At 45.3% G+C, this 57,671-nt stretch carries 51 protein-coding genes and 1 tRNA gene (2 of these 52 running past the window's edge); 26 read left to right on the plus strand and 26 right to left on the minus strand.

Going from position 1 to position 57,671, the window contains the following annotated elements; all coding sequences use genetic code 11:
• Positions 1–186 carry the 5' portion of a gamma carbonic anhydrase family protein gene (locus tag Q3W13_RS07710; protein ID WP_302862639.1) on the minus strand. 327 nt of this gene lie to the left of the window's left edge, so only the first 186 of its 513 coding nucleotides appear in the window; its start codon is at positions 184–186; its stop codon lies beyond the left edge, outside the window.
• Between the two features lie 77 nt (positions 187–263).
• Here Q3W13_RS07710 and Q3W13_RS07715 point away from each other — a divergent pair.
• Positions 264–336, plus strand: a tRNA-Gly gene (locus tag Q3W13_RS07715).
• Positions 337–340: 4 nt separating this feature from the next.
• On the opposite strand, the gene Q3W13_RS07720 is transcribed toward Q3W13_RS07715, so the two are convergent.
• Together Q3W13_RS07720 and nadB are read right to left on the minus strand one after the other, a co-directional pair.
• Entirely contained in the window at positions 341–844 is a 504-nt protein-coding gene (locus tag Q3W13_RS07720; RefSeq protein WP_302862640.1) for a hypothetical protein, read from the minus strand.
• 96 nt (positions 845–940) lie between these two features.
• Entirely contained in the window at positions 941–2,533 is a 1,593-nt protein-coding gene (nadB, locus tag Q3W13_RS07725; RefSeq protein ID WP_302862641.1) for an L-aspartate oxidase, read from the minus strand.
• A gap of 409 nt (positions 2,534–2,942) precedes the next feature.
• Here nadB and nadA point away from each other — a divergent pair, with 409 nt between their 5' ends.
• The 4 genes from nadA (at position 2,943) to Q3W13_RS07745 (ending at position 7,139) form a co-directional block, all read left to right on the plus strand.
• Positions 2,943–3,935 carry a quinolinate synthase NadA gene (nadA, locus tag Q3W13_RS07730; RefSeq protein WP_302862644.1) on the plus strand — a complete coding sequence of 331 codons (993 nt, stop codon included), beginning with the start codon at positions 2,943–2,945 and terminating at the stop codon, positions 3,933–3,935.
• A gap of 94 nt (positions 3,936–4,029) precedes the next feature.
• Positions 4,030–5,151, plus strand: a complete 1,122-nt coding sequence (gene nagA, locus Q3W13_RS07735) for an N-acetylglucosamine-6-phosphate deacetylase (RefSeq protein WP_302862645.1) — start codon at positions 4,030–4,032, stop codon at positions 5,149–5,151.
• Positions 5,152–5,298: 147 nt separating this feature from the next.
• Positions 5,299–6,396, plus strand: a complete 1,098-nt coding sequence (locus tag Q3W13_RS07740; protein WP_302862647.1) for a Nif3-like dinuclear metal center hexameric protein — start codon at positions 5,299–5,301, stop codon at positions 6,394–6,396.
• Positions 6,396–7,139: a zinc ribbon domain-containing protein gene (locus tag Q3W13_RS07745; protein WP_302862649.1), complete on the plus strand. Its 744-nt coding sequence runs from the start codon at positions 6,396–6,398 to the stop codon at positions 7,137–7,139. Before Q3W13_RS07740 ends, Q3W13_RS07745 begins: the two co-directional genes overlap by 1 nt.
• Before the next feature lie 326 nt (positions 7,140–7,465).
• On the opposite strand, the gene Q3W13_RS07750 is transcribed toward Q3W13_RS07745, so the two are convergent.
• From Q3W13_RS07750 to dnaG, 7 genes are all read right to left on the minus strand, one after another.
• On the minus strand, positions 7,466–7,891 hold the full coding sequence (locus tag Q3W13_RS07750; RefSeq protein ID WP_302862651.1) for a PepSY-like domain-containing protein: 426 nt from the start codon (positions 7,889–7,891) through the stop codon (positions 7,466–7,468).
• A gap of 187 nt (positions 7,892–8,078) precedes the next feature.
• Positions 8,079–8,729 carry a gluconate 2-dehydrogenase subunit 3 family protein gene (locus Q3W13_RS07755; RefSeq protein WP_302862652.1) on the minus strand — a complete coding sequence of 217 codons (651 nt, stop codon included), beginning with the start codon at positions 8,727–8,729 and terminating at the stop codon, positions 8,079–8,081.
• Between the two features lie 14 nt (positions 8,730–8,743).
• Positions 8,744–10,486 carry a GMC oxidoreductase gene (locus tag Q3W13_RS07760; RefSeq protein WP_302862653.1) on the minus strand — a complete coding sequence of 581 codons (1,743 nt, stop codon included), beginning with the start codon at positions 10,484–10,486 and terminating at the stop codon, positions 8,744–8,746.
• A gap of 89 nt (positions 10,487–10,575) precedes the next feature.
• A complete protein-coding gene (locus tag Q3W13_RS07765) occupies positions 10,576–11,232 on the minus strand; it encodes a DUF1080 domain-containing protein (protein ID WP_302862655.1) in 657 nt (218 codons plus the stop codon).
• A gap of 370 nt (positions 11,233–11,602) precedes the next feature.
• Positions 11,603–12,688: a glutaminyl-peptide cyclotransferase gene (locus tag Q3W13_RS07770; protein ID WP_302862656.1), complete on the minus strand. Its 1,086-nt coding sequence runs from the start codon at positions 12,686–12,688 to the stop codon at positions 11,603–11,605.
• A gap of 10 nt (positions 12,689–12,698) precedes the next feature.
• Positions 12,699–13,067, minus strand: a complete 369-nt coding sequence (locus Q3W13_RS07775; protein WP_302862657.1) for a YraN family protein — start codon at positions 13,065–13,067, stop codon at positions 12,699–12,701.
• Positions 13,067–14,986 (minus strand): DNA primase, encoded by a 1,920-nt coding sequence (gene dnaG, locus Q3W13_RS07780; RefSeq protein ID WP_302862660.1) that lies wholly within the window; start codon positions 14,984–14,986, stop codon positions 13,067–13,069. Before dnaG ends, Q3W13_RS07775 begins: the two co-directional genes overlap by 1 nt.
• A gap of 162 nt (positions 14,987–15,148) precedes the next feature.
• Here dnaG and Q3W13_RS07785 point away from each other — a divergent pair, with 162 nt between their 5' ends.
• From Q3W13_RS07785 to Q3W13_RS07805, 5 genes are all read left to right on the plus strand, one after another.
• Positions 15,149–15,631 (plus strand): hypothetical protein, encoded by a 483-nt coding sequence (locus Q3W13_RS07785; protein ID WP_302862662.1) that lies wholly within the window; start codon positions 15,149–15,151, stop codon positions 15,629–15,631.
• Positions 15,632–15,854: 223 nt separating this feature from the next.
• Positions 15,855–16,349, plus strand: coding sequence for a GNAT family N-acetyltransferase (locus Q3W13_RS07790; RefSeq protein WP_302862663.1), 495 nt, complete (start codon positions 15,855–15,857; stop codon positions 16,347–16,349).
• Between the two features lie 135 nt (positions 16,350–16,484).
• On the plus strand, positions 16,485–18,509 hold the full coding sequence (ispG, locus tag Q3W13_RS07795) for a (E)-4-hydroxy-3-methylbut-2-enyl-diphosphate synthase (protein WP_302862666.1): 2,025 nt from the start codon (positions 16,485–16,487) through the stop codon (positions 18,507–18,509).
• 69 nt (positions 18,510–18,578) lie between these two features.
• Positions 18,579–20,003, plus strand: a complete 1,425-nt coding sequence (locus tag Q3W13_RS07800) for a C1 family peptidase (RefSeq protein WP_302862668.1) — start codon at positions 18,579–18,581, stop codon at positions 20,001–20,003.
• 1 nt (position 20,004) lies between these two features.
• Positions 20,005–22,272, plus strand: a complete 2,268-nt coding sequence (locus Q3W13_RS07805; protein ID WP_302862670.1) for a caspase family protein — start codon at positions 20,005–20,007, stop codon at positions 22,270–22,272.
• A 91-nt stretch (positions 22,273–22,363) separates the two neighbouring features.
• Here the strand turns inward: Q3W13_RS07805 and Q3W13_RS07810 are convergent, their stop codons facing one another.
• From Q3W13_RS07810 to Q3W13_RS07820, 3 genes are all read right to left on the minus strand, one after another.
• Positions 22,364–23,140, minus strand: coding sequence for a hypothetical protein (locus Q3W13_RS07810; protein WP_302862672.1), 777 nt, complete (start codon positions 23,138–23,140; stop codon positions 22,364–22,366).
• 79 nt (positions 23,141–23,219) lie between these two features.
• The gene (locus tag Q3W13_RS07815; RefSeq protein WP_302862673.1) at positions 23,220–23,861 is read right to left on the minus strand and encodes a hypothetical protein; all 642 of its coding nucleotides are present in this window, start codon (positions 23,859–23,861) and stop codon (positions 23,220–23,222) included.
• A 61-nt stretch (positions 23,862–23,922) separates the two neighbouring features.
• Entirely contained in the window at positions 23,923–26,199 is a 2,277-nt protein-coding gene (locus Q3W13_RS07820) for a family 20 glycosylhydrolase (protein ID WP_302862674.1), read from the minus strand.
• 246 nt (positions 26,200–26,445) lie between these two features.
• Between Q3W13_RS07820 and lpdA the strand changes: the two genes are divergently transcribed.
• Complete coding sequence (gene lpdA, locus Q3W13_RS07825; protein WP_302862675.1) at positions 26,446–27,849, plus strand: dihydrolipoyl dehydrogenase; 1,404 nt, start codon at positions 26,446–26,448, stop codon at positions 27,847–27,849.
• A 110-nt stretch (positions 27,850–27,959) separates the two neighbouring features.
• Here lpdA and Q3W13_RS07830 read toward each other — a convergent pair whose 3' ends face one another.
• Both Q3W13_RS07830 and Q3W13_RS07835 read right to left on the minus strand, forming a co-directional pair.
• Complete coding sequence (locus Q3W13_RS07830) at positions 27,960–28,127, minus strand: hypothetical protein (RefSeq protein ID WP_302862676.1); 168 nt, start codon at positions 28,125–28,127, stop codon at positions 27,960–27,962.
• Positions 28,128–28,328: 201 nt separating this feature from the next.
• Positions 28,329–28,895 carry an RNA polymerase sigma factor gene (locus Q3W13_RS07835; RefSeq protein WP_302862678.1) on the minus strand — a complete coding sequence of 189 codons (567 nt, stop codon included), beginning with the start codon at positions 28,893–28,895 and terminating at the stop codon, positions 28,329–28,331.
• A gap of 256 nt (positions 28,896–29,151) precedes the next feature.
• On the opposite strand from Q3W13_RS07835, the gene Q3W13_RS07840 reads away from it, so the two are divergent.
• Positions 29,152–29,517: a hypothetical protein gene (locus Q3W13_RS07840; protein WP_302862680.1), complete on the plus strand. Its 366-nt coding sequence runs from the start codon at positions 29,152–29,154 to the stop codon at positions 29,515–29,517.
• A gap of 22 nt (positions 29,518–29,539) precedes the next feature.
• Here Q3W13_RS07840 and Q3W13_RS07845 read toward each other — a convergent pair whose 3' ends face one another.
• The gene (locus Q3W13_RS07845) at positions 29,540–30,349 is read right to left on the minus strand and encodes a nitrilase-related carbon-nitrogen hydrolase (RefSeq protein WP_302862681.1); all 810 of its coding nucleotides are present in this window, start codon (positions 30,347–30,349) and stop codon (positions 29,540–29,542) included.
• Positions 30,350–30,482: 133 nt separating this feature from the next.
• Here Q3W13_RS07845 and Q3W13_RS07850 point away from each other — a divergent pair, with 133 nt between their 5' ends.
• Positions 30,483–30,881, plus strand: coding sequence for a TIGR03067 domain-containing protein (locus Q3W13_RS07850; RefSeq protein ID WP_302862683.1), 399 nt, complete (start codon positions 30,483–30,485; stop codon positions 30,879–30,881).
• Positions 30,882–30,918: 37 nt separating this feature from the next.
• Here the strand turns inward: Q3W13_RS07850 and feoB are convergent, their stop codons facing one another.
• Both feoB and Q3W13_RS07860 read right to left on the minus strand, forming a co-directional pair.
• Complete coding sequence (gene feoB, locus Q3W13_RS07855; protein WP_302862685.1) at positions 30,919–33,033, minus strand: ferrous iron transport protein B; 2,115 nt, start codon at positions 33,031–33,033, stop codon at positions 30,919–30,921.
• A gap of 12 nt (positions 33,034–33,045) precedes the next feature.
• Entirely contained in the window at positions 33,046–33,261 is a 216-nt protein-coding gene (locus Q3W13_RS07860; protein ID WP_302862687.1) for a ferrous iron transport protein A, read from the minus strand.
• 176 nt (positions 33,262–33,437) lie between these two features.
• Between Q3W13_RS07860 and Q3W13_RS07865 the strand changes: the two genes are divergently transcribed.
• Positions 33,438–33,776: a cupin domain-containing protein gene (locus tag Q3W13_RS07865; protein WP_302862688.1), complete on the plus strand. Its 339-nt coding sequence runs from the start codon at positions 33,438–33,440 to the stop codon at positions 33,774–33,776.
• 243 nt (positions 33,777–34,019) lie between these two features.
• On the opposite strand, the gene Q3W13_RS07870 is transcribed toward Q3W13_RS07865, so the two are convergent.
• The 3 genes from Q3W13_RS07870 to Q3W13_RS07880 all read right to left on the minus strand — a co-directional run bounded on the left by Q3W13_RS07870 (position 34,020) and on the right by Q3W13_RS07880 (position 36,317).
• A complete protein-coding gene (locus Q3W13_RS07870; protein WP_302862690.1) occupies positions 34,020–34,835 on the minus strand; it encodes an outer membrane beta-barrel protein in 816 nt (271 codons plus the stop codon).
• A 155-nt stretch (positions 34,836–34,990) separates the two neighbouring features.
• On the minus strand, positions 34,991–35,788 hold the full coding sequence (locus Q3W13_RS07875; protein WP_302862691.1) for a hypothetical protein: 798 nt from the start codon (positions 35,786–35,788) through the stop codon (positions 34,991–34,993).
• Entirely contained in the window at positions 35,748–36,317 is a 570-nt protein-coding gene (locus Q3W13_RS07880; RefSeq protein ID WP_302862934.1) for an RNA polymerase sigma factor, read from the minus strand. The genes Q3W13_RS07875 and Q3W13_RS07880 overlap by 41 nt, the downstream gene beginning before the upstream one ends.
• Before the next feature lie 103 nt (positions 36,318–36,420).
• On the opposite strand from Q3W13_RS07880, the gene Q3W13_RS07885 reads away from it, so the two are divergent.
• On the plus strand, positions 36,421–37,704 hold the full coding sequence (locus Q3W13_RS07885; protein ID WP_302862693.1) for an amidohydrolase family protein: 1,284 nt from the start codon (positions 36,421–36,423) through the stop codon (positions 37,702–37,704).
• Positions 37,705–37,720: 16 nt separating this feature from the next.
• Positions 37,721–39,913 (plus strand): alpha-galactosidase, encoded by a 2,193-nt coding sequence (locus Q3W13_RS07890; RefSeq protein ID WP_302862696.1) that lies wholly within the window; start codon positions 37,721–37,723, stop codon positions 39,911–39,913.
• Positions 39,914–39,926: 13 nt separating this feature from the next.
• Here Q3W13_RS07890 and Q3W13_RS07895 read toward each other — a convergent pair whose 3' ends face one another.
• Positions 39,927–41,507 carry a glycoside hydrolase family 10 protein gene (locus Q3W13_RS07895; RefSeq protein WP_302862697.1) on the minus strand — a complete coding sequence of 527 codons (1,581 nt, stop codon included), beginning with the start codon at positions 41,505–41,507 and terminating at the stop codon, positions 39,927–39,929.
• Positions 41,508–41,826: 319 nt separating this feature from the next.
• On the opposite strand from Q3W13_RS07895, the gene Q3W13_RS07900 reads away from it, so the two are divergent.
• Positions 41,827–42,738 carry a hypothetical protein gene (locus Q3W13_RS07900; protein WP_302862698.1) on the plus strand — a complete coding sequence of 304 codons (912 nt, stop codon included), beginning with the start codon at positions 41,827–41,829 and terminating at the stop codon, positions 42,736–42,738.
• 119 nt (positions 42,739–42,857) lie between these two features.
• Here the strand turns inward: Q3W13_RS07900 and Q3W13_RS07905 are convergent, their stop codons facing one another.
• The 4 genes from Q3W13_RS07905 to Q3W13_RS07920 all read right to left on the minus strand — a co-directional run bounded on the left by Q3W13_RS07905 (position 42,858) and on the right by Q3W13_RS07920 (position 46,943).
• Entirely contained in the window at positions 42,858–44,333 is a 1,476-nt protein-coding gene (locus tag Q3W13_RS07905) for a M28 family metallopeptidase (RefSeq protein ID WP_302862699.1), read from the minus strand.
• A 34-nt stretch (positions 44,334–44,367) separates the two neighbouring features.
• Complete coding sequence (locus Q3W13_RS07910) at positions 44,368–45,012, minus strand: DUF4145 domain-containing protein (RefSeq protein WP_302862701.1); 645 nt, start codon at positions 45,010–45,012, stop codon at positions 44,368–44,370.
• A gap of 99 nt (positions 45,013–45,111) precedes the next feature.
• Entirely contained in the window at positions 45,112–45,954 is an 843-nt protein-coding gene (locus Q3W13_RS07915) for an isoaspartyl peptidase/L-asparaginase (RefSeq protein WP_302862702.1), read from the minus strand.
• A gap of 80 nt (positions 45,955–46,034) precedes the next feature.
• Entirely contained in the window at positions 46,035–46,943 is a 909-nt protein-coding gene (locus Q3W13_RS07920) for a cyanophycinase (protein ID WP_302862704.1), read from the minus strand.
• Positions 46,944–47,203: 260 nt separating this feature from the next.
• On the opposite strand from Q3W13_RS07920, the gene cphA reads away from it, so the two are divergent.
• The 9 genes from cphA to Q3W13_RS07965 form a co-directional block, all read left to right on the plus strand.
• Positions 47,204–49,831 (plus strand): cyanophycin synthetase, encoded by a 2,628-nt coding sequence (cphA, locus tag Q3W13_RS07925; protein WP_302862706.1) that lies wholly within the window; start codon positions 47,204–47,206, stop codon positions 49,829–49,831.
• 97 nt (positions 49,832–49,928) lie between these two features.
• Positions 49,929–51,524: a hydroxymethylbilane synthase gene (hemC, locus tag Q3W13_RS07930; RefSeq protein WP_302862708.1), complete on the plus strand. Its 1,596-nt coding sequence runs from the start codon at positions 49,929–49,931 to the stop codon at positions 51,522–51,524.
• A 200-nt stretch (positions 51,525–51,724) separates the two neighbouring features.
• A complete protein-coding gene (gene hemB / locus Q3W13_RS07935) occupies positions 51,725–52,696 on the plus strand; it encodes a porphobilinogen synthase (RefSeq protein WP_302862709.1) in 972 nt (323 codons plus the stop codon).
• Positions 52,697–52,811: 115 nt separating this feature from the next.
• Positions 52,812–54,182, plus strand: coding sequence for a glutamate-1-semialdehyde 2,1-aminomutase (hemL, locus tag Q3W13_RS07940; RefSeq protein ID WP_302862711.1), 1,371 nt, complete (start codon positions 52,812–52,814; stop codon positions 54,180–54,182).
• A 76-nt stretch (positions 54,183–54,258) separates the two neighbouring features.
• Complete coding sequence (locus tag Q3W13_RS07945; protein ID WP_302862713.1) at positions 54,259–55,128, plus strand: cell wall metabolism sensor histidine kinase WalK; 870 nt, start codon at positions 54,259–54,261, stop codon at positions 55,126–55,128.
• A gap of 123 nt (positions 55,129–55,251) precedes the next feature.
• Positions 55,252–55,959, plus strand: a complete 708-nt coding sequence (locus Q3W13_RS07950) for a response regulator transcription factor (protein ID WP_302862715.1) — start codon at positions 55,252–55,254, stop codon at positions 55,957–55,959.
• Positions 55,959–56,480, plus strand: a complete 522-nt coding sequence (locus Q3W13_RS07955) for a tol-pal system YbgF family protein (protein WP_302862716.1) — start codon at positions 55,959–55,961, stop codon at positions 56,478–56,480. The genes Q3W13_RS07950 and Q3W13_RS07955 overlap by 1 nt, the downstream gene beginning before the upstream one ends.
• 50 nt (positions 56,481–56,530) lie before the next feature.
• A complete protein-coding gene (gene hemE, locus Q3W13_RS07960; protein ID WP_302862717.1) occupies positions 56,531–57,556 on the plus strand; it encodes a uroporphyrinogen decarboxylase in 1,026 nt (341 codons plus the stop codon).
• A 77-nt stretch (positions 57,557–57,633) separates the two neighbouring features.
• Positions 57,634–57,671: the 5' end (the start) of a CopD family protein gene (locus Q3W13_RS07965; protein WP_302862718.1), read on the plus strand. The gene runs 499 nt beyond the window's last position; the window shows 38 of its 537 coding nt (coding positions 1–38); the start codon lies at positions 57,634–57,636; its stop codon lies off the right edge, out of view.

Consider the following 57,671-nt stretch of genomic DNA (forward strand, 5'->3'; position numbering starts at 1 on the left):
CCCGTCCTGTATGTTAGTGTTGTTGCCAATCCTGATATAGTGCACATCTCCCCTAATTACGGCATTGAACCACACGGAACAGTTATCCCCCATTTCTACATCGCCAACAATGGTGGCATTGGGTGCTATAAAACAGTTATCACCAAATGATGGACTGATATTTTTAACGGGAAGAATAACTGGCATATATTTCAATTAGTGAATTATTGATTTTTACAAAAAGGGTAACAAATTTTAATTATGTTTGATTCCTCATTACATCAGCGGAAATAGCTCAGTCGGTAGAGCATCAGTTTCCCAAACTGAAGGCCGCGGGTTCGAATCCCGTTTTCCGCTCTTTTTAAAGCTTTGCTATTTCAAACTTTAATTTTTTAACTGAATACTTTTCATAGCTGTATATCGACACTTTTACATTATCGGCTATCCATTCAATATAGTTTGAGGTATCTGTAATTTCCTTATTAACAGGTACTTTTAAATATTCGTCCAGGTGTTTCTTTATTAATTTAAGATGTTCTTCAGCCGCATCATTTCCTTCTATATTAAATTCAATACTCCTCAATAATTTTCCGTCACTATCCGGATTATTATACCAGAATACAGTAGTTAGCGGCAGTTTTAAGCCCTTTAGAATAGAACGCTCACCCCAATTATAAACGGCACGGTCGGCGAATAACCTTTCTGACACCCTGACCCTTTTCTTTATTTCGCCGACTGGTTCCTTCCATTTAATAAATTCCTGCTCATCTTCAAATAAAATACCCTTATTTATTAATTTAACGATATCAACGTTAAAATCGATATCCTCTTTTTTCTTCTTTTTTAATATATCTAAAAAACCCATTAGTTATTAACAGACTTGATTGCAGTACCTATCATCCTGACGTTTTCACCATCTAAACGTTACAGCCTCTGTAAAAGATATCCGGTAATGCCTGGTTTAAAAAACCGTATCGTGCAGAGGCTGAGCATGCTTAGCATAATCAGTCGTGTAATGCAAACCCCTGCTTTCCTTCCGCATCATGGCAGACTTTACAACAATATAAGAAACCTGTATCAAATTTCTCAGTTCACAAAGTTTAACAGACAGTTTAGTCTTTTTATAAAAATCCTCAGTTTCTTCGTACAATAAACCCAAACGTCGCATAGCGCGTTCCAGCCTGAAATCAGATCGCACAATCCCCACATAGTCATTCATCAGTTTCTGCATTTCGCGGATATTATGAGTAACCAGGATGTCCTCATTGGATAGCTGCACGCCTTTTTCATCCCAGTCCGGTATATTTTCGGGGATAGTATTGTTTTTAAAACCTTTAACAGCATCTTCATAAATGCGATGCGCAAACACCAAAGCTTCTAATAACGAATTGGAAGCCAAACGATTAGCGCCATGTAATCCTGTTGATGAACATTCGCCGCAGGCATACAATCTTAATAATGACGACCTGCCCACATGATCAACCATTATGCCGCCGCACATGTAATGGCAGGCAGGCGCAACAGGGATCATATCTTTCGTCATATCGATACCAATTTCCAGGCACTTAGCATAAATGTTAGGAAAATGGGCCAACAGATCCTTTTTACTTCTATGGCGAATATCCAGGTAAACAAAATCCTCACCCGATTTCTTTATTTCGGCATCTATAGCCCTTGCTACGATATCCCTGGGTGCTAACGATTTACGCTCATCATATTCCTGCATAAACTCTTCGCCATTTGTTCTTTTTAATATACCGCCAAAACCGCGAACCGCTTCAGAAATTAAAAAAGACGGATAATCTCCGGGGTTATATAAAGCTGTGGGATGGAATTGGATAAACTCCATATTACGCACTTTTCCTTTAGCCCGGTAAACCATCGCAATACCGTCGCCGGTAGCAATGGTAGGGTTAGTAGTTATCGAATAAATATGACCTGCCCCGCCTGAAGCCATTACCGTAACTTTTGAAAGGATCTTTTCAACGTTCTTTGTTTCGTTGTTAAAAGCGTAAATTCCATAACACGTAATATCTGTAGTCGACTTATCCACAAATACGCCTAAATGGTGTTGAGTGATCAGATCGACAGCAAAATAATGGGTTAAAATTTCGATGTTAGGATTGTTGTGTATCTGCTCAAGCAACGATCTTTCTATTTCATAGCCCGTTATATCCTTATAATGCAATACACGAAACTCAGAATGGCCGCCCTCTTTAGCAAGGTCGTAAATGCCTTCCTTGGTTTTATCAAAATTGGTTCCGTACTCTATAATCTCGTTAATCCGCTCCGGTCCTTCGGTTACTACTGCCTCCACAACCTGTTCATCGCAGAGCCCATCACCCGCAATTAAAGTGTCCTCAATGTGTTTTTCGAAAGAGTCCTCCTTTTTATCCACAACCACCGCCACACCACCCTGCGCATACTTAGTGTTCGACTCATCTTCGTTGCTCTTTGTAACTATCAGTACTTTACCATGTTTGGCAGCCTTAAGGGCAAAACTCAATCCGGCAATGCCTGATCCTACTACCAGGAAATCAACAGTCTTGGTCATTTTATATATCTGCTATGTGTAAAATTTGTTTTGCTGTTAATAAGCCGGGTAAAAGGTGTTAATTTTGTGTATGCAAAAAACTAATAAATAGTTGAGCCGTTGATAACCCCTGTTTTTAGCTCATTTTACAACAAATTTTACCCGAGTTTTAAGACAGCTTGAGGCCAAAGCTAACATTTTACCAGCCAATAAAGTATTAACAAATAACTTTTGAAACTAAAATTACCATATTACATAAATCTAAAAATCAATAATATAGAATTTAAAAACGGCGTATTTTATGTTAATAAATTATTAAAAAAAATATTTTAAGCTGTTTTAAAAACGAGTTTTACACATAACTAACACCCTAATAACAATCCTTTTTTATATTAATTTTAAAATAGTTGTTATTAATTGAATTGTTGAAATGAATACCTTCGAAGAAATAAATGTGAAAGGTTTTGTTGACGAATACATCGACCCAACATTGGACCTTTTTAGCGAAATTGAAAAATTAAAAAAGGAAAAAAATGCTGTTATCCTTGCCCATTACTACCAGGACGCAGATATTCAGGATATTGCTGACTATATTGGCGACAGTTTGGGCTTATCGCAGCAAGCCGCAAAAACGGATGCAGATATTATCGTTTTTGCCGGGGTTCATTTTATGGCCGAAACAGCAAAAATTCTTTCGCCAAACAAAAAGGTCCTTTTACCCGACTTGAAGGCCGGCTGCTCATTAGCCGATAGCTGCCCGCCGCATTTGTTTAAAAAATTTAAGGAACAATACCCCGATCACCTGGTGATAACTTACGTTAACTGCACTGCCGAGCTGAAAGCCATGAGCGATATTGTTTGCACCAGCAGCAATGCCGTGGGAATTGTGGAAAGCCTGCCTAAAGACCAGAAGATAATCTTCGGTCCGGATAAAAATCTGGGTGCTTACGTGGCGAAAAAAACCGGCAGGGATTTAGTTTTGTGGAACGGCGCCTGTATGGTGCATGAGATATTTTCGAGAGAAAAGATCACTAAGCTAAAAGAGCGTTATCCAAATGCTAAATTGCTGGCACACCCTGAATGCGAGGAGGTTATTTTACAGCTTGCGGATTACGTAGGCTCTACAACAGGTATATTAAATTATGCTACCAAATCGCCGGTTAAGGAATTTATCGTTGCTACTGAATCAGGTATTTTGCACCAGATGCAAAGGGAAAATCCGGATAAAACGTTTATACCGGCGCCGCCAAATAACAATTGCGCCTGCAACGATTGCCCGCATATGAAACGCAATACGCTGGAAAAGCTTTATTTGTGTTTAAAAAATGGATATCCTGAAATTACAGTTCCGCAGGATATTATTGAAAAAGCAGTGAAACCTATTGAAAGGATGCTGGAAATATCGAAGCAGTTGGGTTTGTAGGCGGTTGAATAGTAGTTTCTGATATACGGAACTTCAAAAGATCTCCAGAATTTAACCTTGTTATTGACGAGTTTTTTATTAAAAAAAGTAATTTATGATAACTGCCCTCCGCAACCTTCAGCTCATCACTGATGGCAAAATAACTTCCGGCAAAGTAGTGTTAATCAATGGCGATAAAATAACTGCAATAGCGGATGAATCTTCTATACCGGATGATGTAGAAAAGATAGATCTTAACGGAGCCTGCGTTGCACCAGGACTTATCGATCTGCAGATATATGGAAGTGGCGGAAAGCTGTTTGCAGGTAAGCCGGAACCCGAAGCATTGGAGCGGATGGAGAATGATTTGCTGGCCCAGGGAACCACTGGTTTCTTTGCGACTATAGGCACCAACACACCCGCTATATTTGAACAGGGAATTGCTGCCGCCAAAGAATACCGAAAGCATGCAAAGGGCAATTATCTGGGTATGCATTTTGAAGGCCCCTACCTTAACCCGGCCAAACGCGGCGCACACCCTGCTGCACTGATTAAAAAGGGCACGTTGGAAGAAGTTAAAAGATGGATTGAAGCAGCCGAAGGCGAAATAAAAATGATGACTATCGCCCCGGAATTGCAGGATCAGGAGGTTATAGATTACCTGCATCAAAATGGAATTATCCTCTCATCGGGCCATAGCAATGCAAGTTATTCAGAGGGTAAATCATTTCTGAATAAGCCTGTACCGGCTGTAACGCACCTGTTTAACGCGATGCCGCAGATGCACCACCGGGATCCGGGTTATATTCCGGCGATTTTTGAAGAGCGCCCTTATACCAGCATTGTAGCCGACGGTATTCACGTGGATTTTGCGATGGTAAGGCTGGCCAAGCGGGAATTGGGTGATAAACTGTATTTGATAACCGATGCAGTAACTTCAGCATCTGAAGGAACCTACCAACACCAATTTACCGGCGACAGGTATGTAATGCCCGATGGTACTTTGTCTGGTTCCTGTCTCACTATGCTGAAAGCCGTACAGAATTGCGTAGCGTATGCTGGCATTCCCCTGGCCGAAGCCATTAACATGGCGTCACTCTATCCTGCTCAACTGGCAAAAATGCCGCATAAGGGCCGTATTGCAGCCGGTTGCGATGCAGATATGATTATTTTTAACGCTAAATATGAGGTACAGGGTACAGTGTTTAAAGGTAGCTTTCTAAAAACACAGGTATGAATAAAAACCGTTACCTTTTTTGAATAATGGCGCTCATTAAGGATATTTAGATTTAACTTATAGTTGCGCCTGCACTTTGTTTTATGAAAGGTGCAACGCCGAAATCAACAAAAATAACCAGGGAAATCATTACAATAAGCTAAAAATATGAAACTTGCTCAAATAACTGCCTATCTCGAAAGCCTGGCCCCGCTGGCTTACCAGGAAGATTATGATAATGCAGGGCTTATTGTAGGCCATCCGGATATGGATGTCAGCCAGGCGCTCATATCGCTGGATTGTACGGAGGCTGTGGTTGATGAGGCTATTGCTACGCGCTGCCAGGTTATTATTTCGCATCATCCTATCGTTTTTCGGGGATTAAAAAAATTTAACGGCAAAACGTATGTGGAACGGGTGGTGGAAAAAGCCATCAGGCATAACATAGCCATATATGCCATTCATACCAACCTGGATAATATCATGACCGGTGTTAATCAAAAAATTTGCGACACACTGGGTTTAAAAAATTGCCGGGTGCTGGCGCCGAAACATAATTTACTGAAAAAGCTGGTAACCTTTGTGCCGCAAAGCCATGCAGAAGCAGTGCGGGTTGCCTTGTTTGCTGCAGGCGCTGGCCATATCGGTAACTATAGCGAAACCAGCTTTAACAGCGACGGTACAGGAACCTTCAAAGGTAACGAGCACACCAATCCGTATGTTGGCGAGCCGGGCAAGCGCCATTCAGAAAGCGAGGTGAGGGTTGAAACCATTTACCCGGCAATCCTGGAAAGTAAGGTTTTAATGGCCCTTGTGCTCGCCCATCCTTATGAAGAGGTAGCTTATGATATGTATAACCTTACCAATCCTAACCAGCAGGTAGGCGCCGGGATGATTGGTGAGCTGGAGAATGGTATGTCAGAAGAATCATTTCTTTATCATATTAAAGAAAAAATGCACTGCCATGTCATCCGGCATACTGCGCACACCGGAAAACACGTTAAAAAGGTAGCGGTTTGCGGCGGCGCTGGCGGGTTCCTGCTGAAGCAGGCGATAGCTGCCGGAGCCGACGTTTTTATAACAGCGGACTATAAATATCATGAGTTTTTTGATGCCGACGGAAAGCTGATGATTGCAGACATCGGACACTTTGAAAGCGAGCAATTTACGCAACAATTATTGTATGAAATTATTACAAAAAAATTTAGTAACTTTGCCGTCCGTTTAACAGAAGTAAATACAAACCCTGTCAAATATTTTATTTAATGGAACAAACAGTAGAACAAAAGCTGAAAGCTTTATACGAACTACAGACTATCCACACCAAAATTGACAAAATTCGCCAGGTACGTGGTGAACTGCCTATGGAGGTTGCCGACCTTGAGGATGATGTTGCCGGTCTGGAAACCCGTATTCAGAAAATCAAAGCCGAGCTGGATGATTTGGAAGACGATATCGTTACCCGCAAAAACATCATCAAAGAAGCGCAGGCCAACATAAAAAAATATGAAGCCCAGCTTAACGAAGTTAAGAACAACCGCGAGTATGATGCAATTTCGAAAGAAATTGAAATACAGGGTCTGGATATACAGGTAAGCGAAAAGAAAATTCGTGAGTTCGGTTTCGAGATCACTTCCAAAACCGCTATCTACGAAAAGGCCCTTGCTGATCTTGAAGCCCGCAAGAGTGACCTTGATGCTAAAAAAGAAGAGTTAGGCACCATTACCGCCGAAACTCAAAAAGACGAAAACGAGCTTACTGCACTTGCTGAAAAAGCAGTATCAAATATCGAGGAGCGCTTATTAACTGCATACAACCGGCTGCGAAAAAATGCTAAAAACGGCCTGGCAGTAGTAACCATTCAGCGCGACTCATGCTCTGGATGTTTTAACCAGATCCCTCCTCAGCGTCAGTCTGATATTCGCCAGCGCAAAAAGATCATCGTTTGCGAGCATTGCGGCCGTATCCTGGTTGACGAGCAAATGGCTTTGGAAGCAGAAACAGTATAAAAGCCCCCAGCCCCTAAAGGGCAGATAGAAATACAAAAAGGCGCTCAATTGGGCGCCTTTTGCTTTAAAAATATGTCATGCTGAATTTATTTCAGCACCCCAAATGCTAAGTGCACATCATGCATTCATTCCAATAAGCAAGGGGGGTTACCTTTATACTGGCTACCTGTCTGTTGGGTGCCGAAATAAATTCGGCATGACGAGGGGGCTAACCCCCATAAGCCAAATGTATGCCATGTATTCATTCCAGTAAGCAGCATATGGGTTAACTTTATGCGGGCTACCTGTCTGTTGGGTGCCGAAATAAATTCGGCATGACTCAAGATTTAATCCTTCTTTATAAAAATACCATTCTCATCAAAAATCAAATCGCCACCTTTTATTTCGGCTTCGTACATGGTTTTACCGGCGGCATCGGTGATTTTCCCTGCCTCGCGTATTTTGGCACCTTTGTAATGCTCTTTAATATAAGCAGCAACGTTTTTAGGCAAAGCTGATATTGAAATTGCTTTTACAATCTCAACAAAAGTACCGTCCGGCTTAAACAATGCAGAATTATCTTCGCCTGATTTTCCTCCCCAGTTGGCTTCATAATTTCCTTTTTCCTTTTCCCAGCTTACTTTAGTCGCTTCAGGGTACTTTTTGACCAGGGCGTCTTTTACAACTGCCGGTACATCTTTCTGTTTTAAATCCTGCGCCTGTAAACCACCAGCCATTAAAGCAATCGCAGCCGTCATTACTATCTTTTTCATATAAATTGATTTTGTTTAATCAATTATAGCAATCCATTCTGTGCAAATATTGTGAAGATGCTGGGTTAAAGTTGTAGATGTGTAAAGGATATAATAGTTGTAAAAAGAGAAAAAAAGGAGGACCGTACAAGCCCTCCTAATAAATACTCCGGAATCCTAAAATCCAATAAATACTACAAATCCTAATTTAATCCCACTTATTCCCCCATGGGTCTTTAATATTGTATTGCTTCAGCACGTCGGCAGGCACGCCATCCCACTTGCCGGGAGCATTACCCATATAGCCCAGGTCTTGAATACCAATTTTGCTGGTATAAAAGCCTGAGGCCGTTAAGTCGCGCATCCGGTTAAAGAATGATACGCCCTGCTCCATGCCCGGTTTCGCTTTTTTAGGATAGGCAATTTCCGTCACCATTTCAATCTGTTGTGAGCTGCTGGCATCCACAAAAGTATGACCATAGCGCTGCAGGCATTGCACATCCAGCCAGCGGAGGCCCCCGCGCATAGGTGTTTGATGCTCGGGCATATCTTTTACAATAAACTCGATAAAATCAGGCACCTTAGCGTCAGATGCACCGCCGGAGCGGTCGTCTTTAGGGATAATGATATCGCCTAAAACGGTAATGGTAGCCATTTCGTGGTCGGTAAAAAACTTTTCGGCATTTAGCTTTTTATCCCGCTCTATTTCGAACGGTTGCCGGCCGGCTTCGTCAGCTGTCGGTGCTGCGCCTTTGTTGTCTTCGGCAAGCTTATTGTCTTTTGGCTTGCAGGCTTCCAGCAGCACACCTGCCGAGAGGGTGCCTATGCCTAAAGCCTTTAGTGAGTCGCGTCTGTTCATGTTATATAAATGAATTAAACGTTGGTTTTCTTACGTTGAGATAAAATATATTCTGCAGTACGCATGCTAAGCGCCAAAATGGTCCAGGTAGCGTTCTTATCGCCCTGCTGTACAAAGGGAGCAGCATCAACCACAAACAGGTTTTTACAATCATGCGCCTGGCAGTACTTGTTCAGCGCCGATTTTTTAGGGTCGTCGCCCATACGTACGGTACCTACTTCGTGAATGATCATGCCAGGTGCTTCCAAACCATAATTGGTTTCCTTACCCGCCGGCGGACCATAAATTGCGCCACCCATGTTGTGCATAATCTCCTGGAAGGTATCCTGCATGTGCTTGGCCTGGTTTATCTCGTAGTCGCTCCATTTGTAGTGGAAACGCAATACCGGGATACCCCATTTATCAACCACGTTCGGGTCAATCTCGCAATAGTTATCGTACCGTGCAATGGCAGTACCGCGACCGGCCATACCGAAGCCTGTTCCGTAAAAACGGCGGTAGTCATCTTTCAAACTGGCGCCAAAGCCGCCGGCTTCTTTCATCTTACCATCGCGGCCGGGTACTACGCCGTTCATGTTTTGTATACCGCCGCTAAAGCCGTAACCCGGCATGTGCAGGCCGCCGCCAAACTCGATATGGTAACCGCGCGGGAAGTTCAGTTTTTTGTTATCATATACCCACGGGCCATAAATGTGCACGCTGCCTACACCGTCTTCGTTATAGCGCTTGCGGTCCATCAGTTCCGGAATCCATCCGCCAGCACTCGAGCCGGTAGAGTCATGTATATAATGGCCAACAACGCCACTGCTATTGGCAAGTCCGTTAGGATGCTGTGCAGATTTTGAATTGAGCAGCAAGCGTGCAGATTCCCCCGCGCTGGCGCCTAATATCACAATATTTGCTTTTACCTGGTATTCCTGCATATCGTCTTTACTAACATACGATACGCCGGTAGCAAGCCCGTTGTTATCAGTCAGTACCTCGCGCACCATGGCGTTTGGTATCAGCTTAAGATTACCTGTTTTAATGGCCGGGATAACCAAACATGAGGAAGAAGAGAAATCGCCGTACACTTTACAGCTGCGCCCGCATTGGCCGCAAAAGAAACATGCACCGCGGTCTTTGTTGCCCGGCAAAGCTTCGGTAAGTACCGAGCCACGGCCCGCAATTACTTTTACACCTGCTTTTGCCGCGCCCTTCTTAATATAAAGCTCGTTCAAGCGTGGTTTTGGCGGCGGAAGAAAAATACCATCCGGTTCATTTGGTAAACCTTCCACAGTACCGTAAACGCCGATCATCCGGTCAACTTTATCGTAAAACGGTTTTACGTCTTCATAGCTTATCGGCCAGTCATCAGTAAGGCCGTCAATATGATGCCCTTTAAAATCATCGGGCCCCATGCGTAACGAAATGCGGCCCCAGTGATTGGTCCGGCCGCCCATCATGCGCGAGCGAAACCAATGAAATTCGGTGTTGTCTTTGGTGGTATAGGGCTCGCCGTCAATTTCCCAGCCGCCATAGGCAGCGTCAAAATCGCCGAAATAGCGGGTCGTGCCTGCGCCCCTGCGTGGAGATTCATACGGCCATTTTAGCTGCATCGAATCTTTTGCCGGGTCGAAGTAAGGCCCCGCCTCCAGCATTAAAACTTTTAACCCGGCATGGGCCAGCACATATCCTGCCATGCCTCCTCCTGCGCCCGAGCCTACAACAATGGCATCGTACACGGTAGATGATTTTTTTATTTGTATATCGTCCATATCTGGTTAGTCATTGGCCATTAGCCATTGGATTATTGGGTTAGCGTATTTTTACTAATGACCAATGACCAATGACTAATGACAATCAATTAAAGTTCTTTAATAGTAATATCTTTAAAGCAAACTACAGCCCCGTGGTCTTGCAGTGCGATGTGGCCTTTTGGATAGGCAGCAAAGCCTTTCCATGTTTTAAATTTGCTGTTGTTCAGCATTTCCTGCCACTCGGGGCTGCCGATCTTTACATTAATGGTTTGTTTGCCATTCATCCAGAAGGTGAGCTGGCCGTGATCTTTGCGGATTTTTATCTGGTTCCATTGTCCGGCCGGTTTGGCAGCTACCGAAGCCGCTTGCATATCATATAATGAACCTGCAAGGTGATTTGCTTTTTTATTATCCTCGGCGCCTTTATCGTCAAGCACCTGCATTTCAATACCGGTTAAATAAGTGGCGCCAAATGAAGGGTCTTCATGAACACCGAAAATTATCCCGCTGTTACCGCCTTCAGCAATCTTCCATTTTAACGATAATTCATAGTTTTCGTACTCTTTGTCGGTAAGCAGATCGACCTGGTCTGGTGCTTTTGGGTCAAGCTGCAATGCACCGTCAACCACTTTCCATGCACCTGGGGTCGATTTTAAATAGCTGTGCCAGCCGTTGGTAGTTTTGCCGTCGAATAACTTTGTTTGAGCTTTAAGCGAGAAACTTACGGCAGAAAAGGCCAGGAGGCCTAACAGGATTTTTTTCATTTTATTAGTTTGGTTTTGTTTGGGTGATGTTTGCCTGAGTATAGCCAGTCGTTTAAATAAACGCATTACCCGAATAGCTATTACTACGGATAGTAAAAATAGAATAATTTCTTATGGATTAAAAAAACCGTGGGAAGATTGTTACAGAAGGCCGGATCAGAAGGGTAATATTACCCGGAAACTCTAAGAAATACTCACGCCGCAGAATAGCGATGGTCTGGTTTCGAACTGCTTCCTCAAAAAAGCATTATTTCAGCTTTTCTGAAACGATACGAAAGCCAGGAGCTGGCTTAAAAAAGCGTTGCGATCTGAAACGGACAGGTTCAAAAACCTGTCAAATTATCAAAAAAAAAGCCGCTGCGCGGCCTTTTTACTTTTTCACAAAGCTTACCTGGAACAACTTATCCCATTTCTTCCCGGTTAAAAATATGCGTTTGCCTGCCGGGTCGTAAGCTATGCCGTTCATTACCTCCGAGTTTTCGTTGCGTTTGTTTTCAGGATAAAGGTTGGTACAATCAATCCTTTGTAATACCGCGCCTGTTTTAGGGTCAATGGCGATGATGGTATTTGTTTTCCAGATGTTGGCATATATTTTACCATCGATGTATTCCAGCTCGTTAATTTCGTTTACTGCCCCTTTTTCGTCATAAACATCAATATGGCCGGTTTCCTTATAGGTGTTTTTATCAAGAAAATAGATTCGGTTGGTTTTATCATCAAAGCACAACCGGTTACCGTCAAAGCACATGCCCCACCCTTCAATACCTACTTTATTTTCGAAGTTGCTCAGCAGCTTTAAACTGCTTTTGTCGTACACATAACCTATTTTTTCGTGATAGGTTAACTGGATGATTTTGTCGCCTACAATAGATATCCCTTCCGCAAAAACCTTAGGGTCCACCATTGTTTTCTGTAACACTTTCCCGGTGCTCAGCTCTACCTTACGAAGGCTCGATTGGCCTGTAACCTCCTCATTTGGAGGCGGATCAAGATAGCCGCCTCCGCTTTCGTACAGGTAGCCATTTTCATAAACCAAACCCTCGGTAAAGCAGCTGGTATCATGCGGAAATACTTTTTCTATCTTAAAAGATAACTCTTCAGGGGCCTTAGCGGGCAGTAAAACAATATTAGTGGCTACATCCTGGTTTTTACCCTCTGCGTACACCTTAATATCTATTGTTTTTGGCCCTAATGACATGCCATCGGTTTTAACCGAAAACGCCGAAGAGTCTTTTTTTGCGCCTGCCCGTACCGAATCAATAAAATAAACAATTGAGTCGGGCTTAAGGCTGCCGTAATGCACGGCTATATCTACTTTATCTCCTGATTTATAGGTCGTGCCGGCTTCGGGGCTTACGGTAATAACTTCTTGCTTTGTATTATTTTCCTTGCAGCTATTAAAAACGAATCCAAGTAAAATGGCTGCGGTTATTAAGGCGTTATATTTTAATTTCATTAGGTATTCTTTAGTTGGCTGTTGGCCAAAACGCGTCTTCTATATGTTTTAGTATGTAGTTGTTATTCCTGTCAAACAATACCGAAATGATATCGAACCGCACCTCGCCCTGGTGGTTCATCAGGTAAAGATATTCGTCGGCTGCATCGGCAAGTAATCTTTGCTTTCGTACGTCAACAAAATCTTCCGGTTCGCCAAAACCATTACCGGTGCGGGTTTTAACCTCGGCGAATATAATCATCTTGTCTTTATAAGCAATCAGGTCAACTTCCAGGCGGCCGTGTGTCCAGTTTTCATCTAAGATCTCATACCCTGCATTTTCCAGGTGGGCTTTTGCCAGGCTTTCACCCCGGCGGCCAAGGTCGAGGTGTGTTGCCATTACTTCAAAATTACTGAACCCAAAAAATCCGAAATAGTTTTTTCAACCTTTTTCATGTGCATGTACTGGGTCATCAAAATTTCCTGGTCAGCCTCTGCGCTGGTGGTTTGCAGCTCTTTGCGCAGGCTTTCCAATATCTTACCAACTTTCTGTTTTTTGAGGTGAAAAATCGCCCCTAAAATGGTGGCTTTCATGTTCGCCTGCTCATCCGGCACCAATATTTTGTGCATCTCGTACCAGTTTTCGCTCAGCGTATATTTTGTGGCGATTTGGTTAACGGCTAAATCCACAACTTCTTTGTCCGGGTAATGGATAAAATATTGCTCGTCGGGCAATACGCCATTTTCTACCTCTTTGCGGTAAATTTCCGCAAACTTTTTGGCGGCTGGATATTCAAACTCCACGTCGCTGAGCTCTGCTATCATAAACGGACCGATATAAGTGTCGGCAATTCCGTCCCAGGTAATCATCTTGTTGCCGTATAACAAAAGCAGCCGCACAATTTCTTTTTCCTGGCTGGCATCGTCTTTTTCAGTAATCAGCTCAGGCTCTGCCGGCATAACCTCATCAACCGGGGCCGGCTTTGAAGCTTGCTGCTGCGAGTCCTTTTTTAATTTGGCAGTCCGCATCTTGTTGAGCTCAGACAATAAAGCCCGCTCGTCAATCTGTAGCTGGTAGCTGCATTCCTTTATAAATACCGATGCCTTTATCGAATCCGGTATTTTGGCGATGCTTTCAACAATCTCGCGTATTACGTCGGCCTTCCGTATCGGGTCGTTGCCCGCTTCTTTCAGAAGGATCTCTGTTTTATAAAGGATAAAATCTTTCCGGTTGTCCGCAATGTGCTTTTTAAACCCGGCGGTACCCACCAACCGCACGTATGAATCCGGATCGTGCCCATCCGGAAAGAGCACCACTTTTACATTCAAGCCCTCTTCCAGGATCATATCCAAACCGCGCAACGAGGCCTTTATGCCTGCGGCATCGCCATCATACAAAATGGTGATGTTTTTAGTAAAACGGCTGATGAGCTTGATCTGCTCTACGGTAAGCGAGGTACCCGACGAGGCCACTACATTTTCTATGCCCGCCTGGTGAACCGAAAGCACATCGGCATACCCTTCAACCAGGTAGCAATTATCTTCTTCGCGGATGGCCTTCTTGGCGAAATACAACCCATAAAGAACATTCGATTTATGGTAGATCTCCGACTCGGGGGAATTTACATATTTGGGTACGTTTTTATCAGTTTTTAAGGTACGCCCCCCAAAGGCGATCACCCTGCCGGTAAAGCTATGTATGGGAAACATTACGCGGCCCCTGTAACGGTCGTACATCGAGCCATTGTCGCGTTTTACCGAAAGACCGCTTTCCTCTAAGAATTGAGCTTGATAACCATCTTTTAAGGCTTGCCCGGTAAACGCTTCCCATTGGTCGGGCGAGTAGCCCAACTCAAACTTTTTGATGGTTTCATTGCTGAAACCGCGCTCCTTAAAATAGCTCAGACCGATGTTCCGGCCTTCCTCGGTATCGAGCAAGCTTTCGTGGAAGAATTTGGCCGCATAACCGGTAACGATCATCAGGCTTTCGCGGCGGTTCTCCTCCTCTTTATTCTCGATGGTTTCTACCGTTTCCTCTACCTCGATTCCGTACTTTTTAGCGAGCCATTTTAGCGCTTCCGGGTAGCTGAACTTCTCCAGCTCCATCAAGAAGGTAACAGCTGATCCGCCTTTTCCCGACGAAAAATCTTTAAAAATACCCTTGGCAGGCGAAACGGTAAATGAGGGGGTCCTTTCGTTGGCGAAAGGAGATAAACCCACATAGTTTGCGCCCCTTTTTTTTAATTGTACAAATTCACCTATCACCTCCACAATATCTGTGGCTTCCATAATACGGTCGATAGTTGATTTAAGGATCATTAAAAAACGCTTTGATCGGGTGTAATCACAAAAGTAGCTTTTTCCGGTTTGCCCCGCGGCCCAATCGCCGATTAAATATCAACAAAATAATGTTGATTTAAACGTTCCGCATCGCAGTATGCTATTGTATTTGCATTTCGTTAGCTTTAACTTTATGCAAAAATGAAAAGAAATATCAGCTCAACGATACTTGTTGCAGGCGTGGTTATCTGCGTTGTGGCATTAACTGCCGCTTCGAAGACAGGCAGCGATTTGCGTTCACAGTTAATTGGCGGGTGGCGGAATGTTTATGTTAAGGTAAGCATTCATGCAAAAGGTAAGCCGGATGCTGTTATGCAGGCCGACAGCAGCAACTGGGAAAAGCGCCTCGGCATTAAGCCAATCCGCACGCACTTTTTAGAGGACGGTACCTACTATTCTGAATATTTTAATTTGAAGGACAATATTGTGCGGCGTCCGGAGGGCACGTGGTCATTAAAAGGCGATTCGCTTATTATGACTGAATTAAAACCAGATAAGTCGGTCTTGAAACTGCATTTAGCTATCACCGGCGATCACGCTGTCTTTCATGGCATGATTGACTTTGACGGGGAAGGCGTGGATAATGATGAGTATTTTGGCATACAGAAAAGTATAAATAAATAGTGGTGCTTAAAAGCTGTCTAAAAATATAAATATACGGGCTTTAGCTCCACCCAAACCCTCCCCTGAAGGGAGGGCTTAAAATATCCCTAAGCAAAAGTCTCCCCAACCGGGGGAGATTTAGAGGGGGCTAATATCCTGTAATAATTATTGGCAACAGTTTTTAGACATTTTCTTTATCCCGGCCGCTATTCTCATTTTCCACCGAATAAGCTATAATTGCACCATGTACACTATCCGGAAAGCAACTATAGCCGATGTTGAAAGCATCAGAACCATAGCCCACCAAACCTGGAGGCCTGCCTACAGCGAAATCTTATCTGCCGAACAGCTGGAGTTTATGCTTGCAGAAATTTATTCAGCAGATAAAATTGCGGCACAAATTAAGAATGATAGCCAAACCTACCTGTTGTTAATAGAAGACCAAAAGCCCGTTGCTTTTGCCGCGTATTCACCCCGTGCCGAAAATGCTGAAATATATAAGCTGCACAAGCTATACTGCCTGCCCGAAACACAAGGCAAGGGCTATGGTAAAGTATTGATAAACGAAGTAGCCGCCAAAACGCTCGAGGCAGACAAACACACCCTCGATCTCAATGTAAACCGCTACAACAAAGCGAAGAATTTTTATGAAAAGATGGGCTTTGCAGTGGTTTGTGAAGAAGATGTCCCGATCGGAGATTACTGGATGAATGATTATGTGATGCGGAAGGAGTTATAGCTTAAACATGAAAGCCTCGTTAAGATCTACGAAGTTTTTAAAACTTAAATCTGGATAATTCAACATTCCAACCTTTCAACGTTCCAACCTTACAACAACTTAGTAACAACCTAAACAATTTCGTATTTTTGCACTATGGATATGGATGCTGTAAAACTGCTGCAGGGCCGTTATTGTAATTCGCTTACCGAATATTCCCGTTTTGTAACTCGCGAGGTAAATATTGGCGATGTGCCTATGGGCGGCAATAACCCAATCCGCATCCAAAGCATGACGACCACCGATACCATGGACACCCTTGGCACGGTGGAACAAACCATCCGGATGGTGAACGCAGGCTGCGAATATGTACGCATTACAGCACCCAGCATAAAGGAAGCACAAAATCTTGCCGAAATAAAAAAGCAGCTGCGCGCACGCGGTTACACCGTGCCGCTGGTTGCAGACATTCATTTTACGCCCAACGCTGCCGAAGTAGCTGCCCGCATTGTTGAAAAAGTGCGCGTTAACCCAGGCAATTATGCCGACAAAAAGCGTTTCGACCAGATTGACTACACAGACGCCGAGTACCAGGGGGAATTGCAGCGTATCTATCAAAAATTTGCACCGCTGGTAAAAGTCTGCAAGGAGTATGGCACCGCTGTGCGCATTGGCACCAACCACGGTTCGCTGAGCGATCGCATCATGAGCCGTTATGGAGATACCCCGCAGGGCATGGTGGAAAGCGCGATGGAGTTTATCCGCATTTGCGAGGCACTAAATTATTATAACCTGGTAATCTCCATGAAATCCAGCAATCCGCAGGTAATGGTACAAGCCTACCGCCTGCTGGTTGATACAATGGTTGCCGAAGGCATGAACTACCCGCTGCATCTGGGCGTTACAGAAGCCGGCGACGGCGAGGACGGCCGCATCAAATCAGCCGTGGGTATCGGAACCCTTTTGGAAGACGGCCTGGGCGATACCGTCCGAGTATCACTCACCGAAGAGCCCGAAGCCGAAGCGCCCGTGGCCATCGCGCTGGTAAACCGTTATACCGAGCGGTTAAAGGCGAAGGGTGAAAGGTTAAAGGTTAAAGAAAACGATGGAAAAAACCTTTCGCCTTTAACCTTTAACCTTTTACCTGCTCATAACCCCTACCAATACAAGCGCCGCCACACATTTGAAGCGAATGCTTTCATCGGCGGGCACATGGTGCCCAGGGTGGTGGTTGATTTATCGGCGAAAAATTTAAAAGACCCCGCTATTTTGAGCGATGCGGGCTACATCTATTCGCCCTTGCTGGATAAATATAACATGGCCGAGCAGTCGGTGGACTTTGTTTATTTTGCTGATAACCTGCCCTCGTTTAACCTGCCGGGTAACCTCAAGCAGCTTTATAATTATAAAACCTGGCTTACACTGGCCGATAAAACCATGTGCCATCCCTTGTTCACCCTGGAAGAGTATGTGCAGGATGCCGACCGGTCATCAGCTTTAAACCTGGTTAAATTAAAGCCTGCCGATATCGGTTCGGATGCTTTTGGCGCTTTGCCGTTTGATCAGTCTTTAGTATTTGTGCTGGAAACCGATGCCTTGCATGGCATGGCAGACCAACGCGCCTTCTTCTTTAAAATGGAAGAGCTCGGCTTAGACATACCGGTTATCATCAAACGCAGCTATAGTTTCGGGGCCGCTCAAAAATCAGAACTTAAGACTCAGGACTTACAATTATTCGCCTCAACGGACCTTGGCGCACTTTTAGTGGACGGTTTTGGCGATGGGATATGGATCGATGCTCCCGCTATCGACACAAAAACAATCATTTCTACATCCTTCGGCATACTGCAGGCTACCCGCTCACGTATTTCCAAAACAGAATATATTTCGTGCCCGAGCTGTGGCCGCACGCTGTTTGATCTGATGGTAACCACCCAGATGATCCGCAGCCGCACCAGCCACCTTAAAGGCTTAAAAATCGGCATAATGGGCTGCATTGTAAATGGCCCCGGCGAAATGGCTGACGCTGATTATGGCTACGTTGGTTCCGGCACCGATAAGGTTACCCTTTACCGCGGCAAGGAAGCCGTTAAAAAGAACATCAGCTCCGCTAATGCGCTTGATGAATTAATAGACATCATTAAGGAAGATGGCAATTGGATTGATCCCGAAAATATTTAGTCTAACCCACTCATTATTATTGCATTTATCAATTATTAGTTTTAAAATTATCCCTGTAATTTAATTTACATGAATAAAACAGGGCGTTACTTTTTTACACTGCTGTTGCTGGCTGGTGGCAGCTTTGCTATGGCGCAACCCCATAGCCGCGGAATGGACTTCGATGACAACGGGTATGAGCAAGTGCCCAAAAAAGCAAAATTAACCAGGGCGCTTGATGTGCTGCCCTCCAAAGCATCCATAAAGCAATTTGCGCCATATCCCAAAACGCAGGACCGGTATGGAACCTGCAGTGCATGGGCCAGCGCTTACTGCGGCCGTACGATGGTTGATGCCATAAAGTACAACTGGACAAACAGGGATTCCATAACCCAACACGCCTATTCTCCTGCGTTCTTATTCCGGCTGCTGCGGCCCAATGACGGGCAATGTACGGGCGGATCGAGCCTTGGGACAGCGTTCGAACTGATGAAATCAACCGGCAGCATTCATTATACCGACTTGCCGGCGCTCTGCATCGATGCCGTAAACCCGTCGCAAGTGGGTATAGCCGGCAATTCGAAGCTGAAAGATTATGCACGGCTTTTTGATGTTACATCATCGGCGAGCATCAAAATACAGGCAGTTAAAAAGAGCATATCCGAAAAAAAACCGGTAGTTATCGGCATGTTGTGCCCCAGCTCATTCGATACGGCCCGCAACTGCTGGATACCCAAAGAACAACCGGGCCGCCAGGGCGGGCATGCCATGTGTGTGGTCGGTTACGACGATAATCAGTACGGCGGCGCCTTTGAAATACAGAACAGCTGGGGTACCTGGTGGGGCAATGGCGGATATATATGGATAAGATACGATGACTTTTCGCGGTTTGTACAGTATGCGTATGAGTTTGTAGACCTGCCAGATACTGCACCCAATGTGCCTGATTTGTCCGGCGCTATAAAACTGACGCTCTCTACCGGTGAACCGATGCCGGCCAACCTGCTGGTATCAACCCGCGGCCTTAAAGTGGTTGCCGCTAAAACTACGCCGCAACCGCTTACCATTTATCAAACGGCCAATCCATACACCTCCGGAACCAACTTCAGGATCTATATTTCCAACAATCAGCCTGCGTACGTGTATGCGATCAGTTCTGACTTAACTAACCAGGTAACCAAGATTTTCCCTTATGAAGATGGCATCAGCGCTGCGCTTACCTATAAAAAGAACGATGTAGCCATTCCTGACGAAGACCACTTTATTCAGTTCGATAACCAGCCGGGAAAGGACTTTCTATGCGTGCTGTACAGCAAAAATGCACTCGATATTAATGACATCATCCGCCAGGTAAGCGCGCGTACCGGTACCTTTAATGAAAGGGTTTACAGTGTACTTCATGACAGGATCGTCGACCCTCAAAATATTAAATTCAGTAATGACAGCATCGCGTTTGACGGAACCAGCAACGGTAAAGATATTGTAGCGATGATGGTGGAGCTAGACCATAAGTAATATGAGAAAAATATTTACCCGATTTTACCTTGTGTTGTTATTGCTGTGCAGCCTGGCTCACGCGCAGGGCCTTATCTATTACAATGCCTTCAGCAACGGGGAATCAACCTGGCGTAATTTCGATGATCAGCTGAGCAACGTAAGGATTGAAAACGGTAAATACTATCTTACCCATAAACAACATATTTCATCTGTTGTTGCGCAGGCGGTTCCTGTCGACTTTAGCAGGAATTTTGCAATACAAACAACCATGTCGCATGTGGCCGGCGGAACCAATTTCCCGGCAGGCCTCACCTTCTTCGGGCTCGACGCACTAAATACCTACTACTTTTGCATTACCGCCACCGGAAGCTTCCAGGTAGGGAAATTCGATCACGGCCAAACATCAGCCTTAATTAACTGGACAACCTCGCCCGCTATATTGCAGGGCAATGCACCCAACAAGCTGCGCATAGAAAAGCTGCAGGACAGGAATAAATTTTATATAAACGGTGTTCAGGTGGCCGAACTGGCGCCGTTGCAACCATTTGGCAATCATTTCGGTCCGGTGGTAATGGAGCAGCAAACCGCGGCTTTCGACTATATAAAGCTGGCTTACCTGGCGCCCGCAAATCAGGCCGCTACCAATGTGCCGCCTGTAAGCGCACAGATTGTGCAGACAGTTTATCATACCGATTTTAATGCGGACGATAACAACCAATGGGTATTGCCGCCCACCGACTCACTAACCACCACCCTAACCGACGGTTATTTTAAAATGGTGCGCCTGGCAAAGTCGGGGTATAACTTATCGGTTACCGGTGCTAACCTGAAGGTGGACATGCACCGCGATTATTTAATAGAAACCCAGGCTGTGCATTACTCCGGCGCTCAGAATTATGGGTACGGCCTTTCATTCGCCTGCGATGAGCAGCGCGTTTATCATTTTTGGATAGGCGCAAGCGGGTATTATTATATAGGCTCCGCAAATAAAAATGGCTTTAATACCATATTGACATGGACGCCGTCGGACGTAATCAACAAAGGCGACCTCGCCAGGAACAAGCTGGGCATTCTGCATAAAAACGGGCAGCTTAATTTCTATATAAACGACCAGTTGGTAACCTCGCACCCGGATATCGAATTCACCGGCTACAGGTTCGGCGTATCTGTGAGCGCCAACCAGAACATCGGCTTTAACTACCTCACTTTTGGTTACCTGGATAAGCCATCGGCCACACGGGTGGTTGCAACCCAAAATGATGTAACACCGCCGGAAATATTCATCACCTCGCCCGAAACCACCCGCGGGCTTAAGGTAGTGCAAAGCAGCGATGTATTGCACGTTGCCGGCATAGCTAAAGACCCAAGCGGCATTTTCTCGGTTGTGGTAAACGGCATACAGGCAGTGGTTGATAAAAACGGCAGCTTTACGGTCGACGTACCCATGGCGATAGGCGAAAACCCCTTATTGGTTGTCGCTACGGATAACAACATGAATAAGGGACAGCAGCGCTTTTCGGTAACGCGCAATAATGTTGCTGCCAGCACCGTAGCGGCAGTAACGCAAACCGCCGCGCAGGGCAAGTTTTACGCACTGCTGATAGGCGTACAGGATTACCGGGACCAATCGATACCAAGCCTTGAAGGCCCGGTGGGCGATGCCACTACACTTTCGCAGGCGCTCACCAATAACTATACTTTCAATAATGAAACTATTACCTTGCTGAAAAACCCGACACGTGCACAATTTTTTGCAGCGCTCGATGAAATTGCGGCAAAAGTAAAGCCGGAAGACAACCTGCTGATATTTTATGCAGGCCATGGTTATTACGACGAATCGCATTTGCAGGGTTATTGGTATCCGGCGGATGCCATTCGCACCCGGCGCGATACCTGGATATCCAACGCCGACCTGATCGACTATATTACTGCTATCAAATCAAAACACACCCTGCTGATAAGCGACGCCTGCTTTTCGGGCAGCATATTTAAAACAAGGGCGATAGAAATGGCGCCAAAGGATGTGCAGGAGCTTTATAAACTGCCAAGCCGGAAAGCCATGACCAGCGGCGCGATGAAAGAAGTGCCCGACAAGAGTGTGTTTATGCAGTACCTTATTAAGCGGCTTAATGAAAACACAGATAAGTTCCTGCCCTCAGAACAATTGTTCGCCAGCTTTAAGGCGGCGGTAATCAACAATAGTCCCAACGGCCAGGTGCCCCAGTTCGGCGAAATACGCGAAGCCGGTGATGAGGGTGGAGATTTTATTTTTATAAAGAAAGACTGAATTGCGTATGGAATAGTATTTGAAAATTAGCCAATTTGATGATTTGAAAATGATGTGAATCTTCAAATTGGCTAATCATCAAATCTTCAAATCAATACTCCTTCTTATTCAAAAAATCCGCCAGTGCATTAATATGGTCCGTGCCAATAACATCTGCATGAAGTTGGATTAATTTCTTCCAGCAGGTATTTGTATCGGGGATCGCAAAGAAGCGAATTTTCTTTCCGAGGTTATGCGCGCTGTCGATCAGGCTGGTTATCCGGGCTTCATCCTTTTCGGGTAATTCGCCGGAGCCGTTCCATTTAGAATACCTGTCGAACGGAAAACTTAACAATCCTATTTTGGTGAACTGCTGTGGTGTAAAGCCATCCATATGGTCTACATCAAAACTCATCCATGCCGGGTAGTTCAGCATTACCGCGCCCGGAGGAACCTTGCCTGTCATCACAACCGATAACCTGCCTGCGTGGCCTGTGTAATTAAAATATTGGCTGAGGGGTTTTAGTTCTTGTATGACCAGCGGAAGGGTCGTGGCGTAATCGTTTTTTATTTCGATAAGTAACCTTATTCTTCTCGCGGTATCCTGCTTAAGTTTTTCAACCAGCGGATCGATATACATGTTCTTCAGCGAACGCCCGGGGGTAATTTCTTTCTCCTCATGCGCAACCATCAGTTGCCCGTTTACCGCAAATACATCTGCTTCTACCGAGCCAAAACCTGCGTTATATGCCCGGTAAAAAGGGACGCTTTGTTTATAATCGTTGTGAGAATGCGCATCGGCAGGGGTATACATCTTGCCGGGCTTGTTACAGGCACATAAAGCAGCGGTTAAAAATAGCACTAACGGGTTGATGATCTTACTTTTCATATCTGGTAATTTCCGGCCTCTGCCAAATTTAGTTTGGAAAACCTCGATTTGGAGGATCTCTTTTAAAATAGCAAGTAACCTATTTTGATCTATAATCTAAAGTGTATTCTTTAACAGCTAACGTATCGTTTTTGCCAAGCGTTTTAACCCCTTCTGCGTTAAATTCATTGTTGACGGTAGTTTCTTCGCGATATTTTATTGCGTTGGTGACACTGTCCCGGCGAAGAATGCTAACGTACATGCGGTTAATATGAAACAAAGTCATATCGCCGCTGGCTACAATTACACGGGATGCATAAATATTGCCATTAGGCAAAACGGTTGCAGTAGGCTCTTTAAAAAACGGCCAGAATACCACCGCATAATTTGTTGAATCGACAGGGTCTTTATAGGCTCTGAATACGAAATGATCGTTTGTTTTCACGTAAGTATAAAAATCACCTCCCCATTGAAAAAGGCCATCGGCGCGAAAAGTAACATCATCTTTAATTACCGGCAGATTTTGTAATGCGTCCAGTCCGGTTGCTGCTTCCGCCCTGCTGACAAGTAAAGAATTTGTTATTTGCCCGTTTCTTGTATAAGCAAATGTTCCTTTTGAGGTTGTGCCTTTGAGGTAAAGTGTGGTTGATGACCTTTCTGGAGTGCCGCCTTTTTTACAGGATAGTAATGCCATAGCCAAAATTGATACGAAGGTAACGCCTTTGCTGTAAATCTCTCTCATTGATAAAATTTTCGCAAAAATAAAAAAATTTAACCCCAACAAGCGTTCGTGAAAAAATGTTTTAATTAAACAGCATATCGGCAGTAACAAGTTTTTTATCTGAGCTGCCTGGCGCAGTCATAAAAATGCGGATGGGCGGGTTACCCCGCCGGCGAACGCCGGGTACCGGGGCAGTATAAAAGTTCTTCACCTTAATTTTGTGATATCCTTTCAGCAATGATATAGCGCCTTCATTTTCCGGCAGGATTTCGTTATCAACAAACAACTGCGTATCATTATAGCTGCCCAGCGAAAAATTATACACACCATCGGCAGGGATAGAAATATAGCCCTCATAAAAAACGCCGGAATTTGGCCTCGTCCGCCTGAACTCCTTCGTCTCAAAGCTTTTAGCTATGCCCGATGTATCTTTCTGCGCATAGTCCAACTGATCAGCTGAGGTGAAAGTGCCCTTAACCAGCGTAAATTTCAAGCCGGGGTTATTGTCGTTATAATTTACGGCGGCAACAGGCGCCTGGTTATACATTACGGTGCTGGTAGGCAGGCTGCGCCGCCCTGATGGTGTGATGACCACCGTTTTAAAAATCCGCTTTTCGCCCGGCGGGATGTTAAAATCTATTGGTAAATTATACTCCAGGTCTGTATCCAGCGGATCGCGGCCATTAAGGGTATAAACTATACGTGCGCCGGGTACAAAAGTTTTAGGCTCCATAGTAAAACGGGCGCCCACCAGCATGGTATCAATAGTTGCGAAAGCAGTCGGCACACGATAGTTATAATGCATGGCATCCAGCCGCGCAAAGTGTTTGGCCAGGCGCTGCTCAAAAAAAGTTTTATAGTCTTTTTTCTCCGGTTTGCTCCACGCTATTTCAGACAATGCAAAAAGCCGGGGCAATATCTGGTATTGCAGCTTAGCCACGGTCGGTACATATTCGGTCCACAGGTTGCCTTGCACGCCGATGATGTATTTACGTTCATCTTCCGTTAAAACTTTGGGTACTGGCTCGTAATTATAAGTCTCTGAAAATTCTGCATACCTGCCGAAAGATACGGGTTCCAGCGGCGAGCGGCTTTGGTAGTGGTCGAAATAAAGACCGGTGGTTTGCGGCGTCATGATCACGTTATGCTTTTGCTGGGCCGCAGCTATTCCGCCCTGCTCGCCGGTCCAGCTCATCACCGTTGCATTTGGGGCAAGGCCGCCCTCCAATATCTCGTCCCAGCCAATAATGCTGCGGCCTTTGGAGTTGATAAACTTCTCCATCCGCTGTATAAAATAGCTTTGAAGCTCCTTTTCATCCTTTAGGTTCAGTTGTTTCATCAGCGCCTGGCAAAATGCCGATTCCTTCCAGGGTTGTTTATTGGCTTCATCACCGCCAATGTGGATGTATTTGCCTGGGAACAAATCCATCACCTCGGTAAGCACATTCTGCAAGAAAGTAAAGGTTTCTTCAGTGGGACAATAAATACCCGTAGTACGTGCCGGGTTTTTTACCGATGTATCAGGCGTACACATTAGTTCGGGATAAGCTCGAAGTGCTGCGTCAGAATGTGCCGGCATCTCGATCTCAGGTACAATGTTAATGTAATTCCGGGCAGCGTATTTAACCACGTCGCGGATCTGGTCCTGCGTATAAAATCCGGTATAATCAAGTCCTTCGGGCCAGTCACGGTTGGTGCCGAACATCGTTTGCTGGCGGGTGCCGCCCACCTGCGTGAGCTTTGGATATTTCTTTATCTCAATACGCCAGCCTTGCCCGTCCACCAAATGCCAGTGAAAGTTGTTAAGCTTATAGGCGGCCATCAGGTCGATGACTCGCTTCACCTGTTCAACGGTAAAAAAATGACGCGAAACATCCAGCATCATTCCGCGGTAGCCGAAGCGCGGCGCATCGTTAATCACCAGGCAGGGCAAATTCTCGGCAATGGCATGGTCCACCGCAAATAACTGCATAAGTGTCTGTATGCCATAAAACAACCCCGGGCCTTTACCTATAACTGTTATTTTGCGCGGGGTGATAGTTAGCTTGTATCCCTCGGCCGGCAAACCTTCAGCGCCGCGCGATGTCAATATCACACCTGAGCTGCTGCCCGACTTCGGTTTATATTTTATTATCCTGTTATTCAGTCCGCGGTTATTTGATAAAAACTCCTTGAATAACAGCACTGCGTTATCATTGGGCCTGTCAGCCTTTATAATCGTCTTTTTGCTGAAGGTAAACCAGCCCTTCGTTTTAATAAGCGACGCAGGCGCCGGAATGATGCCCATATTGGGGTCGTCCTGGGCTTGACAGGTAAATACTATGGCGAGCAGGATAAGCGCGAGTGCAAGTGGTTTCATTTACTTTGGTTAAGATTTTTCAGTTAGTATAACTGATATGAAAATCAGTATAACAATCCGGTTTTATGATAAATGTAATTATATTATTACATCGCAGGCGGTAAACAAGCTGAATGAAGGACTAAAATAGAACCGTTCTCAACCGCTGATGTCAACTTAATGCTAAAATCGCCGCTTCTGTGAACCATGATTTATGAACCATGTATTAATATTAATTACCTTTGCGCTCCAACAATTTAAAAGCTTATGCAATATGATGTTATCGTAATCGGTTCGGGCCCCGGTGGCTACGTAGCCGCTATACGCTGCGCCCAATTGGGACTGAAAACCGCTATCATTGAAAAATATAACACACTTGGCGGCACATGCCTCAACGTAGGCTGTATCCCTTCCAAGGCACTGCTCGACTCTTCTGAACATTATCACAATGCTGCGCATGCCTTTGAAGGCCACGGAATAAAGGTCGGAAATTTAAAGGTTGATTTCGGGCAGATGATAAAGCGCAAAGAGGAAGTGGTTGCCGCTAACACCAGCGGTATTGCTTTTTTGATGAAGAAAAACAAAATTGATGTGCATACCGGCGTCGGTTCTTTTAAAGATAAAAATACGATCATCGTTACCAAAGCTGACGGCGCCGCTGAAGAGCTGACCACCAAAAACGTAATCATTGCTACTGGTTCCAAACCTTCATCGCTTCCTTTTATAAAGATTGACAAGAAGCGCATCATCACCTCAACAGAGGCTTTGTCTCTTAACGAGATTCCCAAACATCTGGTGCTGATTGGCGGCGGCGTTATTGGGCTCGAGTTGGGTTCGGTATATGCCCGTTTGGGTACAAAAGTTTCCGTAATCGAGTTTATGGATTCCATTATTCCCACCATGGATAAGGCCCTGGGCCGCGAGCTGCAAAGGGTGTTGAAAAAGCTGGGCATGGAGTTTTACCTGGGTCATAAGGTTACCGGCGCAACGGTTAAAGGCAAAGAGGTTACTGTGACGTTTGATGATCCTAAAGGCGAAAAGGGCGAGCTTAAAGGTGATTATTGCCTGGTAGCTGTTGGTCGTGTAGCTTATACCGATGGACTTGGCCTGGACAAAATCGGCCTTACGGTTGAAGAACGCGGGCGTAAAATTACAGTTGACCAGCACCTGGAAACCAGCGTTAAGGGAGTATATGCCATAGGCGACGTAATTAAAGGTGCAATGCTGGCCCACAAGGCAGAGGATGAAGGAGCCCTGGTTGCCGAAATTATCGCCGGCCAGAAACCGCATATCGACTATAACCTTATACCTGGCGTGGTTTATACCTGGCCGGAAGTAGCAGCAGTTGGTCAGACAGAAGAACAACTGAAAGCTGCCAATGTAAAATATAAAACAGGCTCGTTCCCGTTCAGGGCGAGCGGCCGCGCCCGTGCCAGCGGCGATCTGGACGGATTTGTAAAAGTATTGGCCGATGCTGCGACTGACGAGATCCTCGGCGTTCACATGATCGGACCGCGTGCCGCGGATATGATTGCCGAGGCGGTTGTCGCCATGGAATACCGTGCATCTGCCGAAGACATTTCACGCATGAGCCACGCACACCCTACTTATACAGAAGCAATGCGCGAAGCGTGCCTGGCTGCTACCGAAAACAGGGCAATACATATGTAAAAAGAATTTAGATAACTTGTCAGTTAATAGCCTTTTCAAACCAGCAGCCTGTCGATGTCGGCGTAAGTGAGTTTTCGGTGGAGCGTATCGTCGCCTGCACAGCCAATTCGTCACCGCTGTTGCCGCCAATACGCAATACGGCTTTGCCCCAGGTTTCTTAAAAACGGGATGAGCAATGTATTGTTTTCGTTCAGGTAGTTAGGATCGTCAGTAAGCAAACCACGCGCACGGGCATAAAGGCAAAACGAAGGCGGCCAACCAGGGGTTGGTTCATTCATAAGGATGAAAAAGCTAATAGTTGTTGTAACAATAAATTACAAAAGCTAAAATTCAGCCGCCTGATTTTAAAAATTAGTGATTGCTAAATGTCGTCAGGGGCGATCCGATGCCTGCAGAATAGCCGGCAAAAGAAAAGCGACTGCTCACAGCAGTCGCTTTCGGGTTAAGGGAGTTATATGAATTGATTTTTAATATGCAGGTTATCCGGCCATGTAGTGCATTTCGTTTACGGTGAGCTTTTTTACCATATCCTTCAAAATTGCACGCGCCCGATGCAGGTTAGTGCGCGACAGCAGTTCCGTCATGCCCAGCTTATTGCCGATCTCCTGGTGCGAGTAACCTTCAATAGCGTACATGTTAAATACCGAGCGGTAAGTTTGCGGCAGTTGTTGTATCATTTGCATCAGGTCCTTCGCCTCAAGGCCATGGGCATTATAGCCACTGGCAGAACCGCTGTTTTCTTCGGTAAAATCATCAACCAACACCATTGGCTTCAGCTTGCGGTACCGCGATATGGCGCAATGAACCATGATGCGGCGAATCCAGCCTTCCAGGTTCCCGTCCCCACGATAGTTATGTGCGTTTTTAAACATCTTAATAAACCCTTCCTGTAAAATATCCTGGGCCTCGTCTTTATCGTGGGCATAGCGCATGCAAACAGCCAGCATTCGCGGTGCTAAGGTTCTGTATAAAAGCTCCTGCTGCTTACGGTCATTTTTAAGGCAGCCCTCCCACATTTCGTTCAATCTGTTATCGGCGGTCATCATCGTGTTGTAATTTGATACACCTATGCCAATATTGATACCTATATTTTAACTAATTGATAATCAAATAAATAAATTTTTATTAAACTACGAAACTGTTCGTTTCCGAACGGTCAGTGATACAAAGGCGGACGATTTTGAAAATGGATGTCCTCCTTAACCATAGACCTAAGTCAGCAAAAAGTGCTCGCATTTGCCGGTATACTTTTATACATTTGATAAGTGACAGCAAATTGTTAAAAGCGACAGAAATCTTATTATGAACTTTTTAGATATACGTGCATTTGTCCCTTCGGGTAAAGATTATGAAAGATCAAAAGACCTGTTTAAGGATTTAGGCTTTGATATGACTTTTGATGCCGGACATTTTGCTGGTTTCGAAAAAGATGGTTGTAAATTCTTTTTGCAGAATTACGACAGCGGCGAATGCGTACAGCATTTTATGATGGCGGTAGGCATAAGCAATGCCGCAGAGTTCAGAAATAACCTGGTTGAAAATAAGGTGGCCGAAAAATATGGAATTAAGATAGGGACCGTGGTGGAGCAGCCTTATGGAAAAGAAGTTTGCATAGTTGATATTGCAGGTGTATTATGGCATTTTGTGGAACCGCCTGCAGAAATATAGTGCAACTTTTTTACAGATAGAATTAGCCTATATACAAATCTGTCCGTCTATCCTTCAGCAGATCATTAAACGCATTAAAATGTTTATCACGGGTAGCAATTGGGTCAATTTGCAGGGTAATCACTTTCGTTTCAGTTGTATTGGCTTTTGCCAGCGCCTGCCCGTTATAATCATATAAAACGCTTCCGCCGTTAAATAGCAGCGTTTGCCGCGTGCCATCGGGCAATTGACGGACTTCGGTACCGCAGCGATTAGCCACAGCCAGATACACCTTGTTTTCGAGTGCCCGTGCGGCCATGCCAATTTGCCATACGGTACTTACCAGGTTAGACGGGCAACAAATTACATCAGCTCCGAGCAGTGCCAGGCTCCTGGCCGCTTCAGGGTAGCGCCAGTCGTTGCATACCATCACGCCGATTTTACAATCTTTAACCGGATGATTTATTACAAAAAAACCGGAATCTCCTTTATCGAAACATTCCTTCTCTCGATAAAATAAATGGCTTTTGCGGTAGACTTTTATTTCGCCGCCAGGCATTGCTATCAGGGCCGAATTGTAAACATTGTCGCCACTTTTTTCTGCATAGCCCGCAATAACCAGGGCTTGCCTGGTTGATGCAATTTTACGGAAAATATCCAGAGTATAGCTGTCCGGTGAATCGGCGGCAGCAAAAGCTTCTTCTTTCGAAATAAAAGAATAGCCCGTAGTACATAACTCCGGCAACACAACAACGTCTGTAGTTAAGTTCTCCACCAGGCGCTCAATCTGTTGCAAATTGTGTCCGGGCCGGCCAAACTCCGGCGTAAACTGAACGATGCTGACGTTGATCATGCAGCTAAATTATTACTTTTCCGACAAACTGAGGCTAACTATAATTTCGATTACGCCCCAATGCATTTGTATTATATTTTAAATATTTTTCCATAATTTAGTTCTCTCCATTTCCTCTAAAAATCAATCAGTTATGAAAACATTGGCCATTATATGTTTACTGATAGCAGGCCTTACCGGCAGTAAAACCAATGACTTAAACGGTGCCTGGAAACCTGTCAGCCAGGAATTCGCCGGGAAACCTTTTCCAGCTTCGGTCTACGAAAAACAAACCCTGATTATTAAAGATAATACCTATGTTGTTACCGCGGAATCGGTTGACAAAGGTGAACTTAAATATGGCGAGGGTAACAAGATGGATATTTATGGAAAGGACGGCGTGAACGCCGGCAAGCATTTTACCGCTATTTATAAATATGAAAACGGCCAGCTCACAATCTGCTATAACCTGGCAGGCGACAGCTACCCGGAGCGTTTTGAGACCAAACCCAACACGTTGCTTTTTCTATCTGTGTTTAAGAAAGCGGAATAAGTTAAACATAGCCGTGTGCGATACCACCCGAATATGATTACCTCAACAGATGATACGCCACAAAGCTTGCCGTATATGCTAACACAGTCATATAAGCAAATTGGATAGCGGGCCAGCGCCAGTTTTTGGTTTCGCGGTAAACTACGGCCATGGTGCTGGCACATTGCATGGCGAAGGCATAAAACATCATTAATGAAAAGGCAACGGCCAGTGTAAATACCGGCTGGCCCGTTTCCGGATTTTTAGCCGACCCCATTTTCTGCTGCACCGACTCTATCTTATCTGCATTCCCGTCCACACTGTAAATAGTGGCCATCGTTCCGACAAATACCTCGCGCGCGGCAAAAGATGTTATCAACGCTATACCTATTTTCCAGTCGAAACCGAGCGGTTTTATCACAGGTTCAATGAAGTGACCGAGCGTACCTGCGTAGGAATTCTCCAGCTTTTCGGAATTAATGCTACGGGTTAAATCTTCGGGGCTAAGCTGTTTGGCGTATTGCGGTTGTTTATATTTTTGTTCGATCCTGTCGAAACGGTCGCCGGGCCCGTACGAGGCCAGTACCCAAAGGATGACCGAAACGGCTATGATAACCTTACCGGCCTGTAAAACAAACGCTTTAGAACGGTCATACATACTAAAGGCAACGTTATTCCATCTCGGCATGCGGTATACCGGCAATTCCATAATAAAATAACCACGCTCACGGCCTTTTAATATCAGCTTAAATGCAAACGCAACGATTATAGCTGATATCAGGCTGAAAATATACATGCCGGTCAACGCAAGCCCTCGCAGGTTAAATACCCACCAGACATTACGGTTGGGAACCACCAGCCCTATCAGCAACACATAAATTGGCAAGCGTGCAGAGCAGGTCACCAGCGGCGTTACCATAATAGTGATCATACGGTCCTTCCAGTTTTCGATGGTACGCGTACTCATGATGGATGGCACCGCGCAGGCAAATCCGCCTATCAGCGGAACAACAGATTTACCGTTAAGGCCAACCTTGCGCATCAGCTTATCCATCATAAAGGTAACCCGGGCCATATAACCGGTATCCTCCAATATCGAGATAAAGGCAAACAGTATCGCTATTTGTGGGATGAATACCATTACACCACTCAAGCCGCCTAAAACACCGTCTACCACAAGGCCAACCAGGGGGCCATCCGGCAGAATACTGTGCAGGTAATTTTGCAGCCATGCAAAGCCATCGCCAATTTTTTCCATCGGCCAGGCCGACCACGCAAAAATGGACTGGAACATAAACAACAATATCCCTAAAAAAATAAACAGTCCGAAAACCCGGTGAGTTAGTACTTTATCAATTTTATTGCTATGGGTCTCGTCTTTGGCAGTTTCCGGCACTTTCACAGTGTCGTATAGCAAATCATTGATAAAATTATATCGCGCGATGGTTTCAGCCCCCTGCGCTTTCTGAGAGTGAAAGGAATATTCTTTTTCCAGTTGTTCTATATGATCGCTTTCAGCGGGGGTTAAAAACTTTACTGTTTCATGCTGATGCGCCAGTTGTAAGGCCAGGTATGGATTGTCTACCTTAAGGTCTTCACGTATTTTTGCAATTAACCCCGGTGCAATTGCCTCCACATCAATGGAGGCTTCCTGTAAAGCCACTTTATTTGCAAAGCTTATAGCGGATTTTAATTTATCGATACCCTCAACTTTTCGCGCCGAGATAGGGACGACCGGTACGCCAAGCTTTTTGGCGAATAAGTCGATATCGATGCTGATGCCTGCTTTTTTCGACAGGTCGATCATATTCAGCGCAATAATAACCGGAATTTTCAGATCTGCTACCTGGCTGTAAAGCAACAGATTGCGTTTTAAATTTGTGGCATCCAGGATAACAACCACAAGGTCGGGTGTATGCGTATTTGCTTTATCGGCGAGGACAGAAAATACGATAGATTCGTCCTTGCTTTTAGGATAGAGGCTGTAAGTGCCCGGAAGGTCAATTATTTCGGCAACGCGGCCGTCGGCCAGTGTGCAAAACCCGGTTTTCTTATCAACTGTAACACCCGGAAAGTTGCCTATTTTTTGATTAAGCCCGGTTAATGTATTAAAAAGAGTTGATTTACCGGTGTTTGGGTTTCCAACGAGTGCAACTCTTATATCGGCTTTCAATTTTTGATGATACTACTGCAATATAATGGTTGACGCTTCGAATTTGCGAAGGCTAAGCTGGTAGCCTGACACATTGATAGCAATAGGGTCGCCAAGGGGAGCAACACGCGAAACGGTAACCGGCTCGCCGGGCAAGCACCCCATCTCCATCAGCTTTACCGACATTTCTAAATCTGTAAACTCTTTAACAATTCCAAATTCACCAGGTGCAAGTTCTGAAAGCGTCATATCATTAGTTAAAATCGTGCTCAAATGTATTGCTTATTTAAATTAAATCCAAATAAGAGAAGTGGAAATTTACATTGGGAATACTAAACGTAAGCCGATGATTAAAGTTACACAGCGATTAATTGCTTACTGTGCTATATTTGATCCCAACACTGTTAAGCGGAGGAATTACTACCATGATAACATCAACCCAAAACGCCGAGCATTACACCTGGGGTAATAATTGCGATGGCTGGCATTTGCTCAGGTCAGACAGCTTAAGTATAATACAGGAACGTATGCCGCCGGGAACGGGAGAGCAACTGCATTTTCATCATCATGCACAGCAGGTATTTTATGTTCTTTCCGGCACAGCAACGTTTGAGGTAGCGGGCGAAATTTTTACGGTTGCGGCTAACCAATCCATTCATATACCGCCAGAAACACGCCACCGTATATCCAATAATGCCGCTGAAGATTTGCATTTCCTGGTAATATCCGAGCCGAAGGCTCATGGCGACAGGGTGAATTTATGAGCGTTGTTGTAAGGTTGGAATGTTGTTTTTTGTGATATTCTCAGAAACTGTCTAAAAACGGTTGCCAATAATTATTACAGGGCATTAGCCCCCTCTAAATCTCCCCCGATGGGGAGACTTTAGCTTAGAAATATTTTAAGCCCTCCCTTCCGGGGAGGGTTTAGGTGGGGCTAAAACTGGTATATTTATTTTTTTAGACAGCTCATAACCTTTCAACTTTACAACATTCCAACGTTTCAACAATTAAAATCCCAAAGTAAACCCGAAAGAGAAATTCTTCAGGCCTTTCTGGGCGGGGCTGTTCTCGAACATATCGTTGAAATAATATTTGGCGAAGATGCCTAAATCGCCATAGCCCATGCGAACAAAGCCCCCATAGCGGAAGTGGGCGAAGTGGTAATCGTCGTCAAACTTTTGCTTGCCGTTTTCATGACTGATTTGTTTTACCCTTCCATTCAGCAGGAAGCCGCCATCCGGCCCGAAGACAAAGTGTGCTCTTTTGCCGCGTGAATCTTCGTTGGTGCGAAAATCAAATGAGAGCGGGATGCGCAGGTAGCTGGATGAAAAGCGGTTTTTACTATAATGGATATCATCCTGGCGATAGGTGAGCACCGGCTGGTTTGGCAGGATGGTAATATCTTCCCGCAGGCGTATCAGCGTCCAGTCGAACCCGCCGGAAAGATAAATTTTAAAGTTCGGGCTAAACCGAACGCCCATCTGCACCAAATCAAAGCCTACATTACTGGTTTTCCATGAGCGGTACCGTAAAAAGTTATTGGCAGGCGACAGGGTAAAGCTGCCATTATCGATCAGGGTAGCCAAACCTAAATCGAATCGCGAAAAAGTAAGCCCGAACGAAAAGCGCGGGTAAGCGTGTTCATTGTAAGTGGTAGTATCATGCCTGCGCCTGTGTTCGCCTTCTTCGCCATAACCGGCGTAAAAATGAAAGCCATGTTCCTTGGTAGAGTCCTTTTGACTTCTCGTGCTATCAGATGAATTTTGCGCAATAGCGCCGTATACCGATAAGCTTAGTACTGCTGTGTATATTAATCGTTTCATTTTTGTGTTATTGTTATTTGGTTGTTTGAGCTGTTGTATGATGTTGATTGAAAATGAAAAGCATTATGTACACTCCGCTCAGTTAACTATCGCCGGCAACATGTACACCTTGCCGCCGTAATCAACCGCTCACCCAATCAACTTAATTAACTCATTTATTTTTCTTTATCTCTTTTAAATTTTAAAATCCCCAGGTTCACTGCCGATATATTTGATGATTCGTCATCATCGGAATTGCTGAACTCTATTATTTTATCTTTCCGCTTATCTACAGCTGCAATTACCGTATTCAAAAATCCGCCTATGCCGTGTACTTTGCGTTTGGGCTTTGGCTGGTCCGCTTCCTGCTTGCCGGCAGCCGGAACAGTTGCCGCCGTTATGCTTTGAGTTGATGCCTGGCTATCGGTTATCAACGGCCTGGTGATTATTGGCGTAGCATCGGATGGCAAAACCGGGCTTATAGGTTCCGGTTTCTGCTCAACAACTGCCAATACGGATTGCTCATTATGCTTTCCCGCATTTTCAATAACCGCCGCAGCTTCATGTACTTTTATAGCCTGGTTAACCGGCTTTGCCTTTACATGCACTAACTGGTTAACCGGAGGGGCCTCGCGTGCTCCGGATGTTTTTGACTCCGCTTGCCGTATAACCGGTTCCGGCTTCATAACAGGCGGCCGCGTCTTTACAATAGCATTTTTAGCAGGATGTTTTACACCGGCAGGTTTTTTCTGCGGGATAAATAATATTCCGGCGGCTGCCAGTATAGTAATGCTGGCTGCAATGCTCAGCCAGGGGAGCAATGTGCGATAACGTTGTTTGCCGTCGAGCCGCTCGGTTATGCCCAGCCAAACCTGCGAGGTAGGCTCTGCCTTAAAGTTTTCCAGTTTGGAACGAAATAAGCTGTCAAATTCTTTATCCTGCATATCCATATCTTTTACCTTCCATTTTTGCAATTTGTTCTTTTAATACCGCCCTGGCTCTTGACAATTGCGATTTCGACGCGCCTTCACTTATTCCAGCCATCTCTGCTATCTCGCGGTGCGAATAACCTTCTATGGCATATAAGTTAAAAACAATGCGGTAACCCGGAGCCAATTGCTGTACCAGTGCCATTAAATCATTTGCGGCAAGCTTTGAGGTGGCCAGAGCATCCACTGATGAATGTGAATCGACCTGCTCTACATCCACCAACTGCACCATTTTATGATATTTGCGGTAATATTCTATCGAGCTGTGGACCATGATCCGCCGTATCCACCCTTCAAACGAGCCCTCGCCGCGATAATCTTCTATCTTCTGGAATACTTTAATAAACCCGTTCTGCAGCATATCTTCGGCTTCCATCCGGTCAGTCGCGTAGCGTAAACAAACGCCCAGCATTTTCGAAGCAAATTGCTTGTAAAGCAACTCCTGCGCTTTGCGCTCGTTGGCCTTACATCTTTTTATCAGTTCGTCAATAGTATATTTATGCTCCAAAAACATCATTTAAAGGTAAGATGAAAAGGCTAAGCAAATGGTTGCATGGTATTAAAAATAATTTTAATATCTTGCTTTCCAGGTCTCCTAATACTTATCTGCGCTTAACATGATGAAAATAATCAAGTTCTCACTTGCACTGCTCCTGCTGGTTAATGTGTCCGTTGCGCAGCCAAAAACAACAGACACGCTTATGCTGCTTAAACCCGATCGTGTGTTCGATGGACAACAAATGCACAGCGGCTGGTGGGTACTGGTAAAAGGCAGGCATATTGAAGCCGCCGGCGAGCCTGGCAGTATAAGCGCCCCCTCTTCAGCCAGAATAATTGAACTTAAAGGAACAACCTTAATGCCGGGAATGATTGAAGGACATTCACATTTATTCCTTCATCCTTATAACGAAACTACCTGGAATAACCAGTTACTGACTGAAAGCCGGGCAGAACGTACAGCACGGGCTGTGGAGCATGCAAAGGCCACATTAATGGCAGGTTTTACAACCGTGCGTGATTTGGGTACCGAGGGCGCCGGTTATGATGATGCGGGCTTAAAGGCCGCCATTAATAAGGGTGTTATTCCCGGCCCGCGTATGCTGGTGGCCACACGCGCAATAGTGGCGACAGGGAGTTATGGCCCCAAAAGTAATGTAGCCGAAGCCACAGTTATAAAAGGCGCCGAGGAAGCGGATGGGATTGATGGGATAACCCGTGTGGTTCGTTCGCAAATTGGCTATGGCGCTGATGTAGTTAAAATTTATGCCGATTACCGCTGGGGAGAAAATGAGGTTACTGCACCCACGTTTACCGAAGAAGAGCTTAAGAAAGCTGTTGAGGTTGCCAAAAGCAGCGGCCGCATGGTGGCGGTTCATTCCGGTACGGAAGAGGGCATGCGCCGGTCGATAGCGGCAGGGGTAACTACTATTGAACATGGCGATGGCGGCACACCCGAACTGTTTAAGCTAATGAAAGAAAAAGGGATAGCCCTGTGCCCGACGTTAGCCGCAACGGAAGCCATACTGAGCTATGCCGGATGGAAAAAGGGCGTTGGAGCAGAACCGGAAGCTGTAAAACAAAAGCACAAAATGTTTACCGAGGCCTTGCGATCGGGCGTGGCAATTTTAATGGGCGGCGATGTTGGCGTGTTCAGCCATGGCGATAATGCCCGCGAAATGGTGCTGATGGCCGAGTATGGTATGAAGCCAATCGATGTATTACGGTCGGCTACAAGTGTCAATGCGACAATTTTTAAATTAAATAACCTCGGATATATAAAAAGCGGCTATCTTGCCGATATTATTGCCGTTGAAGGGAACCCTGCGGAAGACATCAAAGCGGTGAAGCAGGTAAAGCTGGTGATGAAGGACGGCGTAATCTATACCAATTCAGTAAACTGAACCAACACATATTAACATGAATAAAATAGGCTCAAAAGGTTTGTTTAGCGGAATAATTGTGTCTTTAGCCATGATAGCATCGGCAAGGGCGCAATCTGTAGTGATACCGGTAGAAACCAAAGACAACGCCCTGGTACTTGAAGTGGGTAACGACCGGGTTTTAAATATGGTGTATTTCGGTGGCCGGCTCGGCAATAAAGACGAGTATAAAAATATCGGCGGCCTCAACAACTTTAGCGGCACCATTGGTTCCTATAACAACGCCTATACAACTGCCGGTACAAGCAACCTGGTAGAGCCGGCTATACAGGTAACCCATGCCGACGGCAATAAGTCGCTGGACTTGAAATATGTAAATCACACCGTCACAAAAATTAGTGACGATGTGAGCCTGCTGAGCATTAATTTAAAAGACCCCGTTTATAATTTTGAGGTGACGCTTAACTATAAAACCTATTACGACGAAAACGTTACCGAGCAATGGAGCGTAATAAAAAACCGCGAGAAAAAAAGCGTAGTGCTTAATAAATATGCGTCGGCAAACCTTTGTTTGCAAGGCAGCGAGTACTGGCTGAAACATTATCATGGCGACTGGGCTCAGGAAATGAAGCCGGAGGAAGAACGCTTATCAAACGGTATAAAAACGATCGATTCTAAACTCGGAACACGTGCCGATCTTTTCCAGCCGCCTACCTTTATGCTTTCGTTGGGCAAATCAGCAACCGAAGAATCGGGCGAGGTAATGTACGGCAACCTGGAATGGAGCGGTAACTTCAGGCTCGATTTTGAGGTTGACCCCTCTAATCATTTACGCCTGATCGCAGGTATAAATAACTACGCTTCCGATTATGTTCTTAAAGCAGGAGGCGATCTTGAAACGCCAAAATTTGTTTACACACTGAGCGATAAGGGGAAAGGCGAAGCTACCCATAACTTTCACAACTGGGCACGCAAGTATAAAATTGCAGATGGCGAAGGACCAAGGTTAACGTTGCTAAACAATTGGGAGTCAACTTATTTTGATTTTAATGAGGATAAGCTGGCCAGCCTTTTGAAGGACACCAAAAAGCTAGGCGTTGATTTGTTTCTGCTGGACGACGGTTGGTTTGGCAATAAATATCCCCGCAACGGCGATCATGCCGGCCTGGGCGACTGGCAGGAGAATAAAGCCAAACTACCCCATGACATAGGCTACCTGGTAAAAGAGGCCAATATGAACGGTGTGAAATTCGGTATTTGGGTTGAGCCGGAAATGGTTAATCCCAAAAGTGAGCTATATGAGAAACATCCTGACTGGGTAGTAAAGCAACCGCAGCGTCCGGAAATATATATGCGCAACCAGTTAGTACTTGATTTGACCAACCCTGCTGTGCAGGATTTTGTTTTTGGCGTAGTTGATGGCCTGTTTACTAAAAATCCAGACCTGGCCTATATTAAGTGGGATTGTAACTCAGTGATTTTTAACGCTAACTCGGCTTACGAAAAAAATCAATCCAACTTTTATACCGATTACGTTTTTGGCCTGTACAAGGTACTCGACCGTTTGCGCTCCAAGTATCCCAAAGTGCCGATGATGCTCTGCTCCGGCGGCGGCGGCCGTGTTGACTATGGCGCGCTGCATTACTTTACCGAATACTGGCCAAGCGATGACACGGACCCTCTCGAGCGGATTTTTATACAATGGGAGAACTCCTATTTTTATCCTGCCCTAACCAGCTCAAACCATGTAACCGATTGGGGCAAACAGCCGATAAAATTCAGGGTTGATGTAGCCATGATGGGCAAGCTGGGGTTTGATATTGTGGTAGGGAAGCTGAAACCTAATGAACTTGCCTTTTGCCAGGCAGCAGTAAACACCTATAAACAATTTAGTGAAGCCATCTGGCATGGCGATCAGTACCACTTACAAGACCCGCGGGAGAATGATATCGCCTCGGTCATCTACGTCGATCAGGCTAAAAGTTCTGCCATCATGTTCAATTATTTGGTAAACTGGCGCGTTGGCACAGAGTCTAATGCGCCTATCAGGCTCAAGGGGCTCGACCCGGAAAAAAAATATAGAGTCGAGGAAGTGAATGTTATGCCGGGATCTCGTTCCACTATTAAACCGTCGACCTATAGCGGTAAATTTTTAATGACGGTGGGTGTTAACCCGGATGTAAAGAGCTGGAGACCGAGCGTGCTGATTGCGGTGAAGGAGTTAAAATAATATCTGTACCTGTCTACTTCGCCGTACCGGCAATGGTTGGCGAGGGGTCGCTCTCGTTTTTTAGCCTGTCCAGCGCGGTGACGACATACATATAGGTTTTGCCTCTCGGTACGCTGTCATCCACAAAGGAGGTACTGTTATTATATTGGATATGCAGAATATGCTTCGGATCGTTCAGGTTAATCTTCTCCTTTTCTTCGAAGCGGTAAACAACATAGCCATAAGCGGTTTCGTTATCTTTTGCCGGCAGAGGTGTCGTCCACTTTAGCTGTACGCTATGCAGCATTGGCGTTGCCGTAAAGTTTTGAGGAGCGTTAGGCGGAATAGAATCCAGCCATAGCATCACCGGCGGCAGGGCCGGGTATTTATAATAGTTCTCTTTTAGTGAGTCAGCAAAGCCAAGCGGGTTATTTATTAAAGATTTGGAGCTAAAATACACGCTCCCCTGCACCCTTGGGTTAGCACGCAGATATTTTATCTGGTCGGGCATTTGTGCGGGATTTTTAAACTTGTTAACCTTGCGCTCGTTTATACGGTAAGCCGCCATACCTATATATAAATGCCGTCCGTAGGTGTTGTCGCTCCACCAGTTCACTAAGGTATCAAAAGCAGCTGAGCGGTCGCCGAGCGGCCAGTATAGCTGCGGATTAATATAATCCACCCAACCCTCTTTCACCCATTTGCGGGAATCAGCATAAAGTTCGTAATTAGATGAGCCCCCATGTGTTGCAGAGCCTTCGGGGTTTTGGTATTTATTAGCCCATATGCCAAACGGACTTATACCAAATTTTACCCTGGGGTTATGCGCCTGTATACTGTCGCTCAGCATTTGTATCAGCGTGTCTACATTATGGCGGCGCCAGTCTTTAATATCATCGTAGCCCTGTCCGTATTCGGCGAATGTTTGGGCATCATTAATTTTTTGTCCGTCGATTGGGTATGGATAAAAATAATCATCCATATGTACACCGTCGATATCATAATTATCAACTACATCCAAAAACACCTTCACGATGTAGTCACGAACTTCAGGAATCCCCGGATTAAATAATTTAATTCCTCCGTAGGTAAAAAACCATTCAGGTTTTATCCGCGTGATATGGGCCGGGCTCAGCAGAGAAAACCTTCCATCATTTGTGGCGCGGTATGGGTTAAACCAGGCATGCAGTTCCATGCCGCGCTTATGCGCTTCTGTTATGGCGAATTCAAGCGGGTCGTATGACGGATTAGGCCCCTGTCCCTGTTTTCCGGTGAGCCATTTGGACCATGGCTCGCGGCTTTTGGCATAAAATGCATCGGCGGCTGGCCGTATCTGAAACATCACTTCGTTAATGCCCTGGCGCTGATGGGCATTCAGGCGATCGATCATCTCCTGTTTTTGCTGGTCGGTTGGCAAGCCGGGTTTGCTTGGCCAGTCAATATTTTCAACGGTGGCTATCCAAACACCCCTGAACTCCCGCTTTGGCGGCAGGGTATCGGCAATCGCCTCTTTTTCATCGGATATTGAATCAATCGCTGGCTTTAGTTGCGCCCGTGCATGTGTACAAAATATTAAAATAGAAATCAGAAGAATCACCAGCCGTTTTATGCGCATCAAACAGAATTTTTAAAAGCTGCAAAGATATAAAACTCGTTGCCTGCCTGTTTTAGTATAGTTTATAATAATTGACCGTATTTTGTGTTTTAATCTTATTGTGTTTATTTTTAACAAATCTTAAACGCCATATTATACCATTTACAGCGTAATAGCGTTATATATTTCCCGCTTGATTGGATAATATGCGATAAAATCAATAATTATAAACCCCTGATTAATACTTAAAAAAAGTTAAAACAAATAAGTTATAACATTTATTTAAGTACAAAGCCGGTACACGTTTAGTATTATTGAACATTTAAAACATCAAATTGTTATGGAAGATACCACAAGCCAACAGCCCAAAAAAAACTCAAATGTCATATACTTCCTTATTGTGGTAGTATTGGCTTTGCTTGCTACGGATGTGTACTTGTATTTGCAGAAGAATAAATCCGATACAAAAATAGTTTACCAGAACGATGAACGGACCAGGCTGCAAACGGAACTTGACAGCCTTGAGGCGCAGATAGAACAGGTTAATGCCGGAAAAGCTAAGATGTCTCAGGCACTGCAGGCAAAAAACGATTCGCTGAAAGCACAGATCAGGGTACTGCGTTCCAAGCTTGCCCAGGGAAAATTAACCGCTGCCGAACTGAAAAGTGCACAGGAAGACATAAAGCAGCTACGTTATAACGTAACAACATTTACCGCGCAAATTGAGGAGCTGAAGAAACAAAACGCCGCATTGACCAATGAAAGGGATACTTTAAAAACCAACCTGGCCACCGCCGCTAAAAGAGACAGCGCCCTTAGCAAACAAAATGCTGATCTGGGTAAAACTGTTAAGATAGCATCTGCCTTAAAGATTGCCACTGTAGATGTGGTAGCCTACAAAATAAAGGGGAGCGGCAAAGAGGTGGACACCAAACGCTCCAAGGTTGCCAAAAAGATTAAAATAAACTTTACGATAGCTGCCAATTCTGTGGCTGAAAAAAACATGCACGATATTTATCTGCGTGTAATCGATCCTACCGGGAACCTGATTACGGGCAGCGATTCAGGAACCTTTAATGCGGACGGCCAGGATTTACAATATACCTATAAAACAGCCATTGAGTTTAAAGACGACGGCAGCGGTTATACTATCGACTGGATAAACCCGTCAGCTTTTCAGAAAGGCTCATACACCGTTTTGTTATATGCTGATGGATACACTATGGGAAAGACAAGTTTTGAGTTGAAATAGGTCCGGAAAGCCCGAAAGATAAGACAAAAAAGCGCCGCTGAGAAGATCCCAGCGGCGCTTTTTATTTCTGCTATACAGGAACACATACCCGGGTTACAGAGCTTATTAATGTTGTGTCGCTACTTGCCGAACAATGCCTTCCATGCCTTTTCATACTCATCATTTGCCGTCCATGTGGGCTGGCCCGGCTCATCAGCGATGTATTTGGCAGCCAGCGTATATGATTCGAAGAACTTCATAACATAGTTTTTGTCCATGTTATCAAATTCATCGCTAAGCTGATGATAACGGTTAGTAATTGTTTCATCAAAGGTCTTCATGCCAAGGCTATAAGTAGGTGCAGGAATACCTTTACCTGCCAGCGGATAATTATCACTTCCGGAAAATAGCTGACCGCCGGTTGGATCGCCGCCAACACGCAACCCGTATGCAGCACAGGCTTTTTTAATGAGCGGGTCGGCGCTGGTGCGGCCAATACCAACAAGCGATATCAGGGTGGTATCATTGTAACTTGCATTATCGATGTTCAGGTTATACACAGTTTGTTTCAGTGGCAACACGGGATGCGCTGCGTAATAGGCGCTGCCCAACAGTCCTTCTTCCTCTGCAGTATAAGCGATGAAAAGTATGGAGCGTTTCGCCGGATGCTTGCCGAAATACCGCGCAGCCGCTATTATGGCTGCGGTACCTGAAGCATTGTCTCGGGCGCCATTGTAAATGCTGTCAAGTTTGCCATCTTCCTGTTTGGGGCTTGACGTTACACCCAAATGGTCGTAATGCGAGGACAGCAAAAGGTATTGCCCGCGTAATGCAGCATCCGTACCAGGAATATAAGCCATCACATTTTTAAGCGCGAGGGTGCGGGTTTTTGTGCCTGTTATAGCAATGCCGGCCGTTATTCCAGGTTTTGTAATGGCATCATCAAGCGCTGTACTGTTTATCAATATTGCGGGCAGTAAATGGGCCTGAGCTTCCTCCACCGGTTTGCTTCCTGACAGGTAGCCGGACATTTCGTTCCAGAAGCCGGGCGCCGCATCCCATTGCTCAACCAATGCGGCAGCGCCTTTATCTTTAAGCATTTTCTGCAGGTCTGCCACCTCACGGTATAGCTTCGACATATTGCTTTGGTCAACCTTGCCCATATCCAGCAGTACTACTTTTCCCTTAACATCCAACGGAGCTAATTCTTCTTTTGAGCCTTTACCTCCGTAAGCAACCGGGGCATTTACATTTACATCCAGGGCATTTACCTGGGCGGCGTCAACACCGGTTTTAAAAGTTGTTGTTCCTAAGGTTATGGTCCCCGATTTAGATGGCGTTATCATCTTCAGGTCGAAAAGCTGAAAATACCCTTCAGCACCTTTTAGGGGCTTTGCGCCTGCAACCTTAAACTGATCGGCTATATATTGGGCAGCGGTATCTATTTCAGGTCGTTCTATATTACGCCCTTTAAGCTCGTCGGAAGCCAGGTATTTCAATGTGCCAAGCGCAACATCCGGCGGATTTACTGCCGCGATGTCCTTTATGTCTTTTTGCTGTGCACAGGCCACAGTACCCGTAACAAGCAAGCCCCAAAGGGTCAGTTTTATTTTCATGGTAGTAAATTAAATGCTAGGTAAATACCTGGTGTCAAGATGTAGAAGCGTCGTTTGGCACTTTTCTCAACTTATTAAGCTTTTCTAGTAAGTCATCCAGTTGATAGACTGCCTTTAAAATTTCCTTGACTAATTCAATAGATATTTCTATCTCATTCTTACCAATTTCTTCAAAATCTTTTGCGACTATATGAGCAGCGTCGTTTCCCATTAATTTTAAAACCTGCATGCTATCGATTAAAGCATTGGGAACGGTTATCAATTTGCTTAAGGACCTAAGCTTTTGATGGAGATTTGCACCGGGAGCTTTTTTGTCTTCGCAAATGGCCTCTAAGGTCTTTCGCAACATCATGCCTGATGCTATATAACATTCAGTCGCATGACAGGTAACGGCTTCGTCGAAAATTTTTATAATATTTCCAGGAATTTTTTCTCGATTTATAGAGATTTTTATAGGTGGATATATATTTAATCCTTTGCCTGTTAAAATAAAAAAAATCAAACCCCTACAGTCTTGATTAGGACAATATCTTATTCCCGCTATCGCCTGTCGGTCTAGCCACAAATCCTTAGGACTTAATATGTCAAAAGTGCCTTTAGTTTGGCAAAATGGACACTCAGATACCACCCGTGTCGTCGAAGGCTCTTTAGACTCTTGAGCAGCTACTTTATAATACATAAGATAAATATAGGCATTAGATAATAGCTTTGGGAACCTTTATGAAGATAAATTTATTCGGGTCAAGCGAGATATCATTGTAAATTCATACTGTTTATTTCAAGCAAATACTTCCACCTTCTCATCATACGATGCCCAAACCATATACGGATGCGTATCGGCATGATAAATTTCCCCGGTGGCGGATATGCCGATAATGCCGGCAAAGCCATCGTAGGGCTTCAGTTCGTTTAGTGTTTTTTCGGTGGCAAGAGCCAGGGGCATACCGTCGGTTACCCGGGTTACAATAGTTGATGCTACCGCTCCGCTTACAATATCCTCGCCCACGCCGGTGCATGATACACCGGCAAGTGCATTGGCATAATTACCCGCGGTAGTAGCCGAGTCGCTTACGCGCCCGGGTATTTCAAAGCCCTTACCCCCTGTTGAGGTTGCGGCAGCAAGATTGCCGTATACATCCAGCGCTACACAACCAACCGTCCCCAGGCGGACGGAATCACTAAGCTTTTTCTCGTATTCCTTGCGGCGTTGGGGTATTTCCGGGTTATAATATTTAAAGCCATTTTCGCGGGCAAATGCGAGGGCGCCATTGCCGCTTAAGACCCGGTCATCAAAAGGCATTAATTTTTCAGCTATGCAGATGGGGTTTTTTACATCCTCGATATTGATTACACCCGAAAAGCGCATGGTTTTGCCATCCATTAGCGAGGCACTTAATCTTATCTTGCCGTCGCTCTGTATCTGCGAACCGGTGCCTGCGTTGAAAAGTTCGCAGTTCTCGAGCAGGCAGGTGGTATATACCACCGTTTCAACAGCCGTATGGGTTTGCAGGTATTTATGGCCAAGCTTCACTATCTCTGCCAGCGCGTCCTGCTTGGCCTTCTTTACTTCCTGATTTGTCTGCGATTCGCTGAAAAACCCACCGTGGATTATAATCTTCATGTTTTTGATTTTTAATCCGGAAAGACAAACGCATGCCTGGTCCGGCACTAATCTTCAGTCTCTAATTAACTGATCTCTTATCAGCTTCCCAACCCTGTCACATGGGCTACAGAATCCTCGGCCCTGGCCGATTGTTTGATGATGAGCTGATTTTGTAACAGATCGTACTTGTCAAAAATAGACATTACGCTTACCCGCATATTTTTGATGGATACCGGCATGCCCATTTCCACGTCGTAGATATTCGTTTCTGCCATTTTGCGGCCGTTAACCAATATGGTAAGGCCCGAGCCTATGGCTTCCATCATGGTTCCGCCGGTTATCAGTAATCCGGCGTCCTCACCCAAGCCAATACCCAGCATTCCCGGGTTGCTGGCCACAGCATACAGCAGCCTGCCGATGCGTCCGCGCTGAACAAAATGCGTGTCAATAATAACCGAGTCGATAAAGCCGAGGCCAGCGGTAATTTGTACCTCGCCCTTTATCAGCGCCTTGCTGCTTTGGCCGCGGTAAATCATGTTGGTGGAAGCTGCTGCCGCCCCTGCCGATGTGCCTGCAATTACAAAATGCTCATTCTCATAGCGCTCTTTTAATATGCTCAAAAATTCAGTGCCGCCAAATATCGAGCTTAATCTTAACTGATCGCCGCCGCTAAACATTACGACATCGCATTTACGGATACGCTCCAGGTATTCAGGGCTGGCTGCATCCTCGCGGCTGCGGATATCGAGCACACCTACTGTTACATCCAGGTAGCCGAAAGCCTCTTTGTATTCCTCTCCCACCAGTTCGGGTATTTGCGAGGCGGTAGTGATGACCTCCACAACCGATGCGGTTTGCTTAGCCGACTCCGTAATAATGCGCTTCAGGATGCCATGCTCAAAAAACTTAAGGTGGTCAGGCTTTACAATATTTTCCTGAGCAGTTAAGTTCGTATTCATGTCGACGGCGCCGCCGATAATTATCAGTTTACCCTTCGGGACAGTCATTTTTCAGTCGATTAAATTAGATTATGCTGACTAAGTTGATTGAGTGACCAGCGGTTATTGAGCTAATTTTATTAAATATTAACTTAAGCAAACACTCACTTAGTCAACTATTCACCATCATCCTACAAATTAAAATAAAAACGGCCATAAACACAGGTATTTGTAAATAATAATCCCTTTTTTGGCGGAAAAGTTTTGTTAAAGGCCGAAGTTAATTAGCTTTAAGAGAAATTACTTCGCAACACAACTGCAACATACTTATGAAAATAGAAAATATACAAGTTCTTCGCGGCCCCAATATCTGGAGCATAAACAGGAAGAAATTAATCCAGATGCGGCTGAACCTGCAGGAGATGGAAGACCGCCCGACAAATACCATCGAGGGTTTTTATGACAGGCTTGAAAAACTGCTGCCCAGTTTGTATTCGCACCGCTGCTCGCCAGGTGTTGAGGGTGGTTTTTTTCAGCGTGTTATTGCGGGTACTTGGATGGGGCATGTAATTGAGCATATCGCGTTAGAGATACAGACCCTTGCCGGCATGGATACCGGTTTCGGGCGGACGCGCGAAACCAAAACCAAAGGCGTTTACAATGTGGTTTTTAATTATGTAGAAGAGAAAGTGGGTGTCTTTGCAGCAGAATCAGCAGTAAAAATTGCGGAAGCGCTAATCAAAGGGGAAGATTACGACCTTGACCGCGACATTCAGAAAATGCGCGAGATACGTGAAAATACCCGCCTGGGGCCGAGCACAGGTTCTATCGTAGAAGAAGCCATTGCCAGGGACATACCCTGGATAAGGCTCAATAACCAGTCGCTGGTGCAGTTGGGTTACGGTAAAAACCAGGTGCGCTTTCGAGCCACTATGACGGAGCGTACCAGCAGCATCGCTGTAGACATTGCCAGCAATAAAGATGAAACCAAACGGATGCTGCAGGAGCAGGCCATTCCGGTTGCTAAAGGCATTACTATATCATCATTAGAAGGCGTAGACGAAGCCATTCGCAAAGTTGGTTTCCCGCTGGTGTTTAAACCGCTGGATGGCAACCACGGCCGCGGCATTTCCATCAATATCAAAACGCGCGAAGATGCCATTGCCGCTTACGAGCATGCCTCGCGCATATCCCGCCGGGTAATTGTGGAACGGTTTGTTACCGGATATGATTTTCGCGTGCTGGTTATCGACAACAAAATGGTGGCTGCCGCATTGCGCGATCCGGCTCATGTTAAAGGCGATGGCATATCAACCATACAGCAGCTCATCGACAAAGAAAACACTGACCCGCGCCGGGGCTATGGTCACGAAAATGTGCTCACCCTGATTTCTGTCGATCGCGATACGCTAGACCTGCTCGAAAAGAAGGGTTATACTTTAGAGACCGTGCCTGCCAAAGGCGAAAAGGTATTTGTAAAATCAACTGCAAACCTGAGTACCGGCGGCACCTCAGTAGACGTTACCGACCATGTGCACCCGCAAAATATTTTTATTTGCGAGCGTATTTCGAAAATCATCGGTTTGGATATTTGCGGCATTGACATTATGGCCGAAAACCTGACCGAGCCACTTACCGAAAACGGCGGCGTGGTGTTGGAGGTGAATGCGGCCCCGGGCTTCCGCATGCATATAGCGCCAAGCGAAGGCCTGCCGCGCAATGTGGCCGGGCATGTTATTGATATGCTGTACCCTCCGGGGAAATCGGCCCGCATACCGATCATTGCCATCACGGGCACCAATGGTAAAACTACTACTACGCGTCTTATAGCACATATCGTGAAAAATGAAGGCCATAGGGTGGGTTTTACCACCTCAGACGGCGTTTATGTACAGAATACCATGATGCTGAAGGGCGACACGACCGGCCCGGTAAGCGCGGAATTTATCCTGAAAGACCCGACAGTTGACTTTGCTGTGCTTGAAACAGCCCGCGGCGGCATCCTGCGCGCCGGCCTTGGCTTTGGATTTTGCGATATAGGCGTGGTAACCAACATCCAGGAAGATCACCTTGGCCTGGCAGATATTCATACCCTCGATGACCTTACCCGCGTAAAAGGCGTAGTGGTTGACGCTATAAAAAAAGATGGCTGGGCCGTGCTTAATGCCGATAACGAATACTGTGTACGCCTGGGCAAAAATGCCCATTGCAAGGTGGCCTACTTTAGCATGAACGAAAATAACCCCATTATAAAATCGCACTGCAAAAAAGGCGGTATCGCCTGTATTTATGAAAATGGCTTTGTAACTATACAAAAAGGCGACTGGAAGATACGCGTACAGCGTACCACACTTATACCGGTAACATTTGGCGGCACGGTACCCTTTATGATTGAGAATGTGCTGGCCGCAACGCTCGCCACATATCTTTACGACTTTAAAACGGACGACATTAAAATATCGCTGGAAACTTTTATCCCGTCCGCCGCACAAACGCCGGGACGAATGAATATCTTCAACTTCAGGGATTTTCGCTTCATGATTGACTTTGCCCACAACCCGGCAGGCTTCAGGGGAATTAAAGAGTTTTTAACCCATATTGATTCGCCGCTCAAAATCGGCATAATAGCCGGTACCGGCGACAGGCGCGATGAAGATATTCGCGAATTAGGGAAGCTATCGGCCGAAATGTTTGATTATATCATCCTGCGGCAGGAAAAGCACCTGCGCGGCCGCACTGCTGAAAACATTGTGGGGCTATTGCTGGAAGGTATTCATTCTGTAGATCCGGATAAGCAATACGAAGTGGTGCCCAACGAAGTTGATGCCATTAAACACTCTATGAGCCTGGCCAAATCCGGTACATTTATAGTAGCGTTGAGCGACGTGATAGACAATGCGATTGAAACCGTACAAAACTACCAGGAGCAGGAAAGGAATGGAACCTTTGTGGTATAATGGAAACGTGTTGTTGGTCACCTAACATTCATATACTAAATAATTGCCGCTATCAATCTGGTAAAACCCTAAATTTGCAGGAGCAAAAATTAACGCTTTGGATAGAAAACTGATTATCGGAACCCGTGGCAGCGACCTGGCGCTTTGGCAGGCCAACTTTGTAAAGGATAGTCTTACGGCCCTTGGCATTGATGTAGAACTTAAGATTATTAAAACCCAGGGTGACCGTATCCTTCATTTAAGTTTTGATAAGCTGGAAGGAAAAGGTTTTTTTACTAAAGAACTTGAAGAAGAATTACTAGCCGGCACCATCGATTTAGCGGTGCACTCGCATAAGGATTTGCCGACTGAAAACCCTCCGGGACTCATTATCGCAGCAGTTTCAGAACGGGAAGACCCCGCTGAACTACTGCTGATACTGAAAGATTGTGTAGATGTTCATCAGAAGTTTTCTGTTAAATATGGCGGCATAGTAGGCACCTCGTCTAACCGCCGCAAAGCGCAGTTGCTGGCCTACCGCCCGGATTTGGATATACAGGACCTTCGGGGTAACGTGCCTACCCGTGTTGGGAAATTACGTGGCGAGAATTATGATGCCATAATGATTGCCAAAGCCGGCGTAACCCGCCTCGGGCTCGACCTTAGTGAGTTTTACGTAGAAGAACTAACGCCTACTGAACTGATTCCGGCCCCGGCGCAGGGCGTGCTGGCTATACAGATACGCGAAAGCGATAAAGAGTTATTCAATGCCTTGCAGGCGCTGAATCATCCGGATGTAGCTGAAGAGCTTTCCGTGGAACGCACGCTGCTGCAGTTATTTGGCGGCGGATGTCATCTGCCTTTGGGTTGTTATTGCCGCAAGCACGATGGCGTTTACCAGGTTTTTACATCAAAAGCTGACGAGGGCGACGGTTTCCCCGACAGGCTGTTCTTGCAGAGCCCAACCACTGATGGCCTTGCCCAAAAGGTATTAACGTTTTATAGCAACGACCGCAAATTCCCGCTAAAGGTGTTTATATCCCGCGAGCTTTCTGAAAACAGCTACTTCCGTCGTGCGCTCGAAAAACATGATATTGAAGTTGAGGCACGCTCCCTGATACGTACGGTGCCTGTTATAACCAAACTGGACAATTTCATTCTGAAAAATGCCGACTGGATATTTTTTAGCAGCAAGAATGCTGTGGAGTATTTCTTTCAGCTAAACCCATTACTGCCCAAAAAGGTAAAATTTGGTGTAATGGGCAGCGGATCAGAGGATATGCTAAGGCGTAAAGGTCATTTTGTAGATTATACCGGCGACGGGGTGGACCCCGCCGACGTCGCAGCTGAATTTGCAGAATTGGCCGATGGAAAAACCGTGGTTTTCCCATCGGCTGAAAACTCTATGCGCAGTATTCAGCAAGCCTTGTCGCCTGACACTAAAATTATTGATCTTACCGTTTACGAAACTATCCTGGAAGACAATGTACAGCCAAGCGGCGCCGAGATTATGGTATTCACCAGCCCTTCAAACGTAGAGGCTTATTTTGTGGATAACCTGCTTGATCCCGACCAAAAGGTAATTGCCATCGGCGTATCAACAGGGAAAAAGCTGGATGAAATAGGGGTGAAATACGCGCTGCCCTATTCACCGGATGAAACCGGCTTAGCCGAAGCTGTGTTTGGTACAATTTGTTTAAGCCATAGGTGCTGAGGGGGACTCGATAGCCGGTAGATCATAGTCCACAATGGCTGCAATGTTCTTTCGGCCATCACTATCAACTATGGACCGTAAGCTAACAATCATTTTTAAGACATAAAATTTCTTTAAACTTATTATATGTCCCAGTTTCTATAACTTTGGCATTCCCGAAAAAGCAGGGCGTATGCCCTGCGGAATGTTGGAATACTGCTATGTTACAACGACCACGAAGAAACCGAAAGAGCGAAGTAATACGCCAGATGGTACAGGAAACGCACGTTAGCGCGGCCAACCTGATCTTCCCTCTGTTTATTATCGACGGTGACCATCAAAAAAGCGAAGTGGCATCTATGCCCGGCATTTATCGCTATTCGATAGATAACCTGCTGCGTGAGGTAGAAAGCTGCCTGAAGCTTGGCCTGAAATCATTTGATCTGTTCCCGAACATCGAAGAATCGCTTAAAGATAAGTATGCTACCGAAAGCCACCGTGAAGAGAGCCTTTACCTACGTGCGATCCGCGAGGTTAAGAAGAATTTTCCTGAAGCTTGTGTGATTACTGACGTAGCCATGGATCCTTACAGCAGCGATGGACACGATGGTATTGTTGAAAACGGTGAGATACTAAACGACGAGACCCTCGAAGTGCTTGGTAAAATGGCATTGGCCCATGCGCAAATGGGGGCAGACATTATTGCCCCAAGCGACATGATGGATGGGCGTGTGGGCTATATCCGCAGGGTACTGGACGACAATAAGTTTACCAATGTATCTATCATGTCCTACTCGGCAAAATATGCAAGCGCATTTTACGGACCATTCAGAGATGCATTAAATTCCGCACCAAAGTTCGGTGATAAAAAAACGTACCAGATGAATCCTGCCAACCAGCGCGAAGCTTTGATTGAAGCTAACCTGGACGAACTGGAGGGCGCCGATTTCCTGATGGTAAAACCGGCACTGGCTTACCTTGACGTAATAAAATTAATTAAGGATAATACTGAATTACCGGTTGCAGCGTATAATGTGAGCGGCGAATACGCTATGCTAAAAGCAGCCGTACAAAAAGGCTGGCTGAATGAGCAGCGCGCCGTTACCGAAGTGTTAACCAGTATCCGCCGTGCAGGCGCCACAGCGATATTGACCTATCATGCTAAGGAAGTGCTGCAGAATGGTTGGTTATAACAGGGTATATTGAAGTGGCGTATCGCATATGCCCTAACAAAGTGGCAGCCGCTTCCGAAAAAATTGGGTTACAAACAAGGGTGTATATGATACTCCCCTACGAGAAATAAGACACATGTTTGATTCGATAAAAAAGAAATTTACATCAGAAGGGAATGAACCCGTGGGTACTACGGCAAAACCTGATATTTGCAGGGATAAGTCGGCAGAGTTGTATGCAAAGGCAAAAACATTTTTTCCTGGCGGGGTAAACTCACCTGTAAGAGCTTTTAAATCGGTGTATGGTACGCCGCTTTTTATAAAAAAAGGTGATGGATGCCACCTATGGGATGCTGACGACAACCAGTTTATCGATTTTTGCTGCTCATGGGGACCGCTCATTCTTGGTCATAATCACGCCAAAGTACGCGAGAAAGTTACAGAGGTAATGCAGAACGGTATGTCGTTCGGCGCGCCTACCTCACTTGAAAATGAACTGGCCGAGTTGATTATAAAGAATAACAAGTTTATTGAGAAACTGCGTTTTGTAAGTTCGGGCACCGAAGCGGTAATGTCGGCCATTAGGCTGGCGCGCGGCTATACTAAACGCGATAAGATATTAAAGTTTGAAGGCTGTTACCACGGGCATTCCGACTCGCTGTTGGTAAAGGCAGGTTCCGGCCTGGTAACTTTTGGCGAAACCTCGTCGGCTGGCGTACCTAAATCATTTGCCGATGAAACTATAGTAGTGGCGCTGAATGATAAGCCCGCCATAGAAAAGGCGTTTGAAGAATTTAAAGATCAGATAGCCGCCATCATCATTGAACCCGTGCCTGCCAATAATGGCCTGTTGTTACAGGAAAAAGAATACCTGCAATACCTGCGTGATATTTGCACCCAAAACGGCGCATTGCTGATATTTGACGAGGTAATTTCTGGTTTCCGCTTAGGTTTTGAAGGCGCAGCAGGTTATTACCAAATCAAGCCGGATATTATTACTTATGGTAAAATAATCGGCGGGGGCTTACCCGTGGGCTGTTATGGTTCATCGGCTGAAATAATGGGCCACATATCTCCGGATGGCGGCGTTTACCAGGCTGGTACATTATCCGGAAACCCGGTTGCCATGGCGGCAGGAATAGCGCAGCTTAGCGAGTTGCTTCGCATGGGCTTTTACCGTGACCTCAACAAAAAGACGGAAGAATTTACAGAATCTATCCAACGCTTTGCAACGGCTCGCAATTACAAGTTTAAAGTGTATGCTATAGGTTCTATTTTCTGGTTCGCATTTACCGATAAAGAAGCCATCCGGCGCGCTGATGAAATTGACCCGGCCAGCATGGAGAAATTCAAAAAATTGCACCGGGAATTGCTAAACCGCGGCATTTATTTGGGTCCAAGCGGTTACGAGGTCGGATTTATATCATCAGCCCATACCAAAATTGATTTGGAAAAAGCAAAACGTGCTATATTTGATAGCCTGGAAGTAGTGTTCCGGGAGAAATAGCTGGCGGTAAGCAGTTTGCAATGGGGCGGATTACCCACAATGCGCTGCCAGTTGCAAACTTAAAACGGCAAACTGAATGAGAAGACCTTTTATAATATTCTATTTACTGCTTACCTATGCCCTGGCCGAGTTGATCTGGTGGGGTTACCTGCTGGCCAAGCACATGCCGGCTGATATAGGCATGATAATGGGCGAAGGTTCCGTTTTTATCTTTGTGTTTTTTGTTGGCGCATACTCCATGCACCGTTCTATTAACCGTGAACGCAAGCTGCAGGAACAAAAGAAAAACTTCCTGCTCTCAGTAACCCACGAGCTGAAATCGCCCCTGGCGTCTATAAAAATATTATTACAGACGATACAAAAGCGCGACCTGACAAAAGAGCAGGTTTTAGACTTTATCGGCAAGTCGTTACGTGATATAGAGCGACTGGATGACATGGTGGAGAATATGCTGCTGGCATCTAAAATTGACAATCATTCTTACAATTTTCCTAAAGACAAGTTTAATCTATCGGTATTGGTGGACAGTATTGTTAACCGGTTACAGATCACCAAATGCGAGGGCACACAGCAGATAATAGATGCCGAAATAGAACCTAAAATCGAGATCACAGGCGACAAATTTGCGCTTACATCGGTGGTTACCAACCTGATAGAGAACGCGATTAAGTACTCCGGCCCCTGCGAAACGGTTGATGTAAAGCTGTTCTCGCGCGATGAAAAGATATATCTGGAAGTGGCCGACCACGGCATTGGCATTGCCGATCACGAGAAAACCCGTATCTTCGAAAGGTTTTACCGGGTAGGCAGCGAGGAAACAAGAAATACTAAAGGGACGGGTTTAGGTCTGTATATTGTAAAAGAAGTGCTCGATAAGCATCAGGCCAGCATAAAAGTGAAGGATAACCGGCCGGTTGGTAGTATATTTGAGGTGGTGTTTAACTAAAGAAACACGAATAACACGCAATCAAACGAATTTTCACTAATTTGCTTTAATATCAGATTTTTTAGTTCGTTAAGTTCGATTGAATTCGTGAAAATTAGTGCATAATTTATTTAAATCATTATCATGCTGAACAGAAAAAGAATTTTATTGGCCGAGGATGAAGAGCACCTGCTCGAAGCAATTAAACTGAACCTCGAGCTTGAAGGATACAAAGTATCTACCGCTACCAATGGCAAAAAGGCCCTGCAAATATTTAAAGAGGAACGTTTTAACCTGGTGATATTAGACGTAATGATGCCTGAAATTGATGGTTTTGTTGTTGCTGAAACCATCAGGCTGGAGAACTCAGAAGTCCCTATTATGTTTCTTACGGCAAAAAACACCAATGAAGATAAAATAGCCGGCCTGAAGAAGGGCGCCGACGATTATCTTACTAAGCCATTTAACCTTGAAGAATTGATATTAAGGGTAAATAACCTGGTGAAACGCAGCTTAAAAGGCGAAGAGCTAAAAGAGTTTAACAGCTACAAAATTGGTGATAAAACCATTCATTTTAACTCTTTCGAGCTGGTGAATGAAGACGGGTCAATCACGCCGCTTACCAAAAAGGAAACCATGTTGCTGAAGCTGTTGATAGAACGCCGCAATGATGCTGTATCGCGTGAGCAGATTTTGGAAACTGTTTGGAATTACGACGTTTACCCCTCAACCCGTACTATCGATAACTTTATCCTGACTTTCCGTAAATACTTCGAACCAGACCCTAAAAACCCGGTTTATTTTCATTCTATCCGTGGTGTAGGTTATAAGTTTACTGATACGCAGCATTAATGTTTACAAACCGGACACGCCTGTTTATCGGAACCATATTTTTTCTGTCGCTGATGCTGCTGGCTTACCGGCATTTATACGAGTTCGCTTTTTTTGCTTTTTTGCTGATCATCCTGCTTGCCTGGGACTATATCAGGCAGGGGACGCTAGTTGTTGCGGCGAGGTATTTTCATCATAAAGATTACGAAAAGGCCGAACGCACGCTGCATGAAATCTTAAACCCAAAGTGGCTTAGCAAAAACAGGCGTGGTTATTATGAGTTTTTGATGGGCGGCGTTTGCCTGCAAAAACAGGATTTTGAGGATGCCGAAAGGCATTACGAGGTTGCCGCACAGTATCCGTTGCGATCGGTAAACGATCACGTAGCTGCGCTGGTGCATGTAGCTAATATAGCCGTTCGGCAGGGTAACTTTGAAAAAGCAAAAGCTTACATCGAACTTACCGATAAACATAAAGATAATATAAATGCCAAAATGAGGGACATTATTCAGCGCCTCAGGGATGAAATAAAGACACATTAATTGAAAAATAACGCAGGAGCGTATCACTTACGCCCTTGCACAAAAACACAATGCAAGACTCTCTATTTATAAAAGCAGCTTTCTCTAAGCCAACCGAACGCCCGCCCGTATGGATGATGCGCCAGGCTGGCCGGTTCATGAAAGAATACTGGGACATCAAGAATAAATATTCTTTCCTTGAAATGTGCAAGACACCCGAGATTGCAGCCGATGTAACGATGCTTCCGGTTGACTTGCTGGATATTGATGCAGCGATATTATTTTCGGACATTTTGGTAACCGGCGAGGCCATGGGCGGCGACTTGAGTTTTAGCCAGGGTGTTGGACCCAAATTTGCCAATCCGGTACGCAGCCAAAAAGACGTGGATGGCCTGCAAACGGATGTAATGGACAGGCTGCAATACGTAGCTGATGCCATTAAAGTAATTCAGCAGCGGTTAAACGGCCGTATCCCGCTGATTGGTTTTGCAGGCGCGCCATTTACGGTGATGAGTTATCTTGTAGAAGGTGGTTCTTCGAAGGATTTTAAGCTTACTAAACTGATGCTCCATAATGAGCCGGAGCTGGCACATCAGCTTTTGTCAAAAATAGCCGCTGTTACTGCCGACTATTTGAACCTGCAGATTGCTGCCGGCGTAAATGCTGTGCAGATATTTGACAGCTGGGCACAAGCATTGGCCTGGGATGATTACAAAGAGTTTTCTCATAAATATATTGCAGAAATCATCAGCAAGCTTAACAGGAAAGATATACCTGTTATATCTTTCTGCAAAGGCAGCTCGGTATTTGCGCCGCTGATGGCTGAGGCAAAGCCGGATGTAATTTCTATCGATTGGAATGTTGATCTGCTCGATATGAAAAAACGGTTGCCGGCCGGCGTTGCTGTACAGGGCAACCTCGATCCGCATATTTTATATGCCGATAAAAAAGTCATAAAAGAACGCATTCACCGCCTGTTCGACCGGATGAAAGGCGAAGACGGTTACATTTTCAACCTGGGGCATGGTATTATGCCGGATATCCCGTTTGATAATGTGAAATACGCGGTGGATGTGATAAAAGAGTATGCCCCCTAACCCCTAAAAAGGGGAAACAAAGGTGTGGGTAATCTATTTGCAATTCAAAAACGCCCCGTTAAGGGGCTGCGGGGCTAATGTACGACTACATTCTTTCCATACATATCATTTTTGT

Origin of the sequence: Mucilaginibacter sp. L3T2-6, from assembly GCF_030519355.1 — a bacterium.
Lineage (GTDB): Bacteria > Bacteroidota > Bacteroidia > Sphingobacteriales > Sphingobacteriaceae > Mucilaginibacter.

Bases quoted from the DNA above. Each gene is read 5' to 3' on its own strand.
- Q3W13_RS07720 (WP_302862640.1), bottom strand. From the start codon at position 844: ATGGGTTTTTTAGATATATTAAAAAAGAAGAAAAAAGAGGATATCGAT.
- nadB (WP_302862641.1), bottom strand. From the start codon at position 2,533: ATGACCAAGACTGTTGATTTCCTGGTAGTAGGATCAGGCATTGCCGGA.
- nadA (WP_302862644.1), top strand. From the start codon at position 2,943: ATGAATACCTTCGAAGAAATAAATGTGAAAGGTTTTGTTGACGAATAC.
- nagA (WP_302862645.1), top strand. From the start codon at position 4,030: ATGATAACTGCCCTCCGCAACCTTCAGCTCATCACTGATGGCAAAATA.
- Q3W13_RS07740 (WP_302862647.1), top strand. From the start codon at position 5,299: ATGAAACTTGCTCAAATAACTGCCTATCTCGAAAGCCTGGCCCCGCTG.
- Q3W13_RS07745 (WP_302862649.1), top strand. From the start codon at position 6,396: ATGGAACAAACAGTAGAACAAAAGCTGAAAGCTTTATACGAACTACAG.
- Q3W13_RS07750 (WP_302862651.1), bottom strand. From the start codon at position 7,891: ATGAAAAAGATAGTAATGACGGCTGCGATTGCTTTAATGGCTGGTGGT.
- Q3W13_RS07755 (WP_302862652.1), bottom strand. From the start codon at position 8,729: ATGAACAGACGCGACTCACTAAAGGCTTTAGGCATAGGCACCCTCTCG.
- Q3W13_RS07760 (WP_302862653.1), bottom strand. From the start codon at position 10,486: ATGGACGATATACAAATAAAAAAATCATCTACCGTGTACGATGCCATT.
- Q3W13_RS07765 (WP_302862655.1), bottom strand. From the start codon at position 11,232: ATGAAAAAAATCCTGTTAGGCCTCCTGGCCTTTTCTGCCGTAAGTTTC.
- Q3W13_RS07770 (WP_302862656.1), bottom strand. From the start codon at position 12,688: ATGAAATTAAAATATAACGCCTTAATAACCGCAGCCATTTTACTTGGA.
- Q3W13_RS07775 (WP_302862657.1), bottom strand. From the start codon at position 13,067: ATGGCAACACACCTCGACCTTGGCCGCCGGGGTGAAAGCCTGGCAAAA.
- dnaG (WP_302862660.1), bottom strand. From the start codon at position 14,986: ATGATCCTTAAATCAACTATCGACCGTATTATGGAAGCCACAGATATT.
- Q3W13_RS07785 (WP_302862662.1), top strand. From the start codon at position 15,149: ATGAAAAGAAATATCAGCTCAACGATACTTGTTGCAGGCGTGGTTATC.
- Q3W13_RS07790 (WP_302862663.1), top strand. From the start codon at position 15,855: ATGTACACTATCCGGAAAGCAACTATAGCCGATGTTGAAAGCATCAGA.
- ispG (WP_302862666.1), top strand. From the start codon at position 16,485: ATGGATATGGATGCTGTAAAACTGCTGCAGGGCCGTTATTGTAATTCG.
- Q3W13_RS07800 (WP_302862668.1), top strand. From the start codon at position 18,579: ATGAATAAAACAGGGCGTTACTTTTTTACACTGCTGTTGCTGGCTGGT.
- Q3W13_RS07805 (WP_302862670.1), top strand. From the start codon at position 20,005: ATGAGAAAAATATTTACCCGATTTTACCTTGTGTTGTTATTGCTGTGC.
- Q3W13_RS07810 (WP_302862672.1), bottom strand. From the start codon at position 23,140: ATGAAAAGTAAGATCATCAACCCGTTAGTGCTATTTTTAACCGCTGCT.
- Q3W13_RS07815 (WP_302862673.1), bottom strand. From the start codon at position 23,861: ATGAGAGAGATTTACAGCAAAGGCGTTACCTTCGTATCAATTTTGGCT.
- Q3W13_RS07820 (WP_302862674.1), bottom strand. From the start codon at position 26,199: ATGAAACCACTTGCACTCGCGCTTATCCTGCTCGCCATAGTATTTACC.
- lpdA (WP_302862675.1), top strand. From the start codon at position 26,446: ATGCAATATGATGTTATCGTAATCGGTTCGGGCCCCGGTGGCTACGTA.
- Q3W13_RS07830 (WP_302862676.1), bottom strand. From the start codon at position 28,127: ATGAATGAACCAACCCCTGGTTGGCCGCCTTCGTTTTGCCTTTATGCC.
- Q3W13_RS07835 (WP_302862678.1), bottom strand. From the start codon at position 28,895: ATGATGACCGCCGATAACAGATTGAACGAAATGTGGGAGGGCTGCCTT.
- Q3W13_RS07840 (WP_302862680.1), top strand. From the start codon at position 29,152: ATGAACTTTTTAGATATACGTGCATTTGTCCCTTCGGGTAAAGATTAT.
- Q3W13_RS07845 (WP_302862681.1), bottom strand. From the start codon at position 30,349: ATGATCAACGTCAGCATCGTTCAGTTTACGCCGGAGTTTGGCCGGCCC.
- Q3W13_RS07850 (WP_302862683.1), top strand. From the start codon at position 30,483: ATGAAAACATTGGCCATTATATGTTTACTGATAGCAGGCCTTACCGGC.
- Q3W13_RS07860 (WP_302862687.1), bottom strand. From the start codon at position 33,261: ATGACGCTTTCAGAACTTGCACCTGGTGAATTTGGAATTGTTAAAGAG.
- Q3W13_RS07865 (WP_302862688.1), top strand. From the start codon at position 33,438: ATGATAACATCAACCCAAAACGCCGAGCATTACACCTGGGGTAATAAT.
- Q3W13_RS07870 (WP_302862690.1), bottom strand. From the start codon at position 34,835: ATGAAACGATTAATATACACAGCAGTACTAAGCTTATCGGTATACGGC.
- Q3W13_RS07880 (WP_302862934.1), bottom strand. From the start codon at position 36,317: ATGTTTTTGGAGCATAAATATACTATTGACGAACTGATAAAAAGATGT.
- Q3W13_RS07885 (WP_302862693.1), top strand. From the start codon at position 36,421: ATGATGAAAATAATCAAGTTCTCACTTGCACTGCTCCTGCTGGTTAAT.
- Q3W13_RS07890 (WP_302862696.1), top strand. From the start codon at position 37,721: ATGAATAAAATAGGCTCAAAAGGTTTGTTTAGCGGAATAATTGTGTCT.
- Q3W13_RS07895 (WP_302862697.1), bottom strand. From the start codon at position 41,507: ATGCGCATAAAACGGCTGGTGATTCTTCTGATTTCTATTTTAATATTT.
- Q3W13_RS07900 (WP_302862698.1), top strand. From the start codon at position 41,827: ATGGAAGATACCACAAGCCAACAGCCCAAAAAAAACTCAAATGTCATA.
- Q3W13_RS07905 (WP_302862699.1), bottom strand. From the start codon at position 44,333: ATGAAAATAAAACTGACCCTTTGGGGCTTGCTTGTTACGGGTACTGTG.
- Q3W13_RS07910 (WP_302862701.1), bottom strand. From the start codon at position 45,012: ATGTATTATAAAGTAGCTGCTCAAGAGTCTAAAGAGCCTTCGACGACA.
- Q3W13_RS07915 (WP_302862702.1), bottom strand. From the start codon at position 45,954: ATGAAGATTATAATCCACGGTGGGTTTTTCAGCGAATCGCAGACAAAT.
- Q3W13_RS07920 (WP_302862704.1), bottom strand. From the start codon at position 46,943: ATGACTGTCCCGAAGGGTAAACTGATAATTATCGGCGGCGCCGTCGAC.
- cphA (WP_302862706.1), top strand. From the start codon at position 47,204: ATGAAAATAGAAAATATACAAGTTCTTCGCGGCCCCAATATCTGGAGC.
- hemB (WP_302862709.1), top strand. From the start codon at position 51,725: ATGTTACAACGACCACGAAGAAACCGAAAGAGCGAAGTAATACGCCAG.
- hemL (WP_302862711.1), top strand. From the start codon at position 52,812: ATGTTTGATTCGATAAAAAAGAAATTTACATCAGAAGGGAATGAACCC.
- Q3W13_RS07945 (WP_302862713.1), top strand. From the start codon at position 54,259: ATGAGAAGACCTTTTATAATATTCTATTTACTGCTTACCTATGCCCTG.
- Q3W13_RS07950 (WP_302862715.1), top strand. From the start codon at position 55,252: ATGCTGAACAGAAAAAGAATTTTATTGGCCGAGGATGAAGAGCACCTG.
- Q3W13_RS07955 (WP_302862716.1), top strand. From the start codon at position 55,959: ATGTTTACAAACCGGACACGCCTGTTTATCGGAACCATATTTTTTCTG.
- hemE (WP_302862717.1), top strand. From the start codon at position 56,531: ATGCAAGACTCTCTATTTATAAAAGCAGCTTTCTCTAAGCCAACCGAA.